The 56,611-nt window shown below is 55.0% G+C and carries 57 protein-coding genes; 39 read left to right on the top strand and 18 right to left on the bottom strand.

What is annotated here, in order from left to right:
- The first annotated feature begins 217 nt into the window (after window positions 1–217).
- From ydgH to folM, 3 genes are all read left to right on the top strand, one after another.
- A complete protein-coding gene (gene ydgH / locus AK59_RS0111300) occupies window positions 218–1,162 on the top strand; it encodes a DUF1471 family protein YdgH (protein ID WP_029882787.1) in 945 nt (314 codons plus the stop codon).
- A 185-nt stretch (window positions 1,163–1,347) separates the two neighbouring features.
- Window positions 1,348–2,730, top strand: coding sequence for an amino acid permease (locus AK59_RS0111295; RefSeq protein WP_013096871.1), 1,383 nt, complete (start codon window positions 1,348–1,350; stop codon window positions 2,728–2,730).
- A 39-nt stretch (window positions 2,731–2,769) separates the two neighbouring features.
- Window positions 2,770–3,492, top strand: a complete 723-nt coding sequence (gene folM / locus AK59_RS0111290; RefSeq protein ID WP_029882786.1) for a dihydromonapterin reductase — start codon at window positions 2,770–2,772, stop codon at window positions 3,490–3,492.
- Here the strand turns inward: folM and AK59_RS0111285 are convergent.
- A complete protein-coding gene (locus tag AK59_RS0111285) occupies window positions 3,489–3,824 on the bottom strand; it encodes a GlpM family protein (protein WP_013096873.1) in 336 nt (111 codons plus the stop codon). The two genes, folM and AK59_RS0111285, sit on opposite strands and share 4 nt — an antisense overlap.
- A gap of 128 nt (window positions 3,825–3,952) precedes the next feature.
- Between AK59_RS0111285 and rstA the strand changes: the two genes are divergently transcribed.
- The 4 genes from rstA (at window position 3,953) to tus (ending at window position 7,588) form a co-directional block, all read left to right on the top strand.
- Complete coding sequence (gene rstA / locus AK59_RS0111280; protein WP_013096874.1) at window positions 3,953–4,669, top strand: two-component system response regulator RstA; 717 nt, start codon at window positions 3,953–3,955, stop codon at window positions 4,667–4,669.
- Window positions 4,670–4,916: 247 nt separating this feature from the next.
- Window positions 4,917–5,177: a hypothetical protein gene (locus AK59_RS0111275; protein ID WP_029882785.1), complete on the top strand. Its 261-nt coding sequence runs from the start codon at window positions 4,917–4,919 to the stop codon at window positions 5,175–5,177.
- A gap of 109 nt (window positions 5,178–5,286) precedes the next feature.
- Window positions 5,287–6,585, top strand: coding sequence for a two-component system sensor histidine kinase RstB (gene rstB / locus AK59_RS0111270; protein WP_013096876.1), 1,299 nt, complete (start codon window positions 5,287–5,289; stop codon window positions 6,583–6,585).
- Between the two features lie 73 nt (window positions 6,586–6,658).
- Complete coding sequence (gene tus / locus AK59_RS0111265; protein WP_029882784.1) at window positions 6,659–7,588, top strand: DNA replication terminus site-binding protein; 930 nt, start codon at window positions 6,659–6,661, stop codon at window positions 7,586–7,588.
- Here the strand turns inward: tus and fumC are convergent, their stop codons facing one another.
- Window positions 7,589–8,983 (bottom strand): class II fumarate hydratase, encoded by a 1,395-nt coding sequence (gene fumC / locus AK59_RS0111260; RefSeq protein ID WP_029882783.1) that lies wholly within the window; start codon window positions 8,981–8,983, stop codon window positions 7,589–7,591. It abuts the gene before it with no gap.
- Window positions 8,984–9,120: 137 nt separating this feature from the next.
- On the bottom strand, window positions 9,121–10,767 hold the full coding sequence (gene fumA / locus AK59_RS0111255; protein ID WP_013096879.1) for a class I fumarate hydratase FumA: 1,647 nt from the start codon (window positions 10,765–10,767) through the stop codon (window positions 9,121–9,123).
- A gap of 199 nt (window positions 10,768–10,966) precedes the next feature.
- On the opposite strand from fumA, the gene manA reads away from it, so the two are divergent.
- Together manA and AK59_RS0111245 are read left to right on the top strand one after the other, a co-directional pair.
- Window positions 10,967–12,142, top strand: a complete 1,176-nt coding sequence (gene manA / locus AK59_RS0111250) for a mannose-6-phosphate isomerase (RefSeq protein ID WP_013096880.1) — start codon at window positions 10,967–10,969, stop codon at window positions 12,140–12,142.
- 98 nt (window positions 12,143–12,240) lie between these two features.
- Entirely contained in the window at window positions 12,241–13,773 is a 1,533-nt protein-coding gene (locus AK59_RS0111245) for a YdgA family protein (RefSeq protein WP_013096881.1), read from the top strand.
- 86 nt (window positions 13,774–13,859) lie between these two features.
- On the opposite strand, the gene AK59_RS0111240 is transcribed toward AK59_RS0111245, so the two are convergent.
- Entirely contained in the window at window positions 13,860–14,888 is a 1,029-nt protein-coding gene (locus tag AK59_RS0111240) for a Mal regulon transcriptional regulator MalI (RefSeq protein WP_029882782.1), read from the bottom strand.
- 178 nt (window positions 14,889–15,066) lie between these two features.
- Between AK59_RS0111240 and malX the strand changes: the two genes are divergently transcribed.
- The 3 genes from malX to add all read left to right on the top strand — a co-directional run bounded on the left by malX (window position 15,067) and on the right by add (window position 18,977).
- Complete coding sequence (gene malX, locus AK59_RS0111235) at window positions 15,067–16,659, top strand: maltose/glucose-specific PTS transporter subunit IIBC (protein WP_020688287.1); 1,593 nt, start codon at window positions 15,067–15,069, stop codon at window positions 16,657–16,659.
- A gap of 47 nt (window positions 16,660–16,706) precedes the next feature.
- Complete coding sequence (locus tag AK59_RS0111230) at window positions 16,707–17,879, top strand: MalY/PatB family protein (RefSeq protein WP_029882781.1); 1,173 nt, start codon at window positions 16,707–16,709, stop codon at window positions 17,877–17,879.
- A gap of 96 nt (window positions 17,880–17,975) precedes the next feature.
- The gene (gene add, locus AK59_RS0111225) at window positions 17,976–18,977 is read left to right on the top strand and encodes an adenosine deaminase (RefSeq protein WP_013096893.1); all 1,002 of its coding nucleotides are present in this window, start codon (window positions 17,976–17,978) and stop codon (window positions 18,975–18,977) included.
- A 44-nt stretch (window positions 18,978–19,021) separates the two neighbouring features.
- Here the strand turns inward: add and AK59_RS0111220 are convergent, their stop codons facing one another.
- On the bottom strand, window positions 19,022–20,062 hold the full coding sequence (locus tag AK59_RS0111220) for an oxidoreductase (RefSeq protein ID WP_029882780.1): 1,041 nt from the start codon (window positions 20,060–20,062) through the stop codon (window positions 19,022–19,024).
- 243 nt (window positions 20,063–20,305) lie between these two features.
- On the opposite strand from AK59_RS0111220, the gene blr reads away from it, so the two are divergent.
- From blr to gstA, 12 genes are all read left to right on the top strand, one after another.
- Window positions 20,306–20,431, top strand: coding sequence for a division septum protein Blr (blr, locus tag AK59_RS01000000123705; RefSeq protein WP_168112406.1), 126 nt, complete (start codon window positions 20,306–20,308; stop codon window positions 20,429–20,431).
- Between the two features lie 232 nt (window positions 20,432–20,663).
- Entirely contained in the window at window positions 20,664–20,879 is a 216-nt protein-coding gene (ydgT, locus tag AK59_RS0111215; RefSeq protein ID WP_013096896.1) for a transcription modulator YdgT, read from the top strand.
- An 87-nt stretch (window positions 20,880–20,966) separates the two neighbouring features.
- A complete protein-coding gene (locus AK59_RS0111210) occupies window positions 20,967–21,407 on the top strand; it encodes a DUF2569 domain-containing protein (RefSeq protein WP_013096897.1) in 441 nt (146 codons plus the stop codon).
- Between the two features lie 76 nt (window positions 21,408–21,483).
- Window positions 21,484–22,065 (top strand): electron transport complex subunit RsxA, encoded by a 582-nt coding sequence (gene rsxA / locus AK59_RS0111205; RefSeq protein ID WP_013096898.1) that lies wholly within the window; start codon window positions 21,484–21,486, stop codon window positions 22,063–22,065.
- Window positions 22,065–22,643, top strand: a complete 579-nt coding sequence (gene rsxB, locus AK59_RS0111200) for an electron transport complex subunit RsxB (RefSeq protein ID WP_013096899.1) — start codon at window positions 22,065–22,067, stop codon at window positions 22,641–22,643. The genes rsxA and rsxB overlap by 1 nt, the downstream gene beginning before the upstream one ends.
- Complete coding sequence (gene rsxC / locus AK59_RS0111195; RefSeq protein ID WP_029882779.1) at window positions 22,636–24,756, top strand: electron transport complex subunit RsxC; 2,121 nt, start codon at window positions 22,636–22,638, stop codon at window positions 24,754–24,756. The genes rsxB and rsxC overlap by 8 nt, the downstream gene beginning before the upstream one ends.
- Window positions 24,757–25,809, top strand: a complete 1,053-nt coding sequence (gene rsxD / locus AK59_RS0111190) for an electron transport complex subunit RsxD (protein WP_029882778.1) — start codon at window positions 24,757–24,759, stop codon at window positions 25,807–25,809.
- A gap of 10 nt (window positions 25,810–25,819) precedes the next feature.
- Window positions 25,820–26,440, top strand: a complete 621-nt coding sequence (gene rsxG / locus AK59_RS0111185; protein WP_013096902.1) for an electron transport complex subunit RsxG — start codon at window positions 25,820–25,822, stop codon at window positions 26,438–26,440.
- A gap of 2 nt (window positions 26,441–26,442) precedes the next feature.
- A complete protein-coding gene (locus AK59_RS0111180; protein ID WP_013096903.1) occupies window positions 26,443–27,129 on the top strand; it encodes an electron transport complex subunit E in 687 nt (228 codons plus the stop codon).
- Window positions 27,126–27,761, top strand: coding sequence for an endonuclease III (gene nth, locus AK59_RS0111175; RefSeq protein ID WP_020688297.1), 636 nt, complete (start codon window positions 27,126–27,128; stop codon window positions 27,759–27,761). The genes AK59_RS0111180 and nth overlap by 4 nt, the downstream gene beginning before the upstream one ends.
- A 615-nt stretch (window positions 27,762–28,376) precedes the next feature.
- A complete protein-coding gene (dtpA, locus tag AK59_RS0111170; RefSeq protein ID WP_013096905.1) occupies window positions 28,377–29,885 on the top strand; it encodes a dipeptide/tripeptide permease DtpA in 1,509 nt (502 codons plus the stop codon).
- A gap of 98 nt (window positions 29,886–29,983) precedes the next feature.
- A complete protein-coding gene (gstA, locus tag AK59_RS0111165) occupies window positions 29,984–30,589 on the top strand; it encodes a glutathione transferase GstA (RefSeq protein ID WP_013096906.1) in 606 nt (201 codons plus the stop codon).
- 86 nt (window positions 30,590–30,675) lie between these two features.
- Here gstA and pdxY read toward each other — a convergent pair whose 3' ends face one another.
- From pdxY to anmK, 5 genes are all read right to left on the bottom strand, one after another.
- A complete protein-coding gene (pdxY, locus tag AK59_RS0111160) occupies window positions 30,676–31,536 on the bottom strand; it encodes a pyridoxal kinase PdxY (RefSeq protein ID WP_013096907.1) in 861 nt (286 codons plus the stop codon).
- Window positions 31,537–31,602: 66 nt separating this feature from the next.
- Window positions 31,603–32,877 carry a tyrosine--tRNA ligase gene (gene tyrS, locus AK59_RS0111155; protein ID WP_014831636.1) on the bottom strand — a complete coding sequence of 425 codons (1,275 nt, stop codon included), beginning with the start codon at window positions 32,875–32,877 and terminating at the stop codon, window positions 31,603–31,605.
- A gap of 125 nt (window positions 32,878–33,002) precedes the next feature.
- Window positions 33,003–33,659, bottom strand: coding sequence for a pyridoxamine 5'-phosphate oxidase (gene pdxH / locus AK59_RS0111150; protein WP_013096909.1), 657 nt, complete (start codon window positions 33,657–33,659; stop codon window positions 33,003–33,005).
- Between the two features lie 57 nt (window positions 33,660–33,716).
- Complete coding sequence (mliC, locus tag AK59_RS0111145; protein WP_013096910.1) at window positions 33,717–34,040, bottom strand: C-type lysozyme inhibitor; 324 nt, start codon at window positions 34,038–34,040, stop codon at window positions 33,717–33,719.
- Between the two features lie 93 nt (window positions 34,041–34,133).
- Complete coding sequence (anmK, locus tag AK59_RS0111140; RefSeq protein ID WP_029882777.1) at window positions 34,134–35,258, bottom strand: anhydro-N-acetylmuramic acid kinase; 1,125 nt, start codon at window positions 35,256–35,258, stop codon at window positions 34,134–34,136.
- A gap of 254 nt (window positions 35,259–35,512) precedes the next feature.
- Between anmK and slyB the strand changes: the two genes are divergently transcribed.
- Both slyB and AK59_RS0111130 read left to right on the top strand, forming a co-directional pair.
- Window positions 35,513–35,980, top strand: a complete 468-nt coding sequence (slyB, locus tag AK59_RS0111135) for an outer membrane lipoprotein SlyB (protein WP_013096912.1) — start codon at window positions 35,513–35,515, stop codon at window positions 35,978–35,980.
- A gap of 198 nt (window positions 35,981–36,178) precedes the next feature.
- Complete coding sequence (locus AK59_RS0111130; protein ID WP_029882776.1) at window positions 36,179–37,540, top strand: sensor domain-containing diguanylate cyclase; 1,362 nt, start codon at window positions 36,179–36,181, stop codon at window positions 37,538–37,540.
- Between the two features lie 33 nt (window positions 37,541–37,573).
- Here the strand turns inward: AK59_RS0111130 and slyA are convergent, their stop codons facing one another.
- Entirely contained in the window at window positions 37,574–38,017 is a 444-nt protein-coding gene (gene slyA / locus AK59_RS0111125) for a transcriptional regulator SlyA (protein WP_020688303.1), read from the bottom strand.
- A gap of 186 nt (window positions 38,018–38,203) precedes the next feature.
- Here slyA and AK59_RS0111120 point away from each other — a divergent pair, with 186 nt between their 5' ends.
- The 3 genes from AK59_RS0111120 to AK59_RS0111110 are packed head-to-tail and all read left to right on the top strand — an operon-like array spanning window position 38,204 to window position 41,330.
- Complete coding sequence (locus tag AK59_RS0111120; RefSeq protein ID WP_013096914.1) at window positions 38,204–38,440, top strand: DUF1656 domain-containing protein; 237 nt, start codon at window positions 38,204–38,206, stop codon at window positions 38,438–38,440.
- 2 nt (window positions 38,441–38,442) lie between these two features.
- Window positions 38,443–39,303 (top strand): efflux RND transporter periplasmic adaptor subunit, encoded by an 861-nt coding sequence (locus AK59_RS0111115; protein ID WP_013096915.1) that lies wholly within the window; start codon window positions 38,443–38,445, stop codon window positions 39,301–39,303.
- Window positions 39,303–41,330 (top strand): FUSC family protein, encoded by a 2,028-nt coding sequence (locus tag AK59_RS0111110; protein WP_029882775.1) that lies wholly within the window; start codon window positions 39,303–39,305, stop codon window positions 41,328–41,330. The genes AK59_RS0111115 and AK59_RS0111110 overlap by 1 nt, the downstream gene beginning before the upstream one ends.
- Here the strand turns inward: AK59_RS0111110 and sodC are convergent.
- The 3 genes from sodC to AK59_RS0111095 form a co-directional block, all read right to left on the bottom strand.
- Window positions 41,309–41,827, bottom strand: a complete 519-nt coding sequence (sodC, locus tag AK59_RS0111105; protein WP_013096917.1) for a superoxide dismutase [Cu-Zn] SodC — start codon at window positions 41,825–41,827, stop codon at window positions 41,309–41,311. The two genes, AK59_RS0111110 and sodC, sit on opposite strands and share 22 nt — an antisense overlap.
- 81 nt (window positions 41,828–41,908) lie before the next feature.
- A complete protein-coding gene (locus AK59_RS0111100; RefSeq protein WP_020688306.1) occupies window positions 41,909–42,805 on the bottom strand; it encodes an aldo/keto reductase in 897 nt (298 codons plus the stop codon).
- A gap of 48 nt (window positions 42,806–42,853) precedes the next feature.
- Window positions 42,854–43,093: a DUF1289 domain-containing protein gene (locus AK59_RS0111095; RefSeq protein WP_013096919.1), complete on the bottom strand. Its 240-nt coding sequence runs from the start codon at window positions 43,091–43,093 to the stop codon at window positions 42,854–42,856.
- Window positions 43,094–43,241: 148 nt separating this feature from the next.
- On the opposite strand from AK59_RS0111095, the gene eptA reads away from it, so the two are divergent.
- From eptA to rnt, 5 genes are all read left to right on the top strand, one after another.
- Complete coding sequence (gene eptA, locus AK59_RS0111090) at window positions 43,242–44,867, top strand: phosphoethanolamine transferase EptA (protein ID WP_029882774.1); 1,626 nt, start codon at window positions 43,242–43,244, stop codon at window positions 44,865–44,867.
- Window positions 44,868–44,908: 41 nt separating this feature from the next.
- Window positions 44,909–45,508 (top strand): TetR/AcrR family transcriptional regulator, encoded by a 600-nt coding sequence (locus AK59_RS0111085; RefSeq protein ID WP_028028082.1) that lies wholly within the window; start codon window positions 44,909–44,911, stop codon window positions 45,506–45,508.
- 53 nt (window positions 45,509–45,561) lie between these two features.
- Window positions 45,562–46,659 carry an alkene reductase gene (locus AK59_RS0111080; protein ID WP_029882773.1) on the top strand — a complete coding sequence of 366 codons (1,098 nt, stop codon included), beginning with the start codon at window positions 45,562–45,564 and terminating at the stop codon, window positions 46,657–46,659.
- A gap of 100 nt (window positions 46,660–46,759) precedes the next feature.
- Window positions 46,760–47,167 (top strand): lactoylglutathione lyase, encoded by a 408-nt coding sequence (gloA, locus tag AK59_RS0111075; RefSeq protein WP_013096923.1) that lies wholly within the window; start codon window positions 46,760–46,762, stop codon window positions 47,165–47,167.
- 96 nt (window positions 47,168–47,263) lie between these two features.
- Window positions 47,264–47,914: a ribonuclease T gene (gene rnt, locus AK59_RS0111070; RefSeq protein ID WP_013096924.1), complete on the top strand. Its 651-nt coding sequence runs from the start codon at window positions 47,264–47,266 to the stop codon at window positions 47,912–47,914.
- A gap of 44 nt (window positions 47,915–47,958) precedes the next feature.
- On the opposite strand, the gene grxD is transcribed toward rnt, so the two are convergent.
- Window positions 47,959–48,306 (bottom strand): monothiol glutaredoxin 4, encoded by a 348-nt coding sequence (grxD, locus tag AK59_RS0111065; RefSeq protein WP_003832760.1) that lies wholly within the window; start codon window positions 48,304–48,306, stop codon window positions 47,959–47,961.
- Between the two features lie 338 nt (window positions 48,307–48,644).
- On the opposite strand from grxD, the gene AK59_RS0111060 reads away from it, so the two are divergent.
- Together AK59_RS0111060 and sodB are read left to right on the top strand one after the other, a co-directional pair.
- Window positions 48,645–49,418 carry a C40 family peptidase gene (locus AK59_RS0111060; protein ID WP_029882772.1) on the top strand — a complete coding sequence of 258 codons (774 nt, stop codon included), beginning with the start codon at window positions 48,645–48,647 and terminating at the stop codon, window positions 49,416–49,418.
- A 122-nt stretch (window positions 49,419–49,540) separates the two neighbouring features.
- The gene (sodB, locus tag AK59_RS0111055) at window positions 49,541–50,122 is read left to right on the top strand and encodes a superoxide dismutase [Fe] (RefSeq protein ID WP_029882771.1); all 582 of its coding nucleotides are present in this window, start codon (window positions 49,541–49,543) and stop codon (window positions 50,120–50,122) included.
- A gap of 35 nt (window positions 50,123–50,157) precedes the next feature.
- Here sodB and AK59_RS0111050 read toward each other — a convergent pair whose 3' ends face one another.
- Window positions 50,158–51,324 (bottom strand): MFS transporter, encoded by a 1,167-nt coding sequence (locus AK59_RS0111050; RefSeq protein ID WP_029882770.1) that lies wholly within the window; start codon window positions 51,322–51,324, stop codon window positions 50,158–50,160.
- Between the two features lie 163 nt (window positions 51,325–51,487).
- Window positions 51,488–51,577, bottom strand: a complete 90-nt coding sequence (gene cydH / locus AK59_RS1000000124960; protein ID WP_020688313.1) for a cytochrome bd-I oxidase subunit CydH — start codon at window positions 51,575–51,577, stop codon at window positions 51,488–51,490.
- 297 nt (window positions 51,578–51,874) lie between these two features.
- Between cydH and purR the strand changes: the two genes are divergently transcribed.
- Complete coding sequence (gene purR / locus AK59_RS0111040) at window positions 51,875–52,900, top strand: HTH-type transcriptional repressor PurR (RefSeq protein ID WP_013096929.1); 1,026 nt, start codon at window positions 51,875–51,877, stop codon at window positions 52,898–52,900.
- A gap of 16 nt (window positions 52,901–52,916) precedes the next feature.
- Here purR and punR read toward each other — a convergent pair whose 3' ends face one another.
- Window positions 52,917–53,828, bottom strand: a complete 912-nt coding sequence (punR, locus tag AK59_RS0111035) for a DNA-binding transcriptional activator PunR (RefSeq protein WP_013096930.1) — start codon at window positions 53,826–53,828, stop codon at window positions 52,917–52,919.
- Between the two features lie 115 nt (window positions 53,829–53,943).
- Here punR and punC point away from each other — a divergent pair, with 115 nt between their 5' ends.
- Window positions 53,944–55,143 (top strand): purine nucleoside transporter PunC, encoded by a 1,200-nt coding sequence (gene punC / locus AK59_RS0111030; RefSeq protein WP_029882769.1) that lies wholly within the window; start codon window positions 53,944–53,946, stop codon window positions 55,141–55,143.
- Between the two features lie 298 nt (window positions 55,144–55,441).
- On the top strand, window positions 55,442–56,590 hold the full coding sequence (gene cfa / locus AK59_RS0111025) for a cyclopropane fatty acyl phospholipid synthase (RefSeq protein ID WP_029882768.1): 1,149 nt from the start codon (window positions 55,442–55,444) through the stop codon (window positions 56,588–56,590).
- Window positions 56,591–56,611 lie beyond the last annotated feature (21 nt).

Genomic DNA, 56,611 nt, shown 5'->3' with positions numbered 1-56,611 from the left:
TAAATTAACTTGTAAAAGTCATATGCTTTATCACTTTTGCTTGTCAAACGCCTGTTTTTTCAACATATCACTAAATGTTATCGAATCAGATCCTTCGGTGAGCACAGGCTGTGAAAAATGGCGCAGACAGCAACAGGTTTTAAATGCCATAATCGGGACCGTCTCAAATTAACAACAATACCAGTACATGGTTTGCGCAAGGCGAAGGATTATTTTTATGAAGCTTAAGAACACACTCCTGGCGTCCGCACTTCTTTCCGCGACCGCCCTGTCTGCGAATGCCGCGACAGAGTTAACGCCGGAGCAAGCGGCAGCGTTAAAACCTTTTGACCATACGGTCATTGTGGGTCGTTACAACTCTATTGGCGATGCCGTTACCGCCGCATCAAAAGCCGCTGATAAAAACGGCGCAGCGTCGTTTTACGTGCTTGACCAGTCCGATCAAGGCAATAGCGGCAACCAGCGCGTGACCATTGCGCTGTACAAAGAGAATGCGCCAAAAGCTGACGCGCCGAAAAACCGCGTGATCAACGGCGTCGTTGAACTGCCTAAAGATCAGGCGATTGAGCTGGAACCGTATGACACCGTTACCGTTCAGGGCTTCTACCGCAGCCAGCCAGAAGTGAACGATGCCATCACCAAAGCCGCGAAACAGAAAGGGGCTTACTCGTTCTACATCGTGCGTCAGGTAGATGCTAACCAGGGTGGCAACCAGCGTATTACCGCGTTCATCTATAAAGAAGATGCGAAAAAACGCGTTCTGCAAAGCCCGGATGCCATCCCTGCTGATTCAGAAGCCGGTCGCGCGGCGTTAGCGAAAGGCGGCGAAGAAGCGAAGAAAGTCGAAATTCCAGGCGTAGCAACCTCCGCAGCGCCAAGCGCTGAAGTGGGCCGTTTCTTTGAGACGCAATCCACGAAAGGTGGCCGTTACTCCGTTACCCTGCCAGACGGCACCAAAGTTGAAGAGCTGAACAACGCCACGGCTGCGCAGATGGTGCCGTTCGACAGCATCAAGTTTACCGGCAACTACGGCAATATGACGGAAGTCTCTTATCAGGTCGCGAAGCGCGCGGCGAAGAAAGGGGCGAAGTACTACCACATCCCCCGCCAGTGGCAGGAACGTGGTAACAATGTGACCATCAGCGCCGATCTGTACAAGTAACAAAACCCTTCATTAAAGGCGGCGTAATGCCGCCTTTTTTTGTTACTTTTTTTGAATTTCTGCTACACATCATTGCATGCGTTCGTGACACTCCGTAAAATCCCGCGCCTTAGTGTGATCCACCATTTTTATGCGCCTGTGCGAAATAATTATTCTGGATTTGGACCTTTCATAACAGGAAGCCAATGGAAAAGAAACTTGGCCTGAGTGCTTTAACTGCACTCGTTTTAAGCTCAATGCTGGGTGCGGGGGTATTCAGTTTACCGCAGAATATGGCGGCCGTCGCAAGCCCTGCCGCACTGCTGATTGGCTGGGGGATTACCGGCGTTGGCATTTTGCTGCTGGCCTTCGCCATGCTGCTGCTGACCCGTATTCGTCCCGATCTCGATGGCGGTATTTTCACCTACGCGCGGGCCGGTTTTGGGGAACTGATTGGCTTCTGTTCCGCGTGGGGTTACTGGCTGTGTGCGGTGATCGCTAACGTCTCCTATCTGGTTATTGTCTTCTCGGCGCTCAGTTTCTTTACCGATACGCCCGAGCTGCGTCTTTTTGGTGACGGCAACACCTGGCAGTCGATTGTCGGGGCGTCGGTGCTGCTGTGGGTCGTACACTGGCTCATTTTGCGCGGCGTCCAGACAGCGGCAAGCATTAACCTGGTGGCGACGCTGGCCAAACTGGTTCCGCTCGGGCTGTTTATTGTGCTGGCGTTTATGGCATTCCGTCTGGATGTATTTAAACTCGATTTCACTGGCCTTGCGCTGGGCGTCCCCGTCTGGGAGCAGGTGAAAAACACCATGCTGATCACCCTGTGGGTTTTCATTGGTGTTGAAGGTGCGGTGGTGGTCTCTGCCCGCGCGCGCAATAAGCGCGACGTCGGACGCGCCACGCTGCTGGCGGTGCTGGCGGCCCTCGGTGTCTATCTGCTGGTGACGCTGCTGTCGCTGGGTGTGGTGGCTCGTCCTGAACTGGCCGAAATGCGTAACCCATCCATGGCCGGTCTGATGGTGAAAATGCTCGGTAGCTGGGGCGATGTGGTCATTGCCGCGGGGCTGATTATCTCCGTCTGCGGGGCTTATCTGAGCTGGACCATCATGGCGGCAGAAGTGCCTTTCCTGGCTGCCACGCACAAAGCGTTTCCGCGTCTGTTTGCCCGTCAGAATAAAAACAGTGCGCCGTCAGCGTCGCTCTGGCTGACGAATATCAGCGTTCAGGTCTGCCTGGTGCTGATCTGGCTCACAGGTTCGGACTATAACACCCTGCTGACCATCGCCTCGGAGATGATTCTGGTACCCTATTTCTTAGTGGGTGCGTATCTGTTAAAAATCGCCACCCGCCCGGCGCACTATGCGGTAGGGATCGGCGCCTGTATTTACGGTTTGTGGTTGTTGTATGCTTCCGGGCCTATGCATCTGCTGCTGTCGGTGGTGTTGTATGCGCCGGGCCTGCTGGTGTTTATCTATGCCCGCCGTACTCATCAGCTGGAGAACGCGCTTAAACGCCGCGAAATGGCCCTCATCGGGCTGTTACTGGTTGCTGCCGTACCGGCAACCTGGATGTTAATGGGATAACCCTGCGTTTCCCATTGTTGAACTGAAAAGGAGAATACGATGGGAACTGCGCAGCATCGCCCAATACTGATCACCGGTGGAGGCCGTCGTATCGGCCTCGCCCTCGCCCATCACTTTCTCAACCTTCGCCACCCGGTCATTGTCAGTTACCGCACGGAATACCCCTCGATAGACGGGCTACGAAAAGCGGGTGCAACCTGTATTCAGGCTGATTTCTCCACCGACGACGGCATTCTTGCCTTTGCGGATAAGGTCAAATCAACGACCCACGGTCTGCGGGCGATTATCCATAACGCCAGCGCATGGCTTGCAGAAAAACCCGGTACGTCGCTCAGCGAAACGCTCGCCTGTATGCTGCAGATCCACGTCAATGCCCCCTATTTGCTTAACCATGCCCTGCTGGATCTGCTGCGCGGCCACGGCCATGCCGCGGGTGACATTATTCATTTCACCGATTATGTGGTGGAGCGCGGGAGCGACAAACACATCGCTTATGCGGCGAGTAAAGCCGCACTGGATAACATGACGCGTTCATTTGCCCGTAAGCTGGCACCAGAGGTCAAGGTGAACGCCATCGCCCCGGCGATGATTTTATTCAACGAGGGCGATGATGCCGAGTATCGTCAGCAGGCGCTGAATAAATCCCTGATGAAAATCGCCCCTGGCGAGAAAGAGGTGATCGACCTTATCGATTATCTGCTCACCAGCTGTTACGTCACCGGCAGAACCTTTGCCGTGGACGGCGGGCGACCGCTGCGCTAGTGATAGCGGCTCCAGAAGAAAATCAGCACCCAGGCGCTGAGCCCCCAGCAGACCACCGCCCCGCCCAGCGCCAGGGGAAGCCGCAGAAAGCCCGTGAAATACCACAAGGACAACAGGTAGAGAAAGTAAGGGATGATTGACCACATGCCAAACACAATGGTGGTGCGCAGCGCCTCAGTGCCGCGTTCCGAGGCGACAATGTAGTGTGCAATGAGCGCAAACGTCGGGAAGAGCGGAATCAGCCCGGCAATGTAGTAATTTTTGGTTTTTGCCAGTACGCCAATCAATAACACCACCAGCGCGCCCAGCGCGGCTTTTATCGCCAGCCCCATGCTTTTTCCTATAACAATCAAGTAACAATAAGAGCCAGAATAACGGAACTGACGTTAATTTTGAAAGATTAATGGAAGGTTAAGGTTACGCGGTGTATGTTGGCATTTTTCGCGATAACAGACGTTGTATGAATAAGATTGTTTATGTAGAAGATGAGCCCGAAGTGGGGCAATTGATCGCCGCTTATCTGGGTAAACATGATATGGACGTTATTGTTGAGCCACGTGGCGATCGCGCCGAAGAGGTCGTGGTGCGTGAAAACCCGGATCTGGTGCTGCTGGATATCATGTTGCCCGGCAAAGACGGGATGACGCTGTGCCGCGACCTGCGGGCTCAGTGGGATGGCCCTATCGTGCTGCTGACCTCACTGGACAGCGACATGAACCATATTCTGTCGCTGGAGATGGGGGCCAATGACTACATTCTTAAAACCACGCCGCCTGCCGTTCTGCTCGCCCGTCTGCGCCTGCATTTGCGCCAGCATGCCAGCAGTGAACGCGAGGTGCCGGCGCAGTCCCTGATGCCGCATAAAGCGATGCGGTTTGGCACGTTATCCATCGATCCGGTTAACCGCCAGGTCCTGCTCTCCGGTGAGCTTATCGCGCTCTCTACCGCCGATTTTGACCTGCTCTGGGAGCTGGCCACCCATGCGGGGCAGATTATGGACCGTGACGCGTTGCTGAAAAACCTGCGCGGCGTAAGTTACGATGGAATGGATCGCAGTGTTGACGTGGCTATTTCGCGACTGCGCAAGAAACTGCAGGACAACGCCACCGAGCCGTACCGCATCAAAACCGTGCGTAACAAGGGTTATCTGTTCGCCCCGCACGCCTGGGAAACCTGATCGCGTTAGCAAAATAGCATAGCCTGCGCGAAATGAAGGCATTACATGACAATGCCCTTTCTTTCGCGCGTTAATTTGCCCGTTGGCGCAACAATTAACTTGCTAAGCCAGCGAACTAATCCATAATTACTTTTCCTGCATTCCTTCTTGAGCTCGCACCGGGCCCGCCACATAAACGTTTTTATCGCGACGCTTTCGCTACCTCTCTCCCATAAAATCTTGAAATGAGGATTTAAGCCTATGACATATGTATAGCTACCATGACGTAGAAGCCATCAAAACCAATCTTGAATGGATTGTTAATCAGGCAACGCTTAACCAAGCCTCCCCCGCGCGTGCCGACCAAAAAGCCCTCTTTGATCTTCTGGAACTGATTCAGTCTTACGAAATATTGTTGGATTTAATTAAAGAATTCGGAAGCGCCGTGATTGATGCGGAGATCGCGGAAGGCCTGAGCGTGACCGAAAAACTCATCGCCAAAATCAAAAGAAGTACTCACGCCATGTAACAAACCTCGGCACGGCTCAGATAATACGTTTGTCGTGCATGATGGTGGTGAAAACACCGGAAGGTTTTTCATGTATATTCGGCATGTATCGTTTTTTCGGTGAGATTTAATGAAAAAGCTTTTTGTGCAGTTTTATCTTTTGCTGTTTGTCTGCTTCCTGGTGATGACCATGCTGGTCGGGCTGGTCTATAAGTTCACTGCCGAACGAGCGGGCAGGCAGTCGCTGGACGACCTGATGAAAAGCTCACTTTATCTGATGCGCAGCGAACTGCGTGAAATTCCACCACATGACTGGGCGAGAACCTTAAAAGAGCTGGATTTGAACCTGTCGTTCGATCTGCGCATTGAACCGCTGAAGGATTTCGATTTAGATCCGCCTGCCATGCAGCGCCTGCGTGACGGGGATATCGTGGCACTGGATGAGAAATACACCTTTATCCAGCGCATTCCGCGCAGTCATTATGTGCTGGCCGTAGGGCCGGTGCCTTATCTCTATTATCTGCACCAGATGCGCCTGCTGGATATGGCCCTGATGGCCTTTATCGCCATTTCACTCGCCTTCCCGGTCTTTATCTGGATGCGCCCACACTGGCAGGACATGCTGAAACTGGAATCCGCCGCACAGCGCTTTGGCGAGGGGCATCTTACCGAGCGTATTCACTTTGACAGCGGGTCCAGCTTTGAACGTCTGGGGGTGGCATTTAACCAGATGGCCGATAACATCAACGCCCTGATTGCCAGTAAAAAACAGCTGATCGACGGGATTGCTCATGAGCTGCGCACGCCGCTGGTGCGTCTGCGCTATCGGCTGGAGATGAGCGAAAACCTTACTGCGGCAGAGTCTCAGGCGTTAAACCGCGACATCGGCCAGCTTGAAGCGCTCATTGAGGAGCTGCTCACCTACGCTCGTCTTGACCGTCCGCAAAATGAACTGCACCTCAGTACCCCGGATCTGCCGACGTGGATCCAAACCCATATTGATGACGTCCAGAGCGTCAATCCGCAACGCACCCTGTTAACGCGCGTCACGCCGGGTGATTACGGCGCGCTGGACATGCGTCTGATGGAACGCGTGCTGGATAATCTGATGAACAACGCCATGCGCTACAGCGAGAGCACGCTGCGGATTGGCCTGGACTTGCAGGACAATCAGGCCCGTCTGACGGTGGAAGACGATGGCCCCGGCATCGCCCCGGATGCGCGTGAAACCGTGTTCGAGCCGTTTGTGCGTCTCGACCCGAGCCGCGACCGTGCGACGGGAGGGTGTGGTCTGGGGCTGGCGATTGTCCACTCTATCGCGCAGGCGATGGGCGGCACGGTGCAGTGCGGGGAGAGTGAACTCGGCGGCGCATGCTTCTGCTTTAGCTGGCCGGTGTACCATAACATCGCCCTTCCCGTTCCTGCCTGACCTTAACCGCACGCTGGCCTGACCCGGCGTGCTGTGCTATACCATGAGTATGTTGTAACTAATGGGGATTCACATGGCGACATACGATCTTATCGAAAGGCTGAACAGCACCTTTCGGGAGATGGAGCATGAGCTGTTAACGCTGACCGAGCGCCTGCAGGCCTGCCGCCTGTTGGCTGCACGGGTCTTTACCCTGCCGGAGGTGGCAAAAGGCGCAGAGCACGATCCGCTGCAAACCATCGACGTCAAACAGCATATCGGCCAATCCGCGCGGGATCTGGCGCTACAGCACTATCGTCGCCTGTTTATTCAGCAGCAGTCAGAAAACCGCAGCAGCAAGGCGGCCGTTCGCCTGCCGGGGGTGATCTGTCTGCAAACGGATGCCGAAACCCGTGAGGCGCTGGAAACCCAGATTACGCACATCAATACCCTGAAAGCGGCATTTGAAAAGATCATTACCGAAGAGTCAGGCCTGGCGCCAGCTGCCCGCTTTGAGTGGGTGCACCGCCAGCTTCCGGGTTTAATCACCCTGAATGCCTACCGTACGCTGACGGTACTGCGTCAGCCCGCCACGCTGCGCTTCGGCTGGGCCAACAAGCACATTATCAAAAACTTTACCCGGGATGAGATCCTGGCCCAGCTGGAAAAGAGCCTGAAAGCGCCGCGCACCGTGGCTCCGTGGTCGCGCGAGCAGTGGATTGAGCGCCTGGAGCAGGAGTATCACAGCATCGCGTCATTGCCCGCAGAAACGCGCCTGAAGATTAAACGCCCGGTGAAGGTGCAGCCTATCGCCCGCGTCTGGTATTCAGGCCAGCAAAAGCAGATCCAGTACGCCTGCCCAACGCCGCTGATTGCGCTCTATGATGCCGATCAGGGCGCCGTGGTACCGGACATTGGCGAACTGCTGAATTACGATGCGGAAAACGTTCAGCATCGCTATAAGCCTCAGGCGCAGCCGCTGCAGCTGATTATTCCCCGGCTGCACCTGTATGTGGCGACGTGACTATTTCAGGCTGCCGACCATCGCTTCAGGGCGGACCCAGGCATCAAACTCGGCTTCCGTGAGATAGCCGAGCGCCAGCGCAGAGGCTTTCAGCGTCAGCCCCTCTTTATGCGCCTTTTTGGCGATCTCAGCGGCTTTGTCGTAGCCGATATGGGTATTGAGGGCGGTCACCAGCATCAGCGACTCATTGAGCAACTGGCTGATTCGCTCGCGGTTCGGCTCAATGCCGGAGGCGCAATGCGCGTTGAAACTCTCCATGCCGTCCGCCAGCAGACGTACAGACTGAAGCACATTGTGGATAACCATCGGACGATAGACGTTCAGCTCGAAATTGCCTGACGCACCGCCCATGTTGACGGCCACGTCATTTCCCAGCACCTGACAGCAGAGCATGGTCATGGCTTCACACTGCGTCGGGTTCACTTTGCCCGGCATAATGGAGCTACCCGGTTCATTTTCCGGGATGCTGATTTCACCAATGCCGCAGCGCGGGCCAGAGGCCAGCCAGCGCACGTCGTTGGCGATTTTCATCAGTGATGCCGCCAGCCCTTTCAGCGCACCATGGGTGTGAACCAGCGCGTCGCAGGTTGCCAGCGCCTCAAACTTATTGGGCGCGGTAACAAACGGTTGCCCGGTAATCACGGCCAGCTCTTCCGCCACGCGCACCGCGTACTCCGGATGGGTATTTAACCCCGTCCCCACCGCCGTGCCGCCCAGCGCCAGCTCAGAGAGATGCGGCAGGCTGTACTCAATGTGTTTGAGATTGTGTTCCAGCATCGCCACCCAGCCGGATATCTCCTGCCCAAGGGTCAGCGGCGTGGCATCCTGCAGGTGGGTACGCCCGATTTTGACGATATCGCTGAAGGCCCGGGCTTTCTCGTTAAGGGTGCTTTTAAGCACATTTAGCTGCGGGATCAGCTGTTCACGGATGGCAATCACCGCCGCCACGTGCATTGCCGTCGGGAAGACATCGTTGGAGCTCTGGCTCTTGTTAACGTCATCGTTCGGGTGAATCTTACGCTCCATACCGCGCACGCCGCCCAGCAGCTCGCTTGCCCGGTTGGCCAGCACTTCATTCATGTTCATGTTGCTCTGCGTGCCAGAGCCGGTCTGCCAGATGGCCAGGGGGAATTCGTCGGGATGCTTGCCCGCCAGCACTTCGTCGGCGGCACTGATGATGGCGTTGGCTTTGTCAGCCGCCAGCAGGCCCAGATCCAGATTCACTTTGGCGGCGGCACGTTTGGTCAGCGCCAGCGCCTGAATCAGCGAAACGGGCATTTTCTCTGTCGAAATACGGAAATGTTCCAGCGAGCGCTGGGTTTGCGCCCCCCAGAGTTTGTCGGCCGGAACGTCGATCGCGCCCATCGAATCTTTCTCACGGCGATGCGTTGTCATTACTTTCTCCTTGATAATTAAAGATGGGATTGCTCACATGCTTAAGAGATAAGTATTGATGACTTCTGAGAAACGTTATGGCGCTTTGTGCGCTCTTTTTGTTGTCGGGTGGCGTAGCCGCCACCCGGCTTTTTAGCTTACTTCACACATGCCGAACACTGAGAGGACTGGATCTGCTTGAAGAAGTCATTGCCTTTGTCATCCACCAGGATAAACGCCGGGAAATCTTCCACTTCAATTTTCCAGATCGCTTCCATACCCAGTTCCGGGTATTCCACGCACTCCAGGCTCTTGATGCTGCCCTGCGCCAGTACGGCCGCCGGACCACCGATACTGCCCAGGTAGAACCCACCGTGCTTGTGGCACGCGTCCGTCACCTGCTGGCTGCGGTTGCCTTTCGCCAGCATGATCATGCTGCCGCCGTTGGCCTGGAGCTGGTCAACATAGGAGTCCATGCGGCCTGCGGTGGTTGGGCCTAATGAGCCGGAGGCATAACCCTCTGGCGTTTTCGCCGGGCCCGCGTAGTAGATCGGATGATCTTTGATGTACTGCGGCAACCCTTCGCCGTTGTCCAGGCGCTCTTTCAGCTTCGCATGGGCGATGTCGCGGCCGACGATGATCGTGCCGTTCAGGGAGAGACGCGTCGAGACCGGGTACTGAGACAGCTGCGCCAGAATCTCTTTCATCGGACGGTTCAGATCAACGCGAACCGCTTCACCTTCACCGGCTTTACGCAGCGCTTCCGGAATGTATTTACCCGGGTTGTTCTCCAGTTTTTCGATCCACACGCCTTCACGGTTGATCTTCGCTTTGATATTACGATCCGCCGAGCATGAGACGCCCATACCCACCGGGCAGGATGCGCCGTGGCGCGGCAGACGGATCACACGCACGTCGTGAGCAAAGTATTTACCGCCGAACTGTGCGCCGAGCCCCAGATTACGCGCTTCTTCCAGCAGCTCCTGCTCAAGCTGAACATCGCGGAACGCCTGGCCGTGTTCGTTCCCTTCGGTTGGCAGGCCGTCGTAGTATTTAGTCGATGCCAGCTTCACGGTTTTCAGCGTCGCTTCCGCCGACGTGCCGCCAATGACAAAGGCGATATGGTATGGCGGGCAGGCTGCAGTCCCCAGGGTACGCATTTTTTCCACCAGGTAGTTCTTCAGCTTGCCCGGTGTGAGCAGCGCTTTCGTTTCCTGGTAGAGGTAGGTTTTGTTGGCTGAACCGCCGCCTTTCGCGATGCAAAGGAATTTGTACTCATCACCGTCCACGCTATAGAGGTCAATTTGCGCAGGCAGGTTGGTGCCGGTGTTGACCTCTTTATACATATCCAGCGCCGCGTTTTGCGAGTAGCGCAGGTTGTCTTCGGTGTAAGTGTTGTAGACACCGTGCGCCAGTGCGGCTTCATCGCCGCCACCGGTCCAGACACGCTGCCCTTTTTTACCCACGATAATGGCCGTACCGGTATCCTGGCAGGTCGGCAGAATGCCTTTTGCCGCGATATCGGAGTTACGCAGGAACTGCAGCGCGACATACTTATCGTTTTCGCTGGCCTCCGGGTCGCTGAGAATATCGGCCACCTGCTGCTGATGCGCAGGACGGAGCATAAACGAGGCGTCGTGGAAGGCGTGCTGCGCCAGTAAGGTCAGCGCCTGCGGATCGACCTTGAGGATCTCCTGCCCTTCAAACTCAGAGACAGAGACGTGATCGCGGGTTAACAGGTAATATTCGGTCTGATCCTTACCGAGCGGGAAAGGATCCTGGTAATGAAAGGGTTTGTTCGACATTGTTCTCTCACTTACTGCGTCGGTCTGATTATTCAGGGCAGATGTTCCGCTGCCCGGCTTAAAAGCGAGTCAGCTTATCCTACACAATTTTTTAACAAAAACTGAGACTAGTACGACTTTTTACATCCGCAGGTTACTTCCAGGTGGTTTATTGCTTTAATACCCGGAGTTTATTCCACATTTGAATCAGGGCTTGATAATGCAAAAACTCATCAACTCAGTGCAAAACTACGCCTGGGGAAGTAAAACTGCGTTAACGGAACTCTACGGTATCGCGAACCCGGACAACCTGCCGATGGCAGAACTGTGGATGGGCGCCCACCCGAAGAGCAGCTCAAAAGTTGAAGATGCCAGCGGCCAGGTGCGCGCGCTGCGCGACGTAATTGATGCCGATAAAGCCACGCTGCTGGGTAACAGCGTGGCCAACCGTTTTGGCGAGCTGCCGTTCCTGTTTAAGGTGCTGTGTGCCGATCAACCTCTCTCCATCCAGGTTCACCCGAACAAGAAAGCCTCTGAAATTGGCTTTGCAAAAGAGAATGCGGCCGGTATCCCGTTAGATGCCGCCGAGCGTAACTATAAAGATCCGAACCACAAGCCGGAGCTGGTCTTTGCGCTGACCCCTTTCCTGGCGATGAACGCGTTTCGCGAGTTCTCCGAGATCATCTCTCTGCTGCAGCCGGTCGCAGGAGCGCATAACGCTATCGCACATTTCCTGGCAAATCCGAACGCGGAAAGCCTGAGCCAGCTGTTCGCCAGCCTGCTCAACATGCAGGGCGACGAGAAATCCCACGCCCTGGCGGTGCTGAAAGCGGCGCTGGACGGCCAGCAGGGCGAACCATGGGACACCATCCGTCTGATTTCTGCGTTTTACCCGGACGACAGCGGCCTGTTCTCCCCGCTGCTGCTGAACGTGGTGAAGCTAAACCCGGGCGAAGCCATGTTCCTGTTCGCGGAAACGCCGCATGCCTATCTGCAGGGTGTGGCGCTGGAGGTAATGGCCAACTCGGACAACGTGCTGCGCGCGGGTCTGACGCCGAAATATATCGACATCCCTGAACTGGTGGCTAACGTGAAGTTTGTGGCAAAACCTGCTGCCGAGCTGCTTACTCAGCCCGTCAAAAATGGCGCAGAGCTGGACTTCCCTATTCCGGTTGACGATTTTGCTTTCTCCCTGCACGACCTCAGCCAGACCGAAACGACCATCGCGCAGGAGAGCGCGGCGATTCTGTTCTGCGTTGAGGGTGAAGCGACACTGCATAAAGGCGAACAGCGTCTGGTGCTTAAGCCGGGTGAGTCAGCATTCGTTGCTGCTAATGAGTCCCCGGTCAGCGTGAGCGGCACCGGTCGCCTGGCGCGCGTATTTAATAAGCTTTAGACAATACTGAATTTTTTAACAACTCTTGCTAAGCTAGTGGCAGGCTTTATATCTCCGGGCGGTTTCTACCGCCTGGTTTCATTTTAGGGATAGTCGCAATGAAAAAATCGGTCGTAGCGGTAGGCGTGATTGTAGCGTTAGGCGTAGTCTGGACGGGAGCATCCTGGTTTACCGGGAAGCAGCTGGAGAGCCGTCTGGCTGAGATGGTGGCACAGGCTAACAGCCAAATTAAGCGTGGCGCACCGGAAGCGGGTGTAGAGCTGAGCTATCAGAATTATGAGCGCGGGGTATTCACCAGCCATATGCAGCTTGTGGTGAAGCCCGTTGCCGGAAATGAAAATGGCTGGCTGAAGCCGGGCCAGACGGTGGTGCTGGATGAGGTGGTAAGTCACGGTCCGTTCCCGCTGGCGCAGCTGAAGTCCTTTAACCTGATCCCATCAATGGCGTCCGTTCACACCGTGCTGGTGAATAACGACTTAACTAAGCCGCTGTTCGATCTGGCAAAAAATGAATCACCTTTCGCGGTTGATACCCGCATCAGCTATGCCGGTGACACCCGCTCGAATATCGCGCTGAAGGCGCTGAACTACGAGAAAGAGAACGAGAAAGTCACCTTCAGCGGTGGCAACTTCACCGTAGATGCTGACCGCGAAGGGAACGTGCTCTCCCTGACAGGGGAAGCGCAAAGCGGTCTGGTCAACGCCGTTAACGAATACGATCAGAAGGTACAGATTACCTTCAACAATTTGAAAGCAGACGGCAACAGCCGCATGACCGACTTCAAAGAGCGTATCGGCGATCAGAAACTCTCGATTGATAAGATTGCCATTGCGATTGAAGGTAAAGAGATGGCCGTGCTGGAAGGCATGGACGTTGATGGTAAATCGGATGTCTCCAAAGACGGTAAGAGCATCAATACTCAGCTGGATTATACCCTGAAGAGCCTGAAAGTGCAGAATCAGGATCTGGGTACCGGCAAGCTTTCGCTGAAGATCGGCAATATTGACGGTCAGGCGTGGCATGAATTCAGCCAGAAATACAGCAAAGAGAGCCAGGCTCTGCTGACCGATGCCGCGCTGCAGCAGAACCCGGAAGTGTATCAGCAGCAGGCGATGGCCGTGCTGTTCAACAACCTGCCTATTCTGCTCAAAGGTGAACCGGTGATCACCGTCGCTCCGCTGAGCTGGAAAAACAGCAAAGGCGAAACCAGCTTTAACCTGTCTCTGTTCCTGAAAGATCCGGCAACCGCAACGGGCGAACCGCAAACGCTGGCCCAGGAAGTGGATCGCAGCGTGAAGTCTCTGGACAGCAAGCTGACGATCCCAATGGATATGGCAACCGAGTTTATGACTCAGATTGCGAAGCTTGAAGGGTACGGCGATGACGATGCCGGCAAGCTGGCAAACCAGCAGGTGAAAGGCCTGGCGGCGATGGGCCAGATGTTCCGCATCACCAAGGTGGACGACAACACGATTTCCACCAGCCTGCAGTATGCCAACGGCCAGGTGACGCTCAACGGTGACAAAATGCCGCTGGAGGACTTTGTCGGCATGTTTGGTATGCCTGCCCTGGGCATGCCGGAACCGGCTGAACCAGCAGCGCCAGCCGAACCTGCGGCGCCGCAGCAGTAAACGACAAAACCCCTCGCATGAGGGGTTTTTTATTGCCGGGGGGCGGCGATGCCTTATCTGGCCTACGCTCCGCAACGTGCTCTGGATTATTTCACCGTTACCAAACGCGCCGCCACAATCTGGTGCCCGGCCTGCACGTCTGTTTTTTCGATGCGCTGCATGATCCTGTCCGCCAGCGTGTAGCCCATCTCCCGTGCGGGCGTGGTGGCCCAGACGATGGGCAGATCGTCCAGCGCATTTTCGCCAACGTCGGCAAATGCCCCTAACGCCACCTGATGGCCGAAGAAGGTTTCAACACCCCCCTCACCGCTCTGACGCCCGGCGCGGATCAGACCAAACCAGGCCCCCATCGCAATCACATCGTTATAGCAAATCACGGCGCTTATCGTCGGACTGCTGCTTAACAGTGCACCGATCGCTTCTGCGGCTTTTTTCTGACTGGATTCACACTCTACCACCCACTCGCTGTGGAACGGTAAACCGTATTTAATCAGCGTCGCGCAATAACCGCCCACCCGTTCGGCGCGGGTCAGCGACGAGCTTTTTCCGCCGAGCCAGGCAATCCGCTGATGCCCGCGACGAATAAGATGCTCGGTCAACATTTGAGCCGCCTGCATGTTGTCTGGCCGCAGGGTATCGGCTTCATCCAGATAACTGGCGCGCGACGCAAAGACCAGCGGCACCCCTTTAGCGGCCGCGCGCTCGCATAATTCACTACTCACGCCCGACGCTCCGGCAACAATCACACCGTCAACGCCCTGGGTGAGCAGCATGTCGAGCCGGGAAAGAAGCTGGTCCGGCTCGCGTCCACCGTGGAGCAGAAACACCATTCGTCCCTGCGCCTCCAGCGCTTCGGTTAACCCGGCGGTCAGTTCGGCGTAAAAGGGTGAAGTCAGGTCACGCACGATCAGGCCAATCACGCCGCTTTGTCCCCCGCGCAGGGCCGACGCCTGACGGTTACGCACAAAACCCAGTTGTTCAACGGCGTCGTTAACCCGCTGACCGGTCGCGGGAGAGATGCGCCCTTTTCCACTCAGGACCAGTGAAACGGTGCTGACGGAAACCCCCGCCGCCAGCGCGACATCGTTGATGGTGATCTTTTTCGCTACAGCCATGTGTTGGCGTGACTCCCTGATAATGAGATCGGTAAAACGTTTTATCAATACGTTATCTTTATACTACCAGTGAAAGGCTGAGAATGTGATTCAGCGCGCACTAAACTTTGATAAAACGTTTTATCTTCTCGCAGCATTGAAGCAGACAAACTGATTTTAACAATAAAGGAGTCGTTTTATGACGGCGAAAACAGCACAAAAAATATCGCTGTGGGAATTTTTCCAGCAACTGGGTAAAACCTTTATGCTGCCCGTGGCGCTTCTCTCGTTCTGCGGGATCATGCTCGGGATCGGCAGCTCGCTCAGCAGTAAGGACGTCATTACGCTGATCCCGTTCCTCGGTACCCCTGTGCTGCAGGCGATCTTTATCTGGATGAGTAAGGTCGGCTCCTTTGCCTTCAGTTTCCTGCCCGTGATGTTCTGTATCGCCATCCCGCTGGGCCTGGCGCGTGAGAATAAAGGCGTGGCGGCGTTCGCCGGTTTTGTGGGCTACGCGGTGATGAACCTTGCGGTGAACTTCTGGCTGACCGCCAAAGGCATCCTGCCCACTACCGATGCTGCGGTGCTGAAAGCCAACAACATTCAGAGCGTGATTGGTATTCAGTCTATCGACACCGGGATCCTCGGCGCGGTGATCGCGGGGGTCATTATCTGGATGCTGCATGAGCGCTTCCACAATATCCGCCTCCCCGATGCCCTGGCATTCTTCGGCGGCACCCGCTTCGTGCCAATTATTACTCTCGTGGTCATGGGGCTGTTTGGTCTGGTCATCCCGCTGATCTGGCCGGTCTTTGCGCTCGGTATCAACGGTATTGGCCGTATCATTAACGGCGCGGGCGATTTCGGCCCGATGATCTTCGGTACCGGCGAACGTCTGCTGCTGCCGTTTGGCCTGCAACATATTCTGGTGGCGCTGATTCGCTTCACCGAAGCAGGCGGCACCATGGAAGTGTGCGGTCATGATGTAAGCGGTGCCCTGACCATCTTCCAGGCGCAGCTGAGCTGCCCAACCACTCATGGCTTCTCTGAGAGTGCGACCCGCTTCCTGTCACAGGGTAAAATGCCGGCCTTCCTCGGCGGTCTGCCAGGCGCGGCGCTGGCGATGTACCACTGCGCCCGACCTGAAAATCGTCACAAAATTAAAGGGCTGTTGATTTCCGGGGTAATCGCCTGCGTTGTAGGCGGTACGACTGAGCCTATCGAATTCCTGTTCCTGTTTGTCGCGCCGGTGCTGTATCTCATCCACGCGGTGCTAACCGGTCTGGGCTTTACCGTGATGGCGGTGCTGGGCGTCACCATCGGTAACACCGACGGCAACGTAATTGATTTCGTGGTGTTCGGCATCCTGCATGGTTTGTCCACCAAGTGGTATCTGGTGCCGGTCGTGGCGGCGATCTGGTTCGTGGTGTACTACGGTATCTTCCGCTTCGCCATCACCCGCTTTAACCTGAAAACGCCAGGCCGCGATGCCGAAACCGCCACCAGCGTGGAACAGGCCGTTGCCGGTACAGTGGGTAAATCGGGTTATAACACGCCGGCAATTCTGGCGGCGCTGGGCGGTGCGGATAACATTACCTCTCTGGATAACTGCATTACCCGTCTGCGTCTGTCGGTGGCGGATATGTCGAAAGTGGATACCAATGCCCTGAAAGCCAACCGGGCAATCGGCGTGGTACAGTTGAATCAACACAATTTGCAGGTGGTTATCGGCCCGCAGGTGCAGTCGGTCAAAGATGAGCTGGCCACCCTGATGCGCACAGTCGAAGCCTGATGCCTCCCCCCTCACGCAGAGGGGGTTTTACTTTAAGGATGTACGTCATGTTTGATTTCTCGACCGTTGTCGATCGCCACGGCACCTGGTGTACACAGTGGGATTATGTTGCCGACCGTTTTGGTGCCGCCGACCTGCTGCCCTTTACGATCTCTGATATGGATTTCGCCACCGCCCCCTGCATTATCGATGCGCTACATCAACGTATTGATCACCGCGTGTTTGGCTACAGCCGCTGGAAAAACGAAGAATTCCTGGCCGCGGTGACGCACTGGTTCCAGCAACGTTTTAACAGCCGGATTGATACTGAAACCGTTGTTTATGGCCCTTCCGTGATCTATATGGTCTCTGAGCTGATTCGCCTGTGGTCGATGCCGGGAGACGGTGTGGTGGTGCATACCCCGGCTTATGACGCGTTTTATAAAGCCATTGAAGGCAATGCGCGCCGCGTGGTGCCAGTGGCGATGGAGAAACAGGCGACGGGCTGGCAGGGAAATATGGCCGCGCTTGAGGCCGCCCTGGCGAAACCGGAAAACAAAATATTGCTGCTGTGCAGCCCGCAAAACCCGACCGGCAAGGTCTGGCTGCAGGAGGAGCTGGCGCAGATGGCTGAACTGTGCGCGCGCTATGACGTGGCGGTGATAAGCGATGAAATTCATATGGACATGGTATGGGGAGAACATCGCCACACGCCATGGAACAGGGTCGCGCGCGGTAAATGGGCACTGCTGACCTCAGGCTCCAAGAGCTTTAATATCCCGGCACTGACTGGCGCATATGGGTTAATAGGCGATGAGGAGAGCCGTAATGCGTATCTGAGCGCGCTAAAAGGCCGTGACGGTCTCTCCTCTCCCTCCGTGCTGGCACTGACGGCGCATATTGCCGCCTATCAGCAGGGTGAGCCGTGGCTTGCCGCGCTGCGCGACTATCTGGAAGAGAACCTGAAATTTATCGCACGTGAAATGAACAGCGCTTTTCCGGCACTTAACTGGACGCCACCCGAGGCGACCTATCTCGCCTGGATTGACCTGCGCCCGTTAAATATTGACGATCGCGCCCTGCAAAACGTACTGATTGAGCAGCAAAAAGTCGCCATCATGCCGGGATATACCTACGGAAACGAAGGCATCGGTTTTATCCGCCTGAATGCCGGCTGCCCGCGCAGCAAGCTGGAACAAGGGGTGCAGCGGCTGATTGCGGGTATCAACACGCTCCTGTAGTTTGTTTGCGCAACGGAATATTCCCTTGCGCAAATAGCTTTTTACCTCGTTTTGTTTTTATAATGTGGCGCACTTTAACCAGAAAAGAGTGCGACCATGATTGATACACGCCTGCCTTTAACAGATATTCATCGTCACCTTGACGGTAACATTCGTGCCCAAACCATCCTCGATCTTGGCCGCCAGTACAATTTAACGCTCCCTGCTCAATCGCTTGAAACCCTGATCCCGCACGTTCAGGTCACCTCTAATGAACCGGATCTGGTCAGTTTTTTGAGCAAACTCGACTGGGGCGTAAAGATGCTGGCCTCACTGGATGCCTGTCGCCGTGTCGCTTTTGAGAATATCGAAGATGCCGCCCGTAACGGCCTGCATTATGTCGAACTGCGCTTTTCGCCAGGCTATATGGCGATGACCCACAGCCTGCCCGTTGCAGGCGTGGTTGAAGCCGTTATTGAAGGTGTCCGTGAAGGGTGTAAAGCCTTCGATGTGCAGGCCCGTTTGATTGGCATCATGAGCCGTACCTTCGGCGAAGCGGCCTGTCTGCAGGAACTGGAAGCGCTGCTGGCGCATCGTGACGCGATCACCGCCGTCGACCTGGCCGGGGATGAACTGGGCTTCCCGGGCAGCCTGTTCCTTTCACATTTCAACCGCGCACGTGATGCCGGCTGGCATGTAACCGTTCACGCCGGTGAAGCGGCGGGGCCGGAGAGCATCTGGCAGGCCATCCGTGAACTGGGTGCCGAGCGTATCGGTCACGGTGTAAAAGCGGTGGAAGATCGCGCCCTGATGGACTTCCTGGCCGAGCAACGTATCGGGATTGAATCCTGCCTGACCTCCAATATTCAGACCAGCACCGTGCCCGCGCTGGATAAGCACCCGCTGAAAACCTTCCTTGAGCACGGCGTGCTGGCCTCGCTGAATACCGATGACCCGGCGGTACAGGGCGTGGACATTATCCACGAGTACACTGTCGCCGCACCGCAGGCGGGCCTGAGCCGCGAACAGATCCGCCAGGCGCAGATTAATGGGCTGGAGATGGCCTTCCTCACGCCGGAAGAGAAGCAGGCGCTTCGGGATAAGGTGGCAAACGCGTAACCCCTTTGCCGGGTGGCGGCTACGCCCTACCCGGCCAACAAAACTTATGCCAGACAGAGCGTGGCGCGATGTTTGGCAGATTCAATGCCCAGTTCGATCAACTCCATAATCTGAATCGCCTGACTGGCTGGTACCGGGTTTTCCCCCGTGCCGTTCAGCGCATCACGCACGGCCGCATAATATGCCGGGTAGTTCCCCGGGCTCGTCAGCAAGGTTTCTTCCACCAGCGTCTCCCCCTCCACTTTGGTCACCACCCCGTCTCGCATATCATATCCCCAGTCTTCCTGAGGCAAACGCTCGCCGTTTTTCAGCCTGTCTTCCTGCGGATCCAGACCAAATTTCACGTAGCTCCCCCGCGTACCATGGATGATATAACGCGCAGATTCCGCAGCCGCAACCATCGTTCCGTGCAGCACTATCCGCCGTTGCGGGTAGCTCAGGATGGCATGAAAATAATCGGTCGTTTGCGCGCCTGGTCTGAGCTGGGCCAGATCAACCGTCATACTCACCGGCAGGCCAAACAGATTCACGGCCTGGTCGAGCAGGTGTGGGGCTAAATCGTACCAGATGCCGCTGCCTGGCCCGGCTTGCTCACGCCAGCGATTTCGCACCTGCGGCCGGAAACGATCAAAATGCGATTCAAAGAAGGTTATCTCCCCGAGCGTTCCCTCGCTGAGCAGCGCTTTTACCGTGAGAAAATCGCTGTCCCAGCGGCGGTTATGAAACACCGACAGCAGTCTGCCAAGGCTTTTCGCCAGCGCATCCAGCTCGCGTGCCTGAGACAACGTCACGGTAAAGGGTTTATCGACGACGACATGCTTACCGGCTTCCAGCGCCGCTTTCGCCAGCGGGAAATGGGTATCATTCGGCGTGGGGATCACAATTAAATCGATATTCGGATCATTGAAAAGGTGCTTAGGCTCAGAGACAACCGGAACGGTGGGCCAGTCGGCATGCACCTTGGTGGCATCGCTGCTCGACATCGCCGCCAGCGCCATTCCCGGCGTACCGGCAATTAACGGAGCATGGAATGTTTTGCTCGCATACCCGTAACCAATAAGCCCGACACGGATGCTATCACTCATAGTGTTGCCCTCTCCTGTGATGTTCTTATTTCACACTGGCTAACCTGGCCTCATGACAGATTAAGCATGTGCCATATGACTTAAAATAGCATCCTGCTCCGGTTGTTTTTGTTATATGGGGTTAACCCGCTGATTGTGCTTAAGGGAACCGTTCCCAAAGCACTTGCTGTCTCCTCCCTGGCGCTGTAACATTTGCAACCGGTATTTATGGATAAATTACAAACACGAATTATGACGTCAATTATTAATCGAATCATTGAATTAGCGGGATGGATTGTTCTTGGGGTATCGGTCATTTTGCTTGGCGTTGCCAGCCACATCGATAACTACCAACCGCCGGAGCCTGTCACTGTCGCCCAACCTAAGTAACCGGTTACGGTAATAAAGAGTGACATAATATGTCAGTTACTTATTGCCACTCCTGGTGAACACGGTTAACCTTCTCTTCCAGGCATCATCAGATGCCTGAATCTTTCGCAAAGAAAACTCCTAATTTAGTCGCGTTACCTGAGTGGGCAGTTTACGTCTTTATTAATCCGTTTATTATTCAAACGAATTACCTTAACGGGTATGACTCACTTTTATATGGAAACTTATTAATATGACAGTTCAGGACTATTTATTAAAATTTCGCAAGATCAATTCCCTTGAGAGCCTGGAAAAACTGTTTGACCACCTGAACTACACGCTGTCGGATAATCAGGACATCATCAATATGTATCGTGCAGCGGATCATCGCCGTGCGGAGCTGGTCTCCGGTGGCCGTTTGTTTAACGTTGGCGAAGTGCCTAAGTCCGTATGGCGTTACGTTTTATAAGAAAGTAGCCATCCGCGCGAAATGTTATATACTCTCCGCCCTGCAAACTGGCTGTACAACATTTCGCGCAGATTTATGGGAGAGTTCATGACCGCAACGCCTGGAGAAAGAATTGGAGGCTGGTTAATCGCCCCACTGGCATGGCTGCTGGTTGCCTTATTAAGCGCATCACTTGCGCTGCTGCTTTATACCACCGCGCTGGTTACCCCTCATGCAATCCAGACCCTGATGTCGCAAAGTGTGCTGAATATTACGCTGTGGTTCGTGTCGTTCGTCTTCGCCATAGGCATGTGGTACTACACGCTGTGGCTAACCATTGCGTTCTTTAAACGCCGCAAAAATGTGCCTAAGCACTACATCATCTGGCTGCTCGTTTCCGTACTGCTGGCGGTGAAAGCCTTTGCTTTTTCACCGGTTTCGGACGCGCTGGCCGTTCGTCAGCTGCTTTTCCCGTTACTGGCGGCGGCGCTTCTGGTGCCCTATTTCAAGCGTTCGACGCGGGTGAAGAACACCTTCGTGAATCCGTAATAACCTTACAGATAACCTGTTGTCGCCTGTTGTGGTTTATCCGATAATAGGCGGCTTTTTTATTTCAGGCTGAATAATGACCGATTACTTACTGCTCTTTGTCGGCACAGTGCTGGTTAACAACTTCGTTCTGGTGAAGTTCCTTGGCCTGTGTCCGTTTATGGGCGTGTCCAAAAAGCTGGAAACGGCAATGGGCATGGGGCTGGCAACCACCTTCGTGATGACGATGGCGTCCATCTGCGCCTGGTTGATTGATACCTGGATCCTCATCCCGCTGGGTTTAGTCTATCTCCGTACGCTGGCCTTTATTCTGGTCATTGCCGTAGTGGTGCAATTTACCGAAATGGTGGTGCGTAAAACCAGCCCGGCGCTCTATCGCCTGCTGGGTATCTTTCTGCCGTTGATCACCACCAACTGTGCCGTTCTTGGCGTAGCGCTGTTGAACATTAATCTCGGGCATAATTTCATGCAGTCGGCGCTATACGGTTTTTCTGCCGCCGTCGGTTTCTCGCTGGTGATGGTGCTGTTTGCCTCTATTCGTGAGCGCCTCGCCGCAGCGGATATCCCTGCGCCCTTTCGCGGAAACGCGATTGCGCTGGTGACCGCAGGTTTAATGTCTCTGGCCTTTATGGGCTTTAGTGGTCTGGTGAAGTTGTAATGAATACCATCTGGATTGCCATCGCCTCCATCAGCGTGCTGGGGTTGGTGTTTGGCCTGATTCTGGGTTACGCCTCCCGCCGATTCGCGGTAGAGGACGATCCTGTTGTTGAAAAAATCGATGAGCTTTTGCCGCAAAGCCAGTGTGGGCAGTGCGGCTATCCTGGCTGTCGTCCCTATGCAGAAGCCGTGGGTATTCAGGGTGAGAAAATCAACCGCTGTGCGCCAGGTGGCGAAGCGGTAATGCTGAAAATTGCAGCGCTGCTAAACGTCGACCCGCAACCCATTGATGGCGATGCGCAGGTGCAGGAGCCCGTGCGTGCCCTCGCGGTGATTGACGAAGCGAACTGCATTGGCTGCACCAAGTGTATTCAGGCATGCCCTGTCGACGCCATTGTTGGCGCCACCCGCGCCATGCACACCGTTGTGGCGGATCTGTGCACCGGCTGTAACCTCTGCGTGGCACCCTGCCCGACGCAATGTATTGAGTTGCGCCCGGTTGAAACGACTACCGAAAGCTGGAAGTGGGATCTTCAAACCATTCCGGTTCGCAATATTCCTGTGGAACAACATGCTTAAGTTATTTTCTGCTTTCAGAAAAGAGAAGATTTGGGACTTTGACGGCGGGATCCATCCACCAGAGATGAAAATCCAGTCCAGCGGCACGCCGCTGCGTCAAATTCCGCTGGCGACCCGTTTCGTCATGCCGCTGAAGCAGCACATTGGCGCTGAGGGTGAGTTGTGCGTTAAAGAAGGCGATACCGTCCTTCGCGGCCAGCCATTGACCTTTGGTCGTGGGCGTATGCTGCCGATCCACGCCCCGACATCCGGTAAAGTGGTGGCGATTACCCCTCACACCGTTGCACATCCGTCAGCCCTCTCCGAACTGAGCGTCATTATTGAAGCCGACGGCGAAGACCGCTGGATCGAGCGTGATGGCTGGAGCGACTACCGCGCCCGCAGCCGGGAAGCGCTTATCGACCGTATTCATCAGTTCGGCGTTGCCGGGCTGGGTGGCGCAGGGTTCCCGACCGGCGTCAAACTGCGCGGTGGCGGCGATAAAATTCAGACCCTGATTATCAACGCCGCCGAATGCGAACCCTATATCACCGCCGATGACCGCCTGATGCAGGACTGCGCCGCGCAGGTCGTGGAGGGGATCCGTATCCTCGCCCATGTGCTGCAGCCTCGTGAAGTGCTGATTGGCATTGAGGATAACAAACCGCAGGCCATTTCCATGCTGCGCGCGGTGCTCGCCGGTAGCCACGATATCAGCCTGCGCGTCATTCCGACCAAGTACCCGTCGGGCGGGGCAAAACAGCTGACGCAAATACTCACCGGAAAACAGGTTCCCCACGGCGGCCGCTCATCGGATATTGGCGTGCTGATGCAAAACGTGGGTACCGCCTACGCAGTGAAACGCGCGGTGATTGACGGTGAACCCCTGACCGAACGCGTGGTGACGCTGACGGGCGAGTCAGTGTCTCGTCCGGGGAACGTCTGGGCGCGTCTGGGCACGCCGGTTCGTCATCTTCTGGAGCAGGCCGGATTCTGTCCCGGCAGCGATCAGATGGTGATCATGGGCGGTCCATTGATGGGCTTTACCCTGCCGTGGCTGGACGTTCCGGTCGTAAAAATCACTAACTGCCTGCTCGCCCCCTCCCCCACCGAAATGGGTGAAGAGCAGGAAGAGAAAGGCTGCATCCGCTGCAGCGCCTGCGCCGATGCCTGCCCGGCCGATCTGCTTCCACAGCAGTTGTACTGGTACAGCAAAGGTCAGCTGCACGATAAAGCGCAAGCGCATAATCTGGCTGACTGCATCGAATGCGGCGCGTGCGCCTGGGTCTGCCCAAGCAACATTCCGCTGGTGCAGTACTTCCGTCAGGAGAAGGCCGAGATTTATGCCATCTCGATGGAAGAAAAACGCGCTGCCGAAGCGAAAGCCCGCTTTGAAGCCCGCCAGGCTCGTCTGGAGCGTGAAAAACTGGCCCGTCAGGAGCGTCATAAGCAGGCTGCCGTTCAGCCAGGCGAGAAAGATCAGGATGCCATTAACGCGGCGCTGGCTCGCGTGCGCGAGAAAAAAGCGACCGCAGCGCAACCTGTGGTGATCTCCGCCGGTGAGAAGCCAGATAACAGCGAAGCCATTGCCGCACGTGAAGCGCGTAAGGCCGCGGCACGCGCGCGTCAGGCGGAAAAAGCGCAGACAGGGCAACCGGAAGAAACCCGTGTCGATCCGCGTAAAGCGGCCGTTGAAGCGGCCATCGCCCGCGCCAAAGCACGGAAAGCGGGAGAGCAGCAGGTGGTCGTTGAGCAAGAGGCCGCAGACCCGCGCAAAGCCGCCGTTGAAGCCGCGATAGCCCGCGCTAAAGCGCGTAAAGCGGCGCAGCAACCGCAACCGGCCACAGAAGAGGCACCGGTCGATCCGCGTAAAGCGGCTGTCGAAGCGGCCATCGCCCGGGCCAAAGCACGGAAAGCGGCGCAGCAACCACAACCAGCTGCAGAAGAGGCACCAGTCGATCCGCGCAAAGCCGCTGTCGAAGCGGCCATCGCTCGGGCCAAAGCGCGTAAAGCGGCTCAGCAGGAAGTACAACAGCCTGCCGCGAACGACGATCCACGCAAAGCCGCCGTCGCCGCCGCGATTGCACGCGTTCAGGCGAAGAAAGCCGCACAGCAAGCAGTTAACGAGGATTAAATGGTTTTCAGAATCGCAAGTTCCCCTTACACCCATAACCAGCGCCAGACGTCGCGCATTATGATGCTGGTCTGCCTGGCTGCACTGCCGGGTATTGCCGTTCAGTTCTGGTTTTTCGGCTGGGGAACCCTGTTCCAGTTAGCACTGGGCTGTGCCAGCGCCGTAGCGGCCGAAGCGCTGGTGCTGAAGCTGCGTAAGATGAACATCTCCCGTATTCTCAGCGATAACTCCGCTCTGCTGACGGGCCTGTTGCTGGCCATCAGTATTCCGCCGTTTGCGCCGTGGTGGATGATCGTGCTCGGTACGGTGTTTGCGGTGATTATTGCCAAACAGCTGTACGGTGGACTGGGCCACAATCCCTTTAACCCGGCGATGGTCGGCTACGTGGTACTGCTTATCTCCTTCCCGGTACAAATGACCAGCTGGCTGCCGCCGCACGATATCGCCGCCACGGTGCCGGGTTTTATGGATGCCCTTCAGGTGATCTTTTCCGGCCATACGGCGTCCGGTGCCGATATGAATGCGTTGCGTATGGGCGTGGATGGAGTCAGCCAGGCCACACCGCTCGATACGTTTAAAACGTCCCTGCGTGCCGGGCACAGCGTTGAGCAGATCATGCAATCAGCCATCTACAGCGGCGTGCTGGCCGGTGCAGGCTGGCAGTGGGTTAACCTGGCATATCTGTTGGGCGGCCTGTTCCTGCTGCAGCAGAAAGCGATCCGCTGGCATATTCCGGTGAGCTTCCTGATCACGCTCGCGGTCTGCTCCACGCTGGGCTGGCTCTTCTCTCCTGAATCCCTGGCGAGCCCGCAGATGCATCTGCTCTCTGGTGCCACCATGCTGGGCGCGTTCTTTATTCTGACCGATCCGGTGACCGCCTCGACCACCAATCGCGGTCGTCTGATCTTCGGTGCGCTGGCCGGTCTGCTGGTGTGGCTGATCCGCAGTTTCGGCGGATACCCGGATGGCGTAGCGTTCGCCGTCCTGCTTGCCAACATCACCGTTCCGCTCATTGACTACTACACGCGCCCGCGCGTGTACGGCCATCGGTAAGGGTTTCGCGATGCTGAAAACAATGCAAAAACATGGCGTCACGCTGGCCATTTTCGCTGCTGTCCTCACCGGGATGACGGCACTGGTGAACGAACTGACCAAAACGACCATTGATGAACAGGCCGCGAAGCAGCAACGCGCGCTGTTCGATCAGGTGATGCCGTCTGATTTCTACGATAATGACCTGCAGAAAAGCTGTTACGTGGTACAGGCGCCGCAGTTAGGTAAAGGCCCGCATCGTCTCTATATCGCCCGTAAAGGCGATAACGCGGTGGGCGTGGTGATGGAGGCCACGGCACCAGACGGGTATTCCGGTGCCATTCAGCTCCTTGTGGGTACCGATTTTTCCGGTACCGTGTTGGGTACCCGCGTGACTCAACACCACGAAACGCCGGGCCTTGGGGATAAAATTGAGACACGCCTGAGCGACTGGATTTTGCATTTTGCCGGTAAGGTGATCCACGGCGAAGCGGACCCGGCATTTGCCGTCAAGAAAGATGGCGGCGAGTTTGACCAGTTCACCGGGGCCACTATTACGCCGCGTGCCGTCGTGAATGCCGTAAAACGTGCCGGGCTGTATGCAGAAACGCTGCCTGCGCAGATTAACAATCTTCCGGCCTGTGAGGAGTGAGCATGAGCCAGGTTAAAGAGGTCATTGTCCAGGGGTTGTGGAAGAACAACTCCGCGCTGGTACAGCTGCTGGGATTGTGCCCGCTGCTGGCGGTGACATCCACCGCTACCAACGCATTGGGGCTGGGGCTTGCCACCACGCTGGTGCTGACCCTGACCAACCTCTCCATTTCCACCCTGCGCCGCTGGACGCCGTCGGAAATCCGTATTCCAATTTACGTCATGATCATCGCGTCAGTGGTGAGCATCGTTCAAATGCTGATTAACGCCTACGCGTTCGGTCTGTATCAGTCACTGGGGATTTTTATTCCGCTGATCGTTACCAACTGTATCGTGGTGGGGCGTGCAGAAGCCTTTGCCGTGAAGAACACCCCGGCGATGTCGGCCCTGGATGGTTTCTCCATCGGAATGGGAGCCACCTGCGCGATGTTCGTTCTGGGCTCACTGCGTGAAATTCTTGGCAACGGTACCCTCTTCGACGGCGCAGACGCGCTGCTGGGAAGCTGGGCTAAAGTTTTACGCATCGAGGTGTTTCATACGGATACGCCGTTCCTGCTGGCTATGCTGCCACCGGGTGCGTTTATTGGCCTTGGCATGATGCTGGCGATAAAATACCTGATTGATGAAAAACGTAAGCGCCGCGCGGCTGAGCGCAGCGTGCAGGAAGGGATACCCGGGAAAGCCTCATGAACAAAGAAAAGCGCATTGCGATCCTCACCCGTCTTCGGGACGCAAACCCGCACCCGACGACTGAGCTGAATTTCACTTCGCCGTTTGAGCTGCTGATCGCAGTGCTGCTTTCGGCTCAGGCCACTGACGTGAGCGTGAATAAGGCCACCGCCCTGCTCTATCCTGTGGCCAATACCCCGAAAGCCATGCTGGAGCTGGGCGTGGAAGGGGTGAAGTCTTATATCAAAACCATCGGGCTGTTTAACAGCAAAGCGGAGAACGTCATTAAGACCTGCCGCATTTTGCTGGAGCGTCACGGTGGTGAAGTGCCGGAAGATCGCGAGGCGCTGGAAGCGTTGCCGGGTGTGGGACGTAAAACGGCGAATGTGGTACTGAACACCGCGTTTGGCTGGCCGACCATCGCGGTTGATACCCATATTTTCCGTGTCGCTAACCGAACCAACTTCGCTCCGGGTAAAAATGTCGAACAGGTGGAGGAGAAGCTGTTAAAAGTGGTTCCCGCTGAATTCAAAGTCGACTGTCATCACTGGCTTATCCTGCATGGCCGTTATACCTGCATTGCCAGAAAGCCTCGCTGCGGCTCATGTATCATTGAAGATCTCTGCGAATATAAAGAAAAAGTGTATCCCTGAACGGCGCTATTTATTTACTTTCGCATCATCAAGACCTTACTAAAGGAAGGCTTAACTAAAAACCTTCCTTTAGGCCGCAAGTTATCCGCTTGTGTTCTCTTACGCCCTGTCAATTGTTCGGTCATTTAACGCTCAAACAGGTTAATAGTTTTTTCACTACCGAAAATTTCTATACATTTGTGATCGCGATCACTCTGATAACTTCATGTTGATTTTTTGTTGTCAGATCCCACCTAAACCCTTTGCCAGACAAGATGTAATCCCTCAATAGCCGCAGATAAGACCACTCATTTTTCAGAATATGGGCTATATGACTACATTTAACGGTAAATAGCAGAACATATCGCCACACAACCCTCTCCGCCGGTTTTTCGCAGTCAAAAAAACCAACAAAACCCATTGTGTGAAATTTAACGCTGAATAACATTTGCAGAAACCGAGGATTATAGCGGCTCAGTTATATGTAACAGATTATTACAAACGTATTGCCAGACGGGTCAGGATAGTGAACATTACCCGCCGTTTCTCCTCCCAATATAACTATAAAGCGGATGGACTCCGACCATCACGCTATGAACACCCCCGTTAATATGGGATGTAAAAAAAGAGGTATATGTGTCAACTGCAAACAATAAACCAACAGATGAAAGCGTGAGTTTGAACGCTTTTAAACAGCCAAAAGCGTTCTATCTCATCTTCTCTATCGAGTTATGGGAGCGTTTTGGTTATTACGGCCTGCAAGGGATCATGGCGGTTTACCTGGTAAAACAGCTGGGTATGTCCGAAGCCGATTCCATCACGCTGTTCTCTTCATTCAGTGCCCTCGTTTACGGTCTGGTCGCGATTGGCGGCTGGCTTGGTGATAAAGTTCTGGGTACGAAGCGTGTCATTATGCTGGGCGCCATTGTTCTGGCAATCGGCTATGGTCTGGTTGCCTGGTCTGGTCATGACGCAGCCGTAGTCTATATGGGTATGGCAACCATCGCCGTCGGTAACGGATTGTTCAAAGCGAACCCGTCTTCCCTGCTCTCTACCTGCTACAGCAAAGATGACCCACGTCTGGACGGTGCATTCACCATGTACTACATGTCCATCAACATTGGTTCATTCTTCTCCATGCTGGCAACCCCATGGCTCGCCGCAAAATTCGGCTGGAGCGTGGCGTTTGCGCTGAGCTTTGTTGGTATGCTGATTACCGTTGTGAACTTCCTGTTCTGCCGTAGCTGGGTTAAGGACTACGGTTCAAAACCAGATTTCGAACCGGTGCACATGGGCAAACTGCTGGCCACCATCGTGGGTGTTGTTATCCTCGCGGCCATCGCCACCTGGTTGCTGCATAACCAGGGTGTTGCACGTGCCGTTCTGGGCGTGGTGGCACTGGGTATCGTCATCATCTTCGCGAAAGAAGCCTTCGCGATGCAGGGTGCGGCCCGTCGCAAGATGATTGTGGCCTTCATTCTGATGCTGGAAGCGATTATCTTCTTCGTGCTCTACAGCCAGATGCCTACCTCGCTGAACTTCTTCGCTATTCGCAACGTTGAGCACTCCATCCTGGGTATCGCGTTCGAGCCGGAGCAGTATCAGGCGCTGAACCCGTTCTGGATCATGATTGGTAGCCCAATTCTGGCGGCTATCTATAACAAGATGGGTGACCGTCTGCCAATGCCGCACAAGTTCGCCATCGGTATGGTGCTGTGCTCTGGTGCGTTCCTCGTGCTGCCACTGGGTACCAAATTTGCGACTGACGCCGGTATCGTCTCCGTTAACTGGCTGATCCTGAGCTATGCCCTGCAGTCTATCGGTGAACTGATGATCTCCGGTCTGGGTCTGGCGATGGTTGCACAGCTGGTGCCACAGCGTCTGATGGGCTTCATCATGGGTAGCTGGTTCCTGACCACTGCCGGTGCAGCCATCATCGCAGGTAAAATCGCAAACCTGATGGCGGTGCCTGAGAACGTGACTGACCCGCTGGTTTCACTGAATGTGTACGGCACCGTCTTCCTGCAGATTGGTATCGCAACGGCGGTTATCGCGGCGCTGATGCTGCTGACGGCACCGAAGCTGAACCGCATGACTCAGGACGACGACAAAGCGACGAAAGCGACCGAAACCGCTACCGCGTAACGTTATTGAGAAACGATGAGCCGCTAATTTATTAGCGGCTTTTTTTTTGTTTGCTTGCGCACTAACATAGCTGAAACCTCAGCAAAAAGGAGTTACCGATGAAACTGTTCTACAAACCGGGCGCGTGCTCTCTTGCTTCCCATATTACCCTGCGCGAGAGCGGCAAAGATTTCACGCTGGACGGCGTTGACCTGATGAAAAAGCGCCTGGAAAACGGCGACGATTTTTTTGCGATTAACCCGAAGGGACAAGTTCCGGCACTGCTTCTGGATGACGGTACCCTGCTGACAGAAGGCGTCGCCATTATGCAGTACCTGGCAGACAGCGTGCCCGATCGCCAGCTGCTGGCCCCGGTAAGTACGGTTTCACGCTATAAAACGCTCGAGTGGCTGAACTACATTGCAACCGAACTGCATAAAGGATTTACGCCGTTGTTCCGCCCGGACACGCCGGAAGAGTACAAACCGACCGTTCGCGCTCTGCTGGAGAAAAAGCTGCAGTACGTCAATGAGTCATTGAAAGACGATCAGTATATCTGCGGGGCACGCTTCACCATTGCCGATGCGTATCTCTTTACCGTGCTACGCTGGGCGCGTGCGGTTAAGCTGAATCTGGACGGGTTAGACCATATCGCAGCATATATGACGCGTATGGCGGAGCGCCCTGCGGTGGCCGCGGCGCTGAAAGCGGAAGGATTGAATTAACCGGGTCGTTATTGCCCGGCGGCGCTTCGCTTGCACGGGCCTACGGGATTTGTAGGCCGGGTAAGCGCAGCGCCACCCGGCATAGTTTAGAGCTGTGTTGCGCTGAAATAGTGCTCCGGCTGCGCAATACGATCCTGTGCCGCGACCACCTGCAGTTCGTATTCCTGCATCTCTTTCGTCGCAATCATAATTTCGTACACCGCTGCAGTCACATGCTCAAGCGCTTCGCGCAGCGTCGCCCCCTGTAGCAGTTTCACCAGCAACAGTCCGCTGGTCACATCTCCCACGCCCACTGGCTGACGCAGGCCAAAATCTACCAGCGGACGGCTGATGTGCCAGGCTTCGTCTTTGGTCACCAGCAGCATCTCAAAGCGGTCTCTGCTGAGCCCTGCACGGGCGAGATGTTTCACCAGCACAATCTCAGGCCCCTGGGCTATCAGTTCACGAGACGCGCTTACCGCCTCTGCTACGCTGTTAACCGGATGCTCGCAAAGGATCTCCAGCTCAATCAGGTTGGGCGCGATGATATCGCTGGCAGGTAACGCATGGCGAACATGGAATTCAGCCACACCAGGCGCCACAATGCAGCCTTTTTCCGGATGCCCCATCACCGGATCGCAGAAGTACTTTGCTGCGGGATTAGCTGCTTTCACCTGGCGAACGATGCCGAGGATATGCTCCCCCTGCTCTGCGGAGCCCAGGTAACCACTCAGAACCGCGTCACAGCGTTTGAGCTGGTCGATATCGGCAATGCCCTGCACGATCTCCGTGAGATGCGAAGGCGGCATCACGCAGCCGGTCCATTTGCCGTATTGTGTATGGTTTGAGAACTGTACGGTATTGAGGGGCCAGACGTTAGCCCCGAGGCGGCGCATCGGGAATTCCGCCGCGCTATTGCCAGCATGTCCAAAAACAACGTGGGACTGAATGGCGAGGATGTTCTTCATTTTATGCTTACCAAACCCTGAAAAAACAAAAAGGGCGTGGTTTCCCACGCCCCTGGAGACTTTTATTTATTTCCAGCAGACCAGACAGTAATTTTTCTTACCGCGACGCAGCAGCGTGTAGCGGCCATACAGGCGATCGCTGTCGGCGAAGGTGTATTCCGGGTCAGCCTGTTTTTCACCGTTGATGGTGATGGCGTTAGACGCAATGGTTTTACGCGCCTGCCCACGAGACGGCTGCAGCTCAGAGTCCACCAGCGCCTGCATCAGGTCAGCCCCTTTCTCCATCTCAACCATCGGTACGCCATCCTGCGCCAGCTGCTCGAAGTCAGCTTCGCTCAAATCGCTCAGCGTACCGTTGAACAGACTTGCGGTAATGCGTTTCGCCGCGGCCAGACCTTCTTCACCGTGAACCAGTTTGGTCACTTCATCCGCCAGCACATACTGCGCGCGTGGTGCTTTACCGCTGTTTTTATCTTCTTCTTCCAGGGCGTTGATGGTTTCAATGTCCATGAAGGTGAAGAACTTCAGGAAGCGGTAAACATCGGCGTCCGCGGTGTTGATCCAGAATTGATAGAATTTGTACGGGCTGGTTTTCTTCGGATCGAGCCATACCGCACCGCCTTCGGTTTTACCGAATTTAGTCCCGTCGGCTTTGGTGATCAGCGGCACGGTCAGACCAAACACCTGGTTTTGATGCAGGCGACGGGTCAGATCGATACCGGAAGTAATGTTACCCCACTGGTCAGAACCGCCAATCTGCAGGCAAACGCCGTGCAGTTTGTTCAGACAGGCGAAGTCGTAGCCCTGTAGCAGGTTATAAGAGAATTCAGTAAAGGAGATACCTTGATCGTCACGGTTCAGGCGCTGTTTCACCGCTTCTTTGTTAATCATCTGGTTAACAGAGAAGTGCTTGCCGATGTCACGCAGGAAGGTCAGCACGTTCATGCTGCCAAACCAGTCGTAGTTATTGGCGGCAATCGCGGCGTTATCACCACAGTTGAAGTCGAGGAACGGTGCAACCTGTTTGCGGATCTTATCCACCCACTCCTGCACGGTGTCTTCGGTGTTCAGTTTACGCTCAGCGGCTTTAAAGCTTGGGTCGCCGATCAGACCGGTCGCGCCGCCCACCAGGGCCACAGGCTTATGGCCTGCCATCTGGAAGCGTTTCAGGCATAACAATGGAACAAGATGCCCCAAATGCAAGCTGTCAGCGGTGGGATCAAAGCCGCAATAGAGCGCGATCGGGCCTTGCGCCAGTCGCTCTGCTAACGCTTCCTCGTCCGTCACCTGGGCCACGAGGCCCCGCTCTTGCAATTGTTTAATCAAGTTACTGCTTGCCATCAAATTCTCCATGTATAAACGACTGCACCTTTGCCGGTACACGACTTTTCGCCTGATGCGAAAGGACCATAGAATAAAGCGCAAGCGCGGCGTGCGCTAGCGCTTAAATCAACAAATTTCGGGGATTACGGTGCCAGCCTGTCGATTTTCCAGCCGCCGTTGTCGCGCTGGTATAAAAAGCGGTCGTGCAGGCGATGTTCGCCCCCCTGCCAGAACTCAATCTGCTCAATCGGGATGCGGAAACCGCCCCAGAAGCTGGGCAGTGGAATTTCGCCCTGCTGGAATTTCTGCTTCAGTTCAAGGAATTTGCTTTCCAGCACGCCGCGGGCAGAAATTCGGCTGGACTGTTTTGAGACCCAGGCGCCAATCTGGCTGTCACGCGGGCGGCTGTGGAAGTACTTCACCACTTCCAGTGTGGAAAGGCGCTCCGCTTTGCCTGTGACCATGACCTGGCGTTCCAGCATATGCCAGGGGAACAGGAGACTGATTCGGGGATTGTTCTCTAAATGGTGCGCTTTGCGGCTGCCCAGGTTGGTGTAAAACACCAGCCCTTTCTCGTCATAATGCTTAAGCAGCACGATACGTTGATACGGTTGACCATTTTCATCCACCGTGGCAACCACCATGGCCGTTGGGTCGGCCAGTTTTGCTTCACAGGCCTGTTTCAGCCAGCGTTCAAAAAGCACCAGAGGTTCAGCGGGAAGATCCTGGCGACGCAGGCCGCCTTTGGTGTATTCACGGCGCAGATGCGCTATTTGCTGCAGTTCGTCGTTATCAGACATGGCATTAGGTGACGTTGAGATTGGGTGGCGCTATTGTGCGCCGCCCCTGTGAAAATCTCAACGCTTCGGATTTTCGAGCTGGCAATTGTTCAGCACGATGCGGTCGCGTTTGTAGACGGTGGCGCTGTCACCTTTCGACCAGAAGACGTAAATACCGTCGCTGTAGCGCGCGCCGGAGGCGGAGATCCCCTGCTTGAGCGTCAGCAATTTATTGTCATAGACAAAGCTGGCTTCCTGGCGGGGATTATTAAGCTTGACGGTCAGCGGCTTTTCATCACAGCGATATTCCAGCGTGTCGGTCTGCATGCGCTCAACGAGCTGGTTATAGACGCTGCAGCCTGACAGCAAGACAGGTACAGCAATAAGAAGAAGTTTTTTCATGAGCGTATTCCGAAGACTATCCTGGTCCTGGAGGGCTAATGGGCCCTCCTGTTCCCTTTTATTTTACCGGCGACGCGCTGCGCTGAATTTCAGTTAACTCTGATTATGACGGGGATTGGCCGGGAAAATGGCACCGAGAACGCTGGCTTCGCGTGCGCCGGTGACTGAGGGCAAATTCCCCGGCAGCCCGGCAACGGTGCGCCAGGCAAGCCAGGCGAAGGCCAGCGCTTCCATGTCGTCTCCGCTGATGCCGGCTTCATCGGTGGTTGTCACTTCGGTGCCCGGCAACAAGCCGGCAAGGCGCGCCATCACCAGCGGGTTGCGGCTTCCGCCCCCGCAGACCAGCAGACGTTCGCAGCCACCGCTCAAAAGTACCTGTTCTGATATGGAGACCGCCGTGAGCTCGGCCAGCGTCGCCTGAACATCCTGCGGTGCCAGCGCCGGGAACCGAGCCAGCTGACGTTCAAGCCAGCCATAGTTAAAATACTCGCGTCCCGTGCTTTTTGGTGCCGGCAGGGCAAACCAGGGATCGCTAAGCATGGACTGCAGCAGCGGGATAATGACTTTGCCTTCACTCGCCCACTCGGCGTCTTTATCATACGGTTTACCGCACTGACGCCAGATCCAGGCATCCATAAGCATGTTACCCGGGCCAGTATCATATCCCCGTACCGGCTGGCCCGGGATCAGCATCGACAGGTTGGCAATACCGCCAATGTTAAGCACCATACGGCGCTCTGACGGGTGCCCCAGCAACGCCTGGTGGAAGGCCGGCACCAGCGGCGCACCTTGCCCGCCCAGCGCGATGTCGCGACGCCGGAAATCACCCACGACCGTGACGCCCGTTTTTGCCACAATCTGATTATTATCGCCAATTTGCAGGGTATGCGGCGCATCGCCAGTGGGTTCGTGCCAGACGGTCTGCCCGTGACAGCCAATCGCGACCACATCCTGCGGCCGGAGATTCTCTTTATGCATCAGCGCCAGCACCGCATCGGCAAACAGCGCCCCCAGCCTGACATCAAGCTGTCCAAGCTGCGAAAGCGTCAGCTGTTGCCCCTGGCAGATGCTCAGGATCTCCTCTTTCAGCGAAACAGGGATAGGCCAGGTCAGACTTGCCTGTTGTGCCACCATGTTTTCGTCTATGGCGGCCAGAACGACATCTACCCCATCCAGACTGGTGCCAGACATCACACCAATATAGCGACCCGATTTCATGCGCTTTCCTTACGTTGCGTGGGCTAAGGATAACCACTCAACCATAAACAGCCCCGCTTTGCCATCAGGCGATAATATTTTTTAACACTCTCAGTGAGGTAACGCGTCGAAATTTTGTTTATCTCTCGTTAAGTCAAATTCAAGTACAATTTTCCGATTGTTAGTGCAAAGATATGAACGATGGCCCTTTATGCCATATAATTTAGCCATAACGGATGCCCGGATTGGGCGTTTTTGGTGAACAGGAGATTCAAATGATTTTACGTGTACTGGGCGTTTCGCTGATTGGTTTAACTCTGGCTGGCTGTGTGAATGACAGTTCACTTTCTGGCGACGTTTATAGCGCTTCTGAAGCGAAACAGGTTCAGAACGTGACTTACGGTACGATTGTTAACGCACGTCCTGTTCAAATTCAGGGTGGTGACGAGAACAACGTCATGGGTGCCATCGGCGGTGCGGTTCTGGGTGGCTTCCTGGGTAACACCGTAGGCGGTGGTACAGGCCGTTCTCTGGCGACTGCGGCAGGTGCCGTTGCGGGTGGCGTAGCAGGCCAGGGCGTTCAGGGTGCGATGAATAAAACCCAGGGCGTAGAGCTGGAAATCCGTAAAGACGACGGCAGCACCATTATGGTTGTGCAGAAACAGGGCAGCACCCGCTTCTCTGCAGGTCAGCGCGTCGTGCTGGCAAGCAACGGTAGCCAGGTTACCGTTTCTCCGCGTTAATTCATAAAAAGGATGTGGCTGCCAGGCCGCATCCTTTTACAAATAGCATCATTATAATAAATAGTTTTACAAAATTTATTCAGGCAATGAATAATTAACCACGCCGTATCTTGTTCCTGCGCAAAGTATTCCCCTCTCTTTTGCATTAGGCTAATCTCAATTAACTTTTTTATTTATTATTTTCGTTGAAACATACTTATGCTTGCGATCTCCCGGTACGTGAAAAAACCCTATATTCCATTCTGTTTAGGGTGCATTGTCGTCATTGGAATATTACAAATTTTATTTTTAAAACTGGTCGAATGGGTTCCCTCTTTCTCACCGCTTTTATTCCCTACACTCACCATTTTTTTACTGGTATTCCATCTGTTTATTGCCTGCTTTATGGCCATGAAATACTGGTGTGACAGAAGACGGTTGTACCTGATTGCTATCGCTTTCGCCTTTGCCGGTTCAGCCATGCTGATGGTGGGTACGCTTACCAGTTTCCCGGCCTGGCTTGATCTCTACCAGCTCAACGTCGTGGACTATAACGATACGATGATCTTCTTTATGTACCGCCATCTGTTAATGGCGGTACTGATGATTGCGTCGGCCCTGCTATATATCGTCAGGGATAATCCGCTTTCACGTGCGGCGCATATCGCCATTGTTGCCGGTACATTTCTGTTTATGGTGGGCATGGTGCTGTTGGCCTGGCTTAGCTCCAGCCACTCATCATTAATGTCGTTAGACCTGGTGGATAATGAAACCCATCAATTTATGGTTCTCTGGAGCCATGCAATCAATATCGTCTTGATTATTCTTTGGGTGGTGACATTAGCAACGCTAATGGTTATTACCCGCGTACGCAATATTTTTTGGGTGGGCGGTAATTTTTTATGTGTCTGTTATATCGTGACGCTCGCGATGCTATTAGCAGGCGGACACGCGGAGGATATTTCCTGGTATCGAGCGCGCTTATTTGAAACTGTTGCGACGTTATTGATTATTTTTGTTCTGCTTTATGATGTCTTTAGACTCTATCGCGACTCGCATTTGAAATATCAACAGTCGTATCAAAACTCAATTCGCGATCCTCTGACCCGCCTCTACAATCGCAGCTATTTTTACGACTCGCTAAACCAGGCACTCGGTGCCTGTAAAGCCAGCCGTCCGGTTTCGGTTATCGTCAGCGATCTCGACCGCTTCAAGCGCATCAACGACTGCTACGGCCATCTGCAGGGCGACAAAGTGTTGCAGTTTGTGGCGCATCTGCTGATGGATTCCGTACGGCCTCAGGATATTGCCGCACGTATTGGCGGTGAGGAATTTGTGTTGATGTTAACCAACACCCCTTCAGCAGCCGCGTACCAGGTGGCGGAACGCATCCGCCTGAAGCTGAGCAGCTTTGATAAGACCAGCAGCGGGGGACAGCTTCCGGAGCCCATTACCATCAGCATGGGCGTCTTTACGGCAACGTCCGTGGAGACGACAGCTGAAGAGTGTGTGGAAAAGGCTGATAAAGCGATGTATGAGGCGAAAGAGACGGGTCGCAACCGGGTGATCGTCTTCAGATGATAAAAGGCCTTGCGAATGCAAGGCCTGATAAGGTCAGGCGTCGCGTGCCTGCAGGTCGTGAATGTTCTGCTCAAGGCGTCCAATCAGACTGATGAGCATTTCAAGCTCCGCAGGGGAAACCCCGGACAGGATCTCACCGCGGGTTTTGGTAATCACTGCTTCCATTTCAGTGATAATGGGAGCCGCTTTCTCAGTGAGTTTAATTCGCTTGGCGCGACGGTCGCTGGCACAGGTTTGTCGGGAGATCAGCCCCTTCTCTTCCAGTTGGTCAAGCGTACGCACCAGCGACGGCTGCTCAATACCAATCGCCTTTGCCAGTTGAATTTGTGACTGGTCGGGCGGCAGCTGATGAATGTTGTGCAGCGTGACCCAATGCGTCTGTGTCAATTCCAGAGGTTTCAGGCGATGGTCAATCAGAGCACGCCAGACGCGTACCAACCTTGCCAGATCAGAACCTAATGGCGATTCCAATTTCATCTCCTTATAATTAGCTTGCTAAGTTATTATACTGATTTTAGAATAGTGTGCAGCATTTGTATTGCCAAAACAAATGCATTACGACATTCATCAAATTTAAAAGTATGACTTACACTGAAAAGTGATGTTCCATCTCATTAAGACAAGCCATCCCGGCATTCTGTTCACTGCAAAGGATCTCTGCTCGTGACGTTTTTTCATCGCTCAGAGGGGCTGCCCCTTCAGGACCTGATCTTCGGTGCATCAGTCTACTTTCCTCCCCTGTTTAAAGCCGTTCTGGTGGGCTTTGTGATCTGGCTTGTCGCGCATCGTCTGCTCCGCGACTGGATGTATTCTGGCGAGATCTGGCACCCCATGCTGATGGATCTCTCCCTGTTCGCCCTCTCCGTGTCTCTTGGCCTTGCTGTGCTGATTGTGTGGTGATTATGCCCCTGAAAACGCTGAAGTACTTTTCCACCCTCTTTGTCCTGGCTCTGGCCCTGGTTGCCGGCTGGTGGCTGTGGAATTTTTATATGCAGTCACCCTGGACACGCGACGGTAAAATTCGCGCTGAGCAGGTGAGTATCACCCCGCAGGTATCTGGCAGTATCACGGCGCTTCTGGTTAAGGATAACCAGTTCGTTAAAAAGGGAGATGTTTTATTCCGCATTGACGACACCCCTTACCATATCGCGATCCTAAACGCCCAGGCGCAGCTGGCTAAGGCCCAGACTGAGCTGGCGAAAGCGAACAACGAAGCCACGCGTCGTCGGCATTTATCACAAAACTATATCTCTGCCGAAGACCTGGACACCGCCAACATCAACGTCAAGGCGATGCAGGCCAACGTCAATGTGGCAGAGGCAACGCTCAAACAGGCGCAATGGGAACTGACGCAAACCGTGGTACAGGCCCCTGTCGATGGCTGGGTGACGAACCTCTCTGCCCGCGTGGGTAATTATGCCACCACCGGCCAACCGATTTTCGCGCTGGTCGACAGCCACTCGTTTTACGTCGTGGGCTATTTTGAAGAGACCAAACTTCGCCATATTCGGGAAGGTGCCCCTGCCACAATAACGCTTTATAGCGGCTCGCAAAGGTTACAGGGTCACGTTTCCAGCATTGGCCGTGCCATTTACGATCAGAGCGTTGAAACCGATTCAGGCCTGGTTCCCGACATCAAACCTAATGTCCCCTGGGTGCGCCTGGCCCAGCGCGTGCCGGTTCGGGTTGAATTTGACCGCTTACCGCAGGGGTTAACGCTGGTCTCCGGCACAACCTGTACTGTCTCGATCGGAACACCCTGATGAATGCCTTATCCTGGCGAAATCTGCCGTGGATGAAAGCAACGCGCCCTCAGTGGCGCTACGCCCTGCGCAACGGCATTGCCATGTGCCTTGCGCTGACCGTCGCCTACTATCTGAACCTTGACGAGCCTTACTGGGCCATGACCTCCGCGGCGGTCGTGAGCTTCCCGACCGTTGGCGGAGTGATCAGTAAAAGCCTTGGGCGCATCGCGGGCAGCCTGCTCGGTGCCACTGCGGCGCTGATCATTGCAGGCCATACCCTGAACGATCCGTGGCTTTTTTTACTGAGCATGGCGGCATGGCTGGGATGCTGTACCTGGGCCTGCGCCCACTTTACTAATAACGTCGCCTACGCCTTCCAGCTGGCGGGCTATACCGCGGCGATTATTGCCTTTCCGGTCGTTAACGTTCTCGATACCACCGAGTTATGGGATATCGCCCAGGCGCGCGTCTGCGAAGTCATCGTCGGTATTCTGAGCGGCGGGTTTATGATGATGATTCTGCCCAGCACCTCCGACGGCACCGCGCTTATCACGGCGCTGAAGACCATGCATACCCGCTTGCTGGAACATGCGAGCCTGCTCTGGCAGCCGGATACTAACGATGAGATTCGCCTGGCGCATGAAAAGGTGATTGGTCAGATCCTGACCATGAATCTGTTACGCATTCAGGCCTTCTGGAGCCATTATCGTTTTCGCCGCCAGAATACCCTGCTGAACTACCTGCTTCACCAGCAGCTACGGATGACCAGTGCGATCTCCAGTCTGCGCCGGATGTTGCTCAACTGGTCAACGCCACCGGAAAACACCCGCGCCATCATTGAAATGCTGCTCGCAGCCCTTGCCCGCCCGGATGCCGACATCTACACGGTGGCCCGCATTATCGCCCCGCTTGCGCCGAAAGATGAGTACGATTATCGCCACCGCGCCTTCTGGCAGCGTCTGAACTACTTTTGCCGCCTGTATCTGCGCAGCAGTCGCTGGATCAAGGCCGTTGAAAATGCCACGCCGATAACGGAATTCGCCGTTCCCAGTAGCCCGGCGCTGGCGCGGCACACCGACTATCTGGAAGCGCTGTGGAGCGGTTTTCGAACCTTTTGCGCCCTGACGCTGGTGGGGGCATGGAGCATCACCACGCAGTGGGAATCTGGCTCCGCCGCGCTCACGCTGGCCGCCATCAGTTGCGTGCTCTACTCCGTCGCCGCCTCGCCGTTCAACTCGCTTACGCTGCTGCTGCGCACGCTGGTGTTGTTATCGCTGTTCAGCTTTGTGGTCAAGTTCGGCCTGATGGTGCAGATAAGCGACCTGTGGCAGTTCCTGCTGTTTCTGTTTCCGCTGTTAACCACGATGCAGCTTCTGAAGCTGCAAATGCCCAAACTGGCGGGGCTCTGGGGTCAGTTGATTGTCTTTATGGGCTCGTTTATCTCAGTCACAAACCCGCCGGTTTATGATTACGCCGATTTTCTCAATGACAATCTGGCAAAAATCCTGGGCGTGGGTCTGGCGTGGCTGGCTTTTGCCGTATTACGCCCCGGCTCAGACGCGCGTAAAAGTCGACGCCATATCCGCGAGCTTCGTCGGGGGTTTGTCGATCAGCTCAGCCGTAAACCGCATCTGCGTGAAAGTGAGTATGAATCCCTGGTGTACCACCATGTCAGCCAGCTCAATAACAGCCAGGACTCGCTTTCCCGCCGCTGGCTGCTGCGCTGGGGAGTGGTCCTGCTGAACTGTTCCCACGTGGTCTGGCAACTTCGCGCATGGGAGACACGCTCCGATCCGCTGTCGCAGGTGCGCGACGTGTGCATCTCTCTGCTACGCGATGTGATGAGTGAACGCGGCGTTCAGCAACGCCCGCTGGAAGCGACGCTGACTGAACTGCAGCGGATCTGCGACAGTCTTGCTCACCACCATCAGCCCGCCGCGCGTGATTTAGCGTCGATAATCTGGCGGCTGCACTGTTCCCTCTCGCAGCTGGAACAAGCGCCACCGCCGGGGACGATTGGGGATCAGATCACCCCGCAGGCATAGCGTGCCCCACCACCGCCAAGCGGTTTCGGCTGATCGGACATATTGTCGCCGCCGACATGGATCATTAGCGCCTTGCCTTTGACCTCATCCAGCTTTTTGAGGCGTGGCGCAACAACCGGATCCGTGGCTTTGCCGTCATTATTTACCACCAGCACGGGCAGATCGCCCAGATGGCCCATTCCGTTCGGGCCCTCATGCTTACCGGAATGTTGTGGGTCAAGGTGGCCGCCTGCCGCCTCTGCTGCCGAGGGTTTACCCTCTTTTAACGCGGGCTGACAACTCCCCTTAGCATGAACATGAAAACCATGTTCGCCGGGAGGCAGGGCCTTGAGATCGGGCGCAAATTCCAGTCCTTTGTCGGTTTCAGTGATTTTCACTGTGCCGATGGACTGACCTACGCCCTGCGAGGTGACGAGATTCATTTCTACTTCATCGCTGGCTGCCTGCGCCCCTGCGCAAACAACCAGCGTGACCAGTGCCAGAGCAAAACGCTTCATATGACCTCCGCTGGTTATTTTTTGCCTCTTAAGTGTATACCAGAGGCAAAGATTTCACCGGAAAGTCACATTTTTACCGGTTTACGGAACGTCGTAACCGAGCGCAGCTTTGCGGATGCGGAACCACTGCTGACGGCTCATCTGCAGCTCTTCAGCCGCCAGGGCAGAACGGACGCGTTCAATTTTACCGGAACCAATGATTGGTAGCGGTTTCGACGGCAGACGCAGGATCCACGCGTAAACCACCTGTTCGATGTTCTCAGCGTTCAGTTCACGGGCAATGGTTTCCAGCTCATTGCGCAGCGGCTGGAATTCATCGTCATTGAACAGACGACCGCCACCAAGGCAAGACCACGCCATAGGACGGATGCGCAGCTGTTGCAGCTGATCGAGCGTACCATCCAGCAACAATGGCTGATGCACCGGGGAGATTTCCACCTGGTTGGTGGCCAGGGTAAAGGGCAGACGAGACTGCAGCAGCGCAAACTGCGCCGGGGTAAAGTTTGAGACGCCAAAATGACGCACTTTGCCGCTTTGATGCAGCGTCAGGAAGGCTTCGGCGACCTCATCGGCATCCATTAACGGGTCGGGACGGTGGATCAGCAGCAGGTCGATATGATCCGTCGCCAGGTTCACCAGCGACTGCTCGGCGCTTTTGATGATATGTGCGCTATCGGTAATGTAATGACCAAGGGTATGTTCAGGTTTTGCCGTCGTGGCAATACCGCATTTGGTGACAATTTCCATCCGCTCACGCAGCGCCGGAACCAGCTTGAGGGCTTCTCCGAACGCCGCTTCACACGCATAGCCGCCATAAATGTCAGCATGATCGACGGTGGTGATCCCTAAATCGAGGTGCTCCTCAATGAAGCTCGCCAGCTGCAGGGGGGACATATTCCAGTCCATCAGGCGCCAGTAACCCATCACAAAGCGGGAGAATTCTGGCCCCTGGGGGGCAAGGGTAATACGCTGAACCATAACATTTTCCTCAAGGAAGTGATGTCATGAGTATACGCAATAAGCGTGTTAAAACAGTGAAGGTTGCTGGGGTTCTTCGGTTTCACCGGGCTTGTTTGCACGTATTTTGCGCAGAAACCGCTGGCGGCAGAGGCGAAGCACCTCCTGCTTTTGCGTGTCGCTGAAATTTTGCCAGTTAAACCGCTCGTCGCGGGTACGCATACACCCACGGCAATAACCGCGTTCATCCACCTGACAAATCCCCCGGCACGGGCTCTGGATGGGGAAAAACTCCAGCTGCTCTGCCACGTTCACCTCCGAATACCGACACTCACCTACAGTGAAGACGTTAAACGCCCCACGTGCAAGGGCTTTACCACAGTTTTGTGGCATTAAGGTTTCACTAATCTTCCCTCTCTATACTCGCCTCATCAATATGATGACAGGTTTCTTTTCGATGTGGTTAACGAAGAAGTTACAGTGTAACGATATAAAATTCACTCTGGGTTGTGCGCTTTTCTTTACGCTGATAAACGCACTGTTTATTCAACGTAGCTGGGCCATTATTGCCCCGGCAAGGCTTCACGATATCCTTTTTGCCGCGTCCGTGCCGCTGGTGCTGTTCTGCGGCTGGGTGATTGTCTTCAGCCTGCTCAATATCCCCTTTATCCGTAAGCCGCTGCTGATCGTCTTAACCGTCGGCTGTGCCGCGGCAACGTACTTTATGTATACCTATGGCGCGGTTATCGATCAGAACATGATTGTTAACGTGTTCGAAACCAACTCCCAGGAAGCCACAGCGCTGGTCACGCCGCAGATGATTCTGTGGATTGTCATAGCAGGACTGGTTCCTTCCGTGGTGTTGGCGATGACGCGTATTCAGACCGGAAAATGGTGGTATGCGCTGCTGATGCGCGTTGCCGCCATGCTTGGCGCCCTGCTGGTGATCATCCTCGTCGCCGCCGTGTTTTATAAAGATTATGCGTCGCTGTTTCGCAACAATAAGAGCATCGTCAAGATGGTCACCCCTGCTAACTACGTCAGCGCCATGATGAAATACAGCAAAATGCGCTGGTTCGAAGGTGACCAAACGCTGGTGCGTATAGGTGAAGATGCGCATAAAGGCCCGCTGATTGCAGGACAGAACAAGAAAACGGTTCTGGTGCTGGTTGTCGGTGAGGCCTCACGTGCCGCGAACTACTCGCTGAATGGTTATGGCCGTGAAACGAACCCGGAACTGAAAAAACAGGATGTCATCAACTTCCCGCAGGCCACGTCATGCGGTACCGAAACGGCCGTTTCCGTTCCCTGCATGTTCTCCGGGATGACGCGCAGCAAATACGATGCCGACCTGGCGCATCACCAGGAAGGGTTGCTCGATGTGCTCAAACACGCGGGAATCAACCTGCTGTGGCGCGACAATGACGGCGGCTGTAAAGGTGCCTGCGACCGCGTACCCCATAGCGATATGACCCAGTGGAACCTGGATCAGTTCTGCAAAGACAAGTCCTGTATTGATGATGTGAACTTCTACCGTCTCGACAACGTGCTGGACGGCCTGAAACAGGACACCGTACTGGTTATCCACCTGATGGGCAGCCACGGCCCGGCTTACTATCACCGTTACCCGGACAATTTCCGCAAATTCACCCCAACCTGCGACACCAATGAGATTCAGGATTGCGATCACCAGGCGCTGATGAATACCTATGACAACACCATTCTGTATACCGACAGCGTGGTCAGCAAAACCATCGATGCGCTGAAGGCTCGTCAGGCAAATATGAACACCGCGCTGATTTACCTTTCCGACCACGGCGAATCGCTGGGCGAAAGCGGAATTTATCTGCACGGCACGCCATACATGCTGGCGCCAGAGCAACAAACGCACATTCCGTTCATGTTCTGGTTATCACCGGACTACGCGAAAAACTTTGGTATCAACGCGCAGTGCCTGCGCGACTACGCAGCAAAAAATGCGGTTTCGCAGGATAATCTGTTCTCTACCGTACTGGGTATGATGGATGTGAAATCAACGGTTTATCAGCAGCAACTGGATATTCTGAACGCATGTCGTCAGTAAACGCCCTTGCAATAGACCGAACGGTCTATTAGAGTTTGGCCATGAGCAGAAATACTGAACACGATACACGCGAACATTTACTGGCGACCGGCGAGCGGCTTTGCATGCATCGCGGGTTTACCGGTATGGGGTTAAGCGAGTTACTTAAAACCGCTGAAGTGCCAAAGGGGTCGTTTTATCACTACTTCCGATCCAAAGAGGCGTTTGGCGTGGCGATGCTGGAGCGGCACTATGCCAGCTACCATCAACGCCTGGCTACCCATTTCGCCAGTGGTGAAGGAAACTATCGGGATCGTGTTCTCAACTACTATCAGGAAACGCTGAACCAGTTCTGTCAGCAGGGCATTATCAGCGGTTGCCTGACGGTAAAACTCTCTGCAGAAGTGTGCGATCTCTCCGAAGATATGCGTGCGGCAATGGATAAAGGTGCCAGCGGCGTGATCGCCCTGCTGGCGCAGGCGCTTGAGAATGGCCGCCGTGAAAAAACGCTGGCCTTCGCCGGTGAGGCGTTAACCCAGGCGCAGGTTTTATATTCGCTCTGGTTAGGGGCGAACCTGCAGGCCAAAATTTCCCGCAGTGCCGTGCCGCTGGAAAGCGCACTGGCACACGTTAATAGCAGCATTACTGCGCCTGGCGTGTAGCAGGCGTTTTTATTTACTTAATTGCTAGTCGACTGGTCTACTCAGGAGTCGTTATGTCAGCTGAAAAACTTTTCACCCCACTGAAAGTGGGCGCCGTCACCGCACCAAACCGCGTGTTTATGGCCCCACTCACCCGTCTGCGCAGCATTGAGCCGGGTGATATCCCAACCCCACTGATGGGTGAATACTATCGTCAGCGCGCCAGCTCTGGCCTCATCATCACTGAAGCCACGCAGATTTCCGCACAGGCGAAGGGATATGCCGGCGCACCAGGCCTGCACAGCCCGGAGCAGATTGCCGCCTGGAAGAAAATCACCGCTGGCGTTCACGCCGAAGAGGGTCGCATTGCGGTTCAGCTGTGGCACACCGGTCGTATCTCTCACAGCAGCATTCAGCCTGGCGGTCAGGCACCGGTTTCCGCGTCAGCCCTGAATGCGAATACCCGCACTTCCCTGCGCGATGAAAACGGTAACGCGATCCGCGTCGACACCTCAACGCCACGCGCCCTTGAGCTGGATGAGATCCCGGGTATCGTGAACGATTTCCGTCAGGCCGTAGCTAACGCCCGCGAAGCCGGTTTTGATCTGGTTGAACTGCACTCCGCGCACGGTTACCTCCTGCACCAGTTCCTTTCACCGTCGTCCAACCACCGCACCGACCAGTACGGCGGCAGCGTCGAAAACCGCGCCCGTCTGGTGCTGGAAGTGGTTGATGCCGTTTGTCAGGAGTGGAGCCCGGACCGTATTGGTATTCGCGTCTCCCCAATCGGTACGTTCCAGAACGTCGACAACGGTCCGAACGAAGAAGCGGACGCGCTGTATCTGATTGAAGAACTGGCGAAACGCGGTATCGCGTATCTGCACATGTCCGAGCCGGACTGGGCCGGTGGTCAGCCTTACTCTGAGGCCTTCCGCCAGAAAGTGCGCGAGCGTTTCCACGGGGTGATCATCGGTGCGGGGGCCTATACGCCGGAGAAAGCCGAAGATCTGATTAATAAAGGGTTGATCGACGCCGTGGCCTTTGGTCGTGATTACATTGCCAACCCGGACCTGGTTGCCCGTCTGCAGCAGAAAGCAGCGCTGAACCCACAGCGCCCGGAAAGCTTCTACGGCGGCGGCGCGGAAGGCTATACCGACTACCCTACGCTGTAATCTCTCCGTTGTGCATTGATAGCGGCGGTCTTTCGCCGCTATACTAAAACATCGTTTCTGTTCAAAAAGATACTCTACTCCATTGGTTAATGAGGAAATTATGCGCCTACTTCACACCATGCTGCGCGTTGGCGATCTGCAACGTTCCATCGATTTCTACACTAACGTACTGGGTATGAAGCTGCTGCGCACCAGCGAAAACCCGGAATACAAATACTCGCTGGCATTCGTGGGTTACGGCCCGGAAACGGATGAAGCGGTTATCGAGCTGACCTATAACTGGGGCGTCGACAGCTATGAGCTGGGCACGGCGTATGGCCACATCGCGCTGGAAGTGGACAACGCGGCAGAAGCCTGTGAACGCATTCGCAGCAACGGTGGCAACGTCACGCGTGAAGCGGGCCCGGTAAAAGGCGGCACCACCGTGATTGCGTTTGTTGAAGATCCAGACGGTTATAAAATCGAGCTGATTGAAGCCAAAGACGCCGGTCGCGGTCTGGGCAACTGATCCCTCAGGGCGCACTATGCGCCCGTTGTTTTACTGCATCCCACGCCAAAATTTGCCATAATGCGCTCTGCTTTTTTCCCCTTGTAAGAGACCCTGATGTCCGATAACGCTCAACTTACCGGTCTGTGCGACCGTTTTCGTGGTTTTTATCCTGTTGTCATTGATGTCGAAACAGCCGGATTTAACGCTAAAACCGATGCGCTGCTTGAAATTGCCGCCATCACGCTGAAGATGGATGAAGAGGGCTGGCTTACACCGGACACCACGCTGCATTTCCACGTTGAGCCCTTTGAAGGCGCAAACCTGCAGCCAGAGGCGCTGGCGTTTAATGGCATCGATCCGCATAACCCGCTGCGCGGTGCGGTGAGCGAATATGACGCGCTGCACGCCATTTTCAAAATGGTGCGTAAAGGCATGAAAGAGAGCAACTGCAGCCGTGCCATTATGGTGGCGCATAACGCCACGTTCGATCACAGCTTTACGATGGCCGCCGCCGAGCGAGCCTCTCTTAAGCGTAACCCCTTCCACCCGTTTGTGACCTTTGACACCGCCGCACTGAGTGGCCTGGCACTGGGACAAACGGTCTTGTCAAAAGCCTGTATTACGGCCGGGATTGAGTTTGACGGCACGCAGGCGCACTCCGCGCTGTATGATACGGAGCGCACCGCAGAGCTGTTCTGTGAAATAGTCAACCGCTGGAAGCGTCTGGGCGGCTGGCCGCTGGCGATGGGCGACAGCGAAGAATAAAAAAAAGCGACCTCTTAAGGTCGCTTTTTTATTTGCGCAGAAAATTACTCTGCGTCCGGCTCTTCGGTTTTGTACTTCGCCGCCGTCTCTTTGATCAGCTGCTGCAGTTCGCCGCGCTGATACATTTCAATCAGGATATCGCAACCGCCAACCAGTTCACCGTCGACCCACAGCTGCGGGAACGTCGGCCAGTTCGCGTATTTTGGCAGCTCAGCGCGGATGTCCGGGTTTTGCAGGATATCAACGTAAGCAAAACGTTCACCACAGGCAGACAGCGCCTGAACCGCTTGCGCGGAGAAGCCACAGCTTGGCAGCTTCGGAGAACCTTTCATATACAGCAGAATTGGGTTTTCAGCGATCTGGCGCTGGATTTTTTCAATAGTGGTGCTCATGTCTTGCTTCCTTTAACTTCTGTTACGGCATTAGTCTGACATTGTAGCGGTTCAGACTGGCATCGGAAAATAACATTTTTGTCACGTATAGCTATTTTATCGCGAGTGGCGAAAAGTTGCATTGTAAATGGTGCTTAACCCTGCGACAGGCAGGGTTTTGCTTAGGGCGTGAACAATTGTGCGACAAATCGATGAATTTTTTTGCACTTGCTAACGAAACAGGTTTTTAGATTGAAAAATGCTATTAACTTCTCGGGTTTTTATGGATTAGAATCGACGGGCTTTGTAAATCACACGCGGGTATTATTGATGACCTGCATTTATCAGGGGACTGCCCAGTGGCGCGGATAAATAAAATCTCGATCACGCTCTGTGCTTTACTGTTTACATCACTCTCTTTCACGCCAGCGGCAAACGCCTCTCAACAGGCGCGGCACTCTGCTGTGCAAAAAACGCATCTGGCAAAAACCACAGAACGTAAAAAAAAGACTACCAGTAAGAACGAAAAGAAAAAAACAACCGCTCAAACGAAAAAGACCGCCTCCAGCAAATCGAAATCAACATCTTCCCGCACTGCCCTCGCATCGAAACGTAAAGCCTCAAAAACTGCTGCCAACCTCGTAACGGAAAAATGCACCACGCGCAAAGGGCATAAAGCCAAATGCACGAAAGTGACAAAAATTGCCGACGCGCATAAGGTTCGGGTACAGAAAGCGCAAAAAACGGCGATGAATAAGCTGATGGGGCAAATTGGCAAACCGTATCGCTGGGGTGGCACCTCTCCCCGCACCGGTTTTGACTGCAGCGGGCTGGTGTATTACGCCTATAAAGATCTGGTGAAATTCCGCATTCCGCGTACCGCCAATGAAATGTACCACCTGCGCGACGCCGCCCCCGTTAACCGTGGCGAGCTGCAAAATGGCGATCTGGTCTTCTTCCGCACCCAGGGTCGCGGTACGGCTGATCACGTCGGCGTGTATGTGGGTAACGGGAAGTTTATTCAGTCCCCACGAAGCGGTCAGGACATTCAGATCACCTCGCTTAGCGAAGACTACTGGGTGCGTCACTACGTCGGCGCACGCCGCGTCATGACGCCGAAAACCATCCGCTAAACCCTGCCCTGCCGTCACTACGGCAGGGTAAGTTCCTCTTTTGCATACCCTTTCAATTTGCTATCCTGTCCTTGTTGTCTGTGTGGTTATTGGCAACGCAAAATACAATAAGGAGAGAAGCAATGTCGTTCGAATTACCTGCACTACCGTATGCAAAAGACGCCCTGGCACCGCACATTTCTGCGGAAACCCTGGAATATCATTACGGCAAACATCACCAGACCTATGTCACCAACCTGAACAACCTGATCAAGGGCACCGATTTTGAAGGCAAAACGCTGGAAGAGATCGTCCGCAGTTCAGACGGTGGCGTATTCAACAACGCTGCTCAGGTGTGGAACCACACCTTCTACTGGCACTGCCTGGCACCAAATGCTGGCGGCGAGCCGACCGGTGAACTGGCTGCTGCGATTAACGCCGCCTTTGGCAGCTTTGCGGAGTTCAAAGCGAAATTTACCGATGCCGCAATCAAAAACTTCGGTTCTGGCTGGACATGGCTGGTAAAAGAGGCCGATGGCAAACTGGCTATCGTCTCCACGTCTAACGCGGGTACACCACTGACCACCAGCGCGACACCGCTGATGACCGTGGATGTCTGGGAACACGCGTACTACATTGATTACCGTAACGCGCGTCCTAACTACCTGGAGCACTTCTGGGCACTGGTTAACTGGGACTTTGTGGCGAAGAACTTCGCCGCGTAAGAGAGACGCAGAAGGGTTTCCCCTTCTGCGTTTTTTTATTCGGCAGCACAGGCCGCTTCAGGCTGTTTACGACCCGACATCATCACTAACAGCAGGCCAAGCGCGGCAATAATGGCCCCCATCACCGGCACAAAGCTGTATCCCAGACCACCCGAAATCACAGCACCGCCCGCTGCGGCACCGAGCGCATTGCCCAGATTGAACGCGCCAATATTCACCGACGATGAAAGACCCGGCGCCTCATGCGCGACACGCATTACGCGCATCTGCAGCGGCGGAACCACGGCAAAGGTGGCCGCACCCCAGACGACCATCGCAATGGCCGCGCCAAACTCATTACGCGCCAGCCAGGGAATGGCAATCATGATGACAATCAGCAGGGTCAGAAAACCCTTCAGCGTTCCGCTTACGGAGCGGTCAGCAAATTTCCCACCCAGATAGTTACCCATCGAGAAGCCCACGCCAATCAGCACCAGCATCGCGGTGATAAAGATCGGCGTCGCGTGAGTGATGTCATGCAGCACCGGCGAAATATAGGTGTAAAGGGTAAACATCGCCCCGGCACCCAGCACGGTGGTGAGCAGCGCCGAGAGCACCTGCGGGCGCATCAGTACCGACAGCTCTTTACGAACTTCAGGACGCTCACCAGCGCTGCCTTTCGGCAGAGAGAAGAACAACGCCACCATCGCGACAACGCCCAGTACGGCGGTTGCGAGGAACGACATACGCCAGCCAATGACCTCACCCAGCCAGGTGGCCGCAGGAACGCCGCCAATGTTGGCGATGGTCAGGCCCATAAACATGGTTGCCACGGCACTCGCCTGCTTGTGTTTGGGCACCACGCTTGCCGCCACCACCGACCCCAACCCAAAGAAAGCGCCGTGGTTAAGGCTTGTCAGGATACGTGACAGCATCAGCGTGGTGTAATCAGGCGAAATGGCGGAGAGCACGTTGCCAAGGGTAAAGATAGCCATCAGGAAAATCAGCGCATTGCGGCGCGCTCGGTGGGAAAGCAACAGCGTCATCAGCGGTGCCCCTACCATCACACCAATGGCATAGGCGCTGATTAACATCCCGGCTGCAGGGATAGAGACGTCCACACCGCGGGCGATAACCGGTAAGAGTCCCATAGGGGAAAATTCAGTGGTGCCAATCCCAAAAGCGCCAATCGCCAGGGCCAGCAGGGGAAAATTGATTTTCATGCGTCAACTCCGGATGCCGTGTCATGTGGTGACACAGAACAAAGAAGCCGAAAGCATGACATCAATCACAAAAAATGAGAAGTTAACAAATTGGCAAAAGATTTTTGCCGGAGATGTAACAATCAGGACGAGCGGGAGAGAGCGAACGCCCCCTCCGCGTAAATCAGTGCAGTGCAGCCGTCAGACCTGCAGCAACAATCAGCGCCAGCACAATAACGGTGGTGAACAGCGAAAACTTCAGATCGGAACTCATCAATTTTTCTCCTTTTAATCCCCCCACGAAAAGTGAGCTTGCTCATTTTTACACAATTTACGTCAAAAATCTTCCAGGATTTAAACGGATAACCACTTTAGCTCTTCCCCTTTTCATCAAGATAGGACAAAATTCCACGCTAAATTTATTAGCGTACCGGCCATTGACCCCCTCCTGACGTCCCGTGTCGTTTTCCTGGCGTGCCGCAATTCAAGATTGCGTGATAAGGGTGAGAGAAGGCAAACGTTTACCTTCAAGGTTTTCAGGAGTTTAGGATATGGTCTGGAGTGACATTTAATGGCAACAATTAAAGACGTAGCAAAACGCGCAAACGTTTCCACTACAACCGTATCACATGTAATTAACAAAACCCGCTTCGTAGCGGAAGAGACGCGCAACGCCGTCTGGGCGGCAATCAAAGAGCTGCACTACTCGCCGAGTGCCGTTGCGCGTAGCCTTAAAGTTAATCACACCAAATCCATTGGTTTGCTGGCGACCAGCAGTGAAGCGGCCTATTTTGCCGAAATCATCGAAGCGGTTGAGAAAAACTGCTTCCAGAAAGGCTATACCCTTATCCTCGGCAACGCGTGGAACAATATTGAAAAACAGCGCGCCTATCTGTCGATGATGGCGCAAAAACGCGTGGATGGCCTTCTGGTGATGTGTTCCGAATACCCGGAATCTGTCCTTTCCATGCTGGAAGAGTATCGTCATATCCCAATGGTGGTGATGGACTGGGGCGAAGCGCGCGCCGACTTTACCGACTCCGTCATCGATAACGCCTTCGAAGGCGGTTATATGGCGGGCCGCTATCTGATTGAACGCGGTCACCGTGAAATTGGCGTGATCCCGGGGCCGCTCGAGCGCAACACCGGTGCTGGCCGTCTGGCCGGGTTTATGAAGGCGATGGAAGAAGCGCTGATCACCGTGCCGGAAAACTGGATCGTGCAGGGCGACTTTGAGCCGGAGTCTGGCTACCGCGCCATGCAGCAGATCGTTTCTCAGCCGCATCGTCCAACGGCGGTGTTCTGCGGCGGGGACATCATGGCGATGGGGGCTCTGTGTGCAGCCGATGAGCTGGGCCTGCGCGTGCCGCAGGATATTTCCGTGATCGGCTATGACAACGTGCGCAACGCGCGCTTCTTCACGCCTGCGCTGACCACCATCCACCAGCCGAAGGACTCCCTCGGTGAAACGGCCTTCAATATGCTGATGGACAGGATCGTCAACAAACGTGAAGAGTCGCAGTCCATTGAAGTTCACCCGCGCCTTATCGAGCGCCGTTCCGTTGCGGATGGTCCATTCCGCGACTACCGTCGTTAATCTCGTGTGGAGCCAGCTAAGCTGGCTCCCGTAGCCATTCCCGGTTAAGCGTTTCGCTGTCTCCCAGATAATCCAGTAGCCATGCCATGGCGGGCGACACATCATTTTGTTGCCACGTCAGGCAGCAGGCCGCATCCGGGAACGGATTCTCCAGCGTCAGCTCGACCCATTCACCGGTATCGATTCTCGGCTTAGCGAAATGGACGGGAACCATCGCGACGCACAGCCCGGCGCTGAGGCAGGTCGCGGAGGATTCCCAGTCCGGCGCTACCACCCGCCGCTGGTTATCAAGAAGCCAGGTAATACGTTTTGGCAACGAGCGCGAGGTATCCTCCAGCACCAGCGACGGCCAGTTGCGCAGCGTGTCGTCACTCAGCGGTCCCTCCAGGGCAGCCAGCGGATGATCGTGTGCCACGACGCATTTCCAGCTCAACATGCCCATATCGCGAAACGCATAGCGCCCTCCGACGGGGATCGCCTGGGTTGCGCCAATCGCCATTTCTGCCCTGCCGTCCGCCAGCGCGTCCCAGACCCCGTTGAATACCTCCTGCGAGACACGAAGTTCAACGTCTGAAAAATGGCGATAGAAATCCACGATCATCTGCCGGGTACGCTCCGGCTTAACGATATTGTCCACGGCGATGGAAAGATGTCCGCGCCAGCCGTTGGCGATCTGCTGGCACTGTTCGCGGGTGATCTGCATTTTTTTGATAACAGAACGCCCTTCTTTCAAAAACCACGCGCCAGCAGGCGTTAATTCCACATCGCGATGCCGCCGTTCGAACAGCGGAACCGCCAGCCACTCTTCAAGCTGCCGCACCGTGTAGCTGATAGCCGAAGGGACGCGGTGCAACTCCTGTGCCGCACCGCTAAAGCTGCCGTTACGCGCGACAGCATCCACCACTTCAAGAGAATAATCTGACCACATTTTCTGCCTGCAAAAAATTTGAATGCAACCGCCAAATATTAGCGTTTCACAACCCGCTTTGCACTCCCTACACTCTGCGCCAGTGTCTACCTGCCTCCTCAAGGAGAATAAAACAATGCAACCCAGGAATGGATTTTTAGTCTGGCTCGGCGGTTTGAGCGTGCTGGGCTTTTTGGCCACCGATATGTACCTGCCCGCGTTTGCGGCGATGCAGGAAGATCTGCAAACGCCAGCCGCGGCCATCAGCGCCAGCCTGAGTTTGTTCCTTGCCGGTTTTGCCATCGCACAGCTGCTCTGGGGCCCACTCTCCGATCGCTTCGGACGTAAACCGGTGCTGTTACTGGGCCTGGCCATTTTTGCCGCAGGCTGTCTGGGAATGTTATGGGTACGCGATGCGACCTGGCTGCTGGTGCTGCGCTTTGTGCAGGCCGTCGGCGTCTGTGCCGCGGCGGTAACCTGGCAGGCTCTCGTGACCGACTACTACCCGGCCAACCGTACCAACCGCATTTTCGCCACCATTATGCCGCTGGTTGGCCTGTCACCCGCCCTCGCTCCCCTGCTGGGCAGCTGGATCCTCGCGCACTTCGACTGGCAGGCCATTTTTGCCACGCTATTTGCCATCACCCTGGTACTGATGCTGCCGGCGTTTGCCCTCAAGCCCGCGCATAAAAAAGAGGCGCATGCTGACGCTAAACCGATCACGTTCCTCTCCCTGCTGAGCGCCAAAGCGTATCGTGGTAACGTCCTGGTCTATGCCGCCTGCTCGGCGAGCTTCTTCGCCTGGCTCACCGGCTCGCCGTTTATTCTGCACGATATGGGATACAGCCCGGCCGCCATTGGCCTGAGCTATGTCCCACAGACCATCGCCTTCCTGCTGGGGGGATATGGTTGCCGTGCGGCGCTGCAGAAATGGGAAGGCCAGCAGATGCTGCCCTGGCTGCTGGCGCTGTTTGCCTTGAGCGTGGGCGCCACCTGGGCCGTTGGGTTTATTCCAGGCGTCGGTCTGGCGGAGATTTTGATTCCGTTCTGCGTGATGGCGGTGGCTAACGGTGCCATTTACCCTATCGTGGTCGCACAGGCGTTACGTCCTTTCCCGCAGGCGACAGGACGCGCCGCGGCGCTGCAAAATACCCTGCAACTCGGCCTGTGCTTCCTGGCAAGCCTGGTGGTGTCAGCGCTGATTGCTACCCCGCTGTTAACTACCACCAGCGTGATGCTGATCACCGTTGCGCTGGCAGTAATGGGTTATCGCATGCAATCCGCCGCACAGCGCGAGCTTGAGAACCATGCTCAGGCGGAGACGTCGCACGCGTAATCACTGGGGAAAATATGTAACATTTCAGTGATTAGGTTGCTAAGAATTTTCTATTGAATCACCAAATTTTGAGGCCTATACTAAATTTGGTTCGATTAAATACGATAAATATTAAGTGTTAACGGGAGCCGGAGTGCTCCCGTTTTACCATGGAAGGCATTTCGGCAAGGGTTATCTCCCTTCCTCTGTTCTACGTCGGATACTAGCCTCGCGGTATTTACCGTGAGATTTCTCACAAACCATAAAAAGCGTCTACGCTGTTTGAAGGTTCTGATCACAGTAAGGTGATGGAGAAGCTATGAGTTCATCGTGTATAGAAGAAGTCAGCGTTCCGGACGATAACTGGTCCCGGATCGTCAGTGAACTGTTAGGTCGTGCAGGCATCACTATCAACGGATCTTCACCCTCCGATCCGCAGGTCAAACATCCCGATTTTTTTAAACGCGTGCTGCGCGAGGGATCGTTAGGGCTGGGCGAAAGCTATATGGATGGCTGGTGGGATTGCGAGCGGCTGGATATTTTCTTTGCCAGCGTGTTGCGCGCCGGTCTGGAGAACCAGCTCCCCCGAAATATAAAAGATACGTTGCGCGTCGCCTCCGCCCGTTTGTTCAATCTGCAAAGCAAAAAGCGGGCGTGGATCGTGGGCAAAGAGCACTACGACCTCGGTAACGATTTGTTCAGCCGCATGCTGGATCCCTTCATGCAATACTCCTGCGCCTACTGGAAAAAGGCGACAACCCTCGAAGAAGCCCAGCAGGATAAACTGCGTCTGATTAGCGAAAAACTGCAGCTGCAGCCCGGCATGCGTGTGCTGGATATCGGCTGCGGCTGGGGCGGTCTGGCGTATTTTATGGCGAAGCACTACGGCGTCAGCGTGGTCGGCGTAACCATTTCAGCCGAACAGCAAAAAATGGCCCGGGAGCGCTGCCAGGGTCTCGACGTTGATATCCGTCTGCAGGATTACCGCGACCTCAACGAGCAGTTTGATCGCATTGTTTCCGTGGGCATGTTTGAGCACGTGGGGCCGAAAAATTACGACACCTATTTTGAGGTGGTGGATCGTAATTTAAAACCCGACGGCATCTTCCTGCTGCACACCATAGGCTCTAAGCGCACGGACAATAACGTTGACCCGTGGATCAATAAATACATCTTTCCGAATGGCTGTTTGCCTTCCGTTCGCCAGATTGCCAACGCCAGCGAAAGCCACTTCATTATGGAAGACTGGCATAACTTTGGCGCGGATTACGACACCACGCTTATGGCGTGGCATGAACGTTTCCAGCAAGCGTGGCCTGATATTGCAGACAACTATTCTGAACGATTTAAACGGATGTTCAGCTATTATCTGAATGCCTGCGCAGGTGCGTTCCGCGCGCGTGATATTCAGCTCTGGCAGGTGGTCTTTAGTCGCGGGATTGAACACGGCTTACGTGTGCCGCGCTAAAAAATAACCCCGGATATCCGG

It is taken from the genome of Enterobacter sp. T1-1, assembly GCF_000710795.1.
Classification (GTDB): Bacteria; Pseudomonadota; Gammaproteobacteria; order Enterobacterales; family Enterobacteriaceae; genus Enterobacter; species Enterobacter cloacae.
Note: the sequence above shows the minus strand (reverse complement) of the source record. Positions and strands in the feature narration are given on the sequence as shown.

Bases quoted from the DNA above. Each gene is read 5' to 3' on its own strand.
- AK59_RS0111220 (WP_029882780.1), bottom strand. From the start codon at position 20,062: ATGAGTGATAGCATCCGTGTCGGGCTTATTGGTTACGGGTATGCGAGC.
- add (WP_013096893.1), top strand. From the start codon at position 17,976: ATGATTGATACACGCCTGCCTTTAACAGATATTCATCGTCACCTTGAC.
- AK59_RS0111240 (WP_029882782.1), bottom strand. From the start codon at position 14,888: ATGGCTGTAGCGAAAAAGATCACCATCAACGATGTCGCGCTGGCGGCG.
- tyrS (WP_014831636.1), bottom strand. From the start codon at position 32,877: ATGGCAAGCAGTAACTTGATTAAACAATTGCAAGAGCGGGGCCTCGTG.
- fumC (WP_029882783.1), bottom strand. From the start codon at position 8,983: ATGACAACGCATCGCCGTGAGAAAGATTCGATGGGCGCGATCGACGTT.
- AK59_RS0111130 (WP_029882776.1), top strand. From the start codon at position 36,179: ATGCTTGCGATCTCCCGGTACGTGAAAAAACCCTATATTCCATTCTGT.
- rnt (WP_013096924.1), top strand. From the start codon at position 47,264: ATGTCCGATAACGCTCAACTTACCGGTCTGTGCGACCGTTTTCGTGGT.
- ydgT (WP_013096896.1), top strand. From the start codon at position 20,664: ATGACAGTTCAGGACTATTTATTAAAATTTCGCAAGATCAATTCCCTT.
- AK59_RS0111230 (WP_029882781.1), top strand. From the start codon at position 16,707: ATGTTTGATTTCTCGACCGTTGTCGATCGCCACGGCACCTGGTGTACA.
- cydH (WP_020688313.1), bottom strand. From the start codon at position 51,577: ATGAGTTCCGATCTGAAGTTTTCGCTGTTCACCACCGTTATTGTGCTG.
- pdxY (WP_013096907.1), bottom strand. From the start codon at position 31,536: ATGAAGAACATCCTCGCCATTCAGTCCCACGTTGTTTTTGGACATGCT.
- pdxH (WP_013096909.1), bottom strand. From the start codon at position 33,659: ATGTCTGATAACGACGAACTGCAGCAAATAGCGCATCTGCGCCGTGAA.
- AK59_RS0111115 (WP_013096915.1), top strand. From the start codon at position 38,443: ATGCCCCTGAAAACGCTGAAGTACTTTTCCACCCTCTTTGTCCTGGCT.
- mliC (WP_013096910.1), bottom strand. From the start codon at position 34,040: ATGAAAAAACTTCTTCTTATTGCTGTACCTGTCTTGCTGTCAGGCTGC.
- AK59_RS0111295 (WP_013096871.1), top strand. From the start codon at position 1,348: ATGGAAAAGAAACTTGGCCTGAGTGCTTTAACTGCACTCGTTTTAAGC.
- ydgH (WP_029882787.1), top strand. From the start codon at position 218: ATGAAGCTTAAGAACACACTCCTGGCGTCCGCACTTCTTTCCGCGACC.
- AK59_RS0111110 (WP_029882775.1), top strand. From the start codon at position 39,303: ATGAATGCCTTATCCTGGCGAAATCTGCCGTGGATGAAAGCAACGCGC.
- sodB (WP_029882771.1), top strand. From the start codon at position 49,541: ATGTCGTTCGAATTACCTGCACTACCGTATGCAAAAGACGCCCTGGCA.
- gloA (WP_013096923.1), top strand. From the start codon at position 46,760: ATGCGCCTACTTCACACCATGCTGCGCGTTGGCGATCTGCAACGTTCC.
- AK59_RS0111245 (WP_013096881.1), top strand. From the start codon at position 12,241: ATGAAAAAATCGGTCGTAGCGGTAGGCGTGATTGTAGCGTTAGGCGTA.
- AK59_RS0111080 (WP_029882773.1), top strand. From the start codon at position 45,562: ATGTCAGCTGAAAAACTTTTCACCCCACTGAAAGTGGGCGCCGTCACC.
- tus (WP_029882784.1), top strand. From the start codon at position 6,659: ATGGCGACATACGATCTTATCGAAAGGCTGAACAGCACCTTTCGGGAG.
- rsxC (WP_029882779.1), top strand. From the start codon at position 22,636: ATGCTTAAGTTATTTTCTGCTTTCAGAAAAGAGAAGATTTGGGACTTT.
- malX (WP_020688287.1), top strand. From the start codon at position 15,067: ATGACGGCGAAAACAGCACAAAAAATATCGCTGTGGGAATTTTTCCAG.
- rstA (WP_013096874.1), top strand. From the start codon at position 3,953: ATGAATAAGATTGTTTATGTAGAAGATGAGCCCGAAGTGGGGCAATTG.
- anmK (WP_029882777.1), bottom strand. From the start codon at position 35,258: ATGAAATCGGGTCGCTATATTGGTGTGATGTCTGGCACCAGTCTGGAT.
- purR (WP_013096929.1), top strand. From the start codon at position 51,875: ATGGCAACAATTAAAGACGTAGCAAAACGCGCAAACGTTTCCACTACA.
- punR (WP_013096930.1), bottom strand. From the start codon at position 53,828: ATGTGGTCAGATTATTCTCTTGAAGTGGTGGATGCTGTCGCGCGTAAC.
- folM (WP_029882786.1), top strand. From the start codon at position 2,770: ATGGGAACTGCGCAGCATCGCCCAATACTGATCACCGGTGGAGGCCGT.
- grxD (WP_003832760.1), bottom strand. From the start codon at position 48,306: ATGAGCACCACTATTGAAAAAATCCAGCGCCAGATCGCTGAAAACCCA.
- AK59_RS0111210 (WP_013096897.1), top strand. From the start codon at position 20,967: ATGACCGCAACGCCTGGAGAAAGAATTGGAGGCTGGTTAATCGCCCCA.
- rsxD (WP_029882778.1), top strand. From the start codon at position 24,757: ATGGTTTTCAGAATCGCAAGTTCCCCTTACACCCATAACCAGCGCCAG.
- AK59_RS0111100 (WP_020688306.1), bottom strand. From the start codon at position 42,805: ATGGTTCAGCGTATTACCCTTGCCCCCCAGGGGCCAGAATTCTCCCGC.
- slyB (WP_013096912.1), top strand. From the start codon at position 35,513: ATGATTTTACGTGTACTGGGCGTTTCGCTGATTGGTTTAACTCTGGCT.
- AK59_RS0111050 (WP_029882770.1), bottom strand. From the start codon at position 51,324: ATGAAAATCAATTTTCCCCTGCTGGCCCTGGCGATTGGCGCTTTTGGG.
- sodC (WP_013096917.1), bottom strand. From the start codon at position 41,827: ATGAAGCGTTTTGCTCTGGCACTGGTCACGCTGGTTGTTTGCGCAGGG.
- rsxA (WP_013096898.1), top strand. From the start codon at position 21,484: ATGACCGATTACTTACTGCTCTTTGTCGGCACAGTGCTGGTTAACAAC.
- AK59_RS0111085 (WP_028028082.1), top strand. From the start codon at position 44,909: ATGAGCAGAAATACTGAACACGATACACGCGAACATTTACTGGCGACC.
- slyA (WP_020688303.1), bottom strand. From the start codon at position 38,017: ATGAAATTGGAATCGCCATTAGGTTCTGATCTGGCAAGGTTGGTACGC.
- nth (WP_020688297.1), top strand. From the start codon at position 27,126: ATGAACAAAGAAAAGCGCATTGCGATCCTCACCCGTCTTCGGGACGCA.
- manA (WP_013096880.1), top strand. From the start codon at position 10,967: ATGCAAAAACTCATCAACTCAGTGCAAAACTACGCCTGGGGAAGTAAA.
- rsxG (WP_013096902.1), top strand. From the start codon at position 25,820: ATGCTGAAAACAATGCAAAAACATGGCGTCACGCTGGCCATTTTCGCT.
- gstA (WP_013096906.1), top strand. From the start codon at position 29,984: ATGAAACTGTTCTACAAACCGGGCGCGTGCTCTCTTGCTTCCCATATT.
- AK59_RS0111180 (WP_013096903.1), top strand. From the start codon at position 26,443: ATGAGCCAGGTTAAAGAGGTCATTGTCCAGGGGTTGTGGAAGAACAAC.
- rsxB (WP_013096899.1), top strand. From the start codon at position 22,065: ATGAATACCATCTGGATTGCCATCGCCTCCATCAGCGTGCTGGGGTTG.
- eptA (WP_029882774.1), top strand. From the start codon at position 43,242: ATGTGGTTAACGAAGAAGTTACAGTGTAACGATATAAAATTCACTCTG.
- AK59_RS0111275 (WP_029882785.1), top strand. From the start codon at position 4,917: ATGTATAGCTACCATGACGTAGAAGCCATCAAAACCAATCTTGAATGG.
- cfa (WP_029882768.1), top strand. From the start codon at position 55,442: ATGAGTTCATCGTGTATAGAAGAAGTCAGCGTTCCGGACGATAACTGG.
- AK59_RS0111285 (WP_013096873.1), bottom strand. From the start codon at position 3,824: ATGGGGCTGGCGATAAAAGCCGCGCTGGGCGCGCTGGTGGTGTTATTG.
- fumA (WP_013096879.1), bottom strand. From the start codon at position 10,767: ATGTCGAACAAACCCTTTCATTACCAGGATCCTTTCCCGCTCGGTAAG.
- rstB (WP_013096876.1), top strand. From the start codon at position 5,287: ATGAAAAAGCTTTTTGTGCAGTTTTATCTTTTGCTGTTTGTCTGCTTC.
- punC (WP_029882769.1), top strand. From the start codon at position 53,944: ATGCAACCCAGGAATGGATTTTTAGTCTGGCTCGGCGGTTTGAGCGTG.